At 73.2% G+C, this 56,405-nt stretch carries 48 protein-coding genes, 1 pseudogene and 1 riboswitch; of the genes and pseudogenes, 25 read left to right on the top strand and 24 right to left on the bottom strand.

Annotated features, from left to right (window positions below; translation table 11 throughout):
• Positions 1 to 37 precede the first annotated feature (37 nt).
• Complete coding sequence (locus AC4H2G_RS21000) at positions 38 to 1,318, bottom strand: amidohydrolase (protein WP_494367680.1); 1,281 nt, start codon at positions 1,316 to 1,318, stop codon at positions 38 to 40.
• A 157-nt stretch (positions 1,319 to 1,475) separates the two neighbouring features.
• Here AC4H2G_RS21000 and AC4H2G_RS20995 point away from each other — a divergent pair, with 157 nt between their 5' ends.
• A complete protein-coding gene (locus AC4H2G_RS20995; RefSeq protein WP_494367679.1) occupies positions 1,476 to 1,907 on the top strand; it encodes a hypothetical protein in 432 nt (143 codons plus the stop codon).
• 25 nt (positions 1,908 to 1,932) lie between these two features.
• On the opposite strand, the gene AC4H2G_RS20990 is transcribed toward AC4H2G_RS20995, so the two are convergent.
• Positions 1,933 to 3,753, bottom strand: a complete 1,821-nt coding sequence (locus tag AC4H2G_RS20990; protein WP_494367678.1) for a lipase family protein — start codon at positions 3,751 to 3,753, stop codon at positions 1,933 to 1,935.
• A gap of 300 nt (positions 3,754 to 4,053) precedes the next feature.
• Here AC4H2G_RS20990 and AC4H2G_RS20985 point away from each other — a divergent pair, with 300 nt between their 5' ends.
• Positions 4,054 to 6,204, top strand: coding sequence for a glycosyl hydrolase family 28-related protein (locus AC4H2G_RS20985; RefSeq protein WP_494367677.1), 2,151 nt, complete (start codon positions 4,054 to 4,056; stop codon positions 6,202 to 6,204).
• Positions 6,205 to 6,285: 81 nt separating this feature from the next.
• Here the strand turns inward: AC4H2G_RS20985 and AC4H2G_RS20980 are convergent, their stop codons facing one another.
• Positions 6,286 to 7,230: an alpha/beta hydrolase family protein gene (locus AC4H2G_RS20980; protein WP_494367676.1), complete on the bottom strand. Its 945-nt coding sequence runs from the start codon at positions 7,228 to 7,230 to the stop codon at positions 6,286 to 6,288.
• 119 nt (positions 7,231 to 7,349) lie between these two features.
• Between AC4H2G_RS20980 and AC4H2G_RS20975 the strand changes: the two genes are divergently transcribed.
• Positions 7,350 to 7,976: a TetR/AcrR family transcriptional regulator gene (locus tag AC4H2G_RS20975; RefSeq protein WP_494367675.1), complete on the top strand. Its 627-nt coding sequence runs from the start codon at positions 7,350 to 7,352 to the stop codon at positions 7,974 to 7,976.
• Between the two features lie 199 nt (positions 7,977 to 8,175).
• Positions 8,176 to 8,763: a P-loop NTPase family protein gene (locus AC4H2G_RS20970; RefSeq protein WP_494367674.1), complete on the top strand. Its 588-nt coding sequence runs from the start codon at positions 8,176 to 8,178 to the stop codon at positions 8,761 to 8,763.
• Here AC4H2G_RS20970 and AC4H2G_RS20965 read toward each other — a convergent pair.
• From AC4H2G_RS20965 to AC4H2G_RS20925, 9 genes are all read right to left on the bottom strand, one after another.
• On the bottom strand, positions 8,732 to 9,160 hold the full coding sequence (locus tag AC4H2G_RS20965) for a (deoxy)nucleoside triphosphate pyrophosphohydrolase (protein ID WP_494367673.1): 429 nt from the start codon (positions 9,158 to 9,160) through the stop codon (positions 8,732 to 8,734). The genes AC4H2G_RS20970 and AC4H2G_RS20965 overlap by 32 nt on opposite strands.
• Before the next feature lie 81 nt (positions 9,161 to 9,241).
• Complete coding sequence (locus AC4H2G_RS20960; RefSeq protein WP_251153023.1) at positions 9,242 to 9,496, bottom strand: helix-turn-helix domain-containing protein; 255 nt, start codon at positions 9,494 to 9,496, stop codon at positions 9,242 to 9,244.
• 373 nt (positions 9,497 to 9,869) lie between these two features.
• A complete protein-coding gene (locus AC4H2G_RS20955; RefSeq protein ID WP_494367672.1) occupies positions 9,870 to 13,970 on the bottom strand; it encodes a phosphodiester glycosidase family protein in 4,101 nt (1,366 codons plus the stop codon).
• A 224-nt stretch (positions 13,971 to 14,194) separates the two neighbouring features.
• Positions 14,195 to 14,572 carry a glycine cleavage system protein GcvH gene (gcvH, locus tag AC4H2G_RS20950; RefSeq protein ID WP_494367671.1) on the bottom strand — a complete coding sequence of 126 codons (378 nt, stop codon included), beginning with the start codon at positions 14,570 to 14,572 and terminating at the stop codon, positions 14,195 to 14,197.
• A gap of 77 nt (positions 14,573 to 14,649) precedes the next feature.
• Positions 14,650 to 15,867: a glycine cleavage system aminomethyltransferase GcvT gene (gene gcvT / locus AC4H2G_RS20945; protein WP_494367670.1), complete on the bottom strand. Its 1,218-nt coding sequence runs from the start codon at positions 15,865 to 15,867 to the stop codon at positions 14,650 to 14,652.
• Between the two features lie 32 nt (positions 15,868 to 15,899).
• On the bottom strand, positions 15,900 to 19,115 hold the full coding sequence (gene gcvPB, locus AC4H2G_RS20940) for an aminomethyl-transferring glycine dehydrogenase subunit GcvPB (RefSeq protein WP_494367683.1): 3,216 nt from the start codon (positions 19,113 to 19,115) through the stop codon (positions 15,900 to 15,902).
• Between the two features lie 134 nt (positions 19,116 to 19,249).
• A riboswitch (glycine riboswitch) is annotated at positions 19,250 to 19,351 on the bottom strand.
• A 109-nt stretch (positions 19,352 to 19,460) separates the two neighbouring features.
• Entirely contained in the window at positions 19,461 to 20,336 is an 876-nt protein-coding gene (locus tag AC4H2G_RS20935) for a formate/nitrite transporter family protein (RefSeq protein WP_494367669.1), read from the bottom strand.
• 118 nt (positions 20,337 to 20,454) lie between these two features.
• Positions 20,455 to 21,921, bottom strand: a complete 1,467-nt coding sequence (locus AC4H2G_RS20930) for a lactate/malate family dehydrogenase (protein WP_494367668.1) — start codon at positions 21,919 to 21,921, stop codon at positions 20,455 to 20,457.
• A gap of 103 nt (positions 21,922 to 22,024) precedes the next feature.
• Entirely contained in the window at positions 22,025 to 22,945 is a 921-nt protein-coding gene (locus AC4H2G_RS20925; RefSeq protein ID WP_494367667.1) for a LysR family transcriptional regulator, read from the bottom strand.
• A 215-nt stretch (positions 22,946 to 23,160) separates the two neighbouring features.
• On the opposite strand from AC4H2G_RS20925, the gene AC4H2G_RS20920 reads away from it, so the two are divergent.
• On the top strand, positions 23,161 to 23,496 hold the full coding sequence (locus tag AC4H2G_RS20920) for a CBU_0592 family membrane protein (protein WP_494367666.1): 336 nt from the start codon (positions 23,161 to 23,163) through the stop codon (positions 23,494 to 23,496).
• A gap of 28 nt (positions 23,497 to 23,524) precedes the next feature.
• Here AC4H2G_RS20920 and AC4H2G_RS20915 read toward each other — a convergent pair whose 3' ends face one another.
• The 3 genes from AC4H2G_RS20915 to AC4H2G_RS20905 form a co-directional block, all read right to left on the bottom strand.
• The gene (locus AC4H2G_RS20915; RefSeq protein WP_494367665.1) at positions 23,525 to 25,690 is read right to left on the bottom strand and encodes an MSCRAMM family protein; all 2,166 of its coding nucleotides are present in this window, start codon (positions 25,688 to 25,690) and stop codon (positions 23,525 to 23,527) included.
• Positions 25,691 to 25,767: 77 nt separating this feature from the next.
• Positions 25,768 to 26,721: an endonuclease/exonuclease/phosphatase family protein gene (locus tag AC4H2G_RS20910; RefSeq protein WP_494367664.1), complete on the bottom strand. Its 954-nt coding sequence runs from the start codon at positions 26,719 to 26,721 to the stop codon at positions 25,768 to 25,770.
• Between the two features lie 67 nt (positions 26,722 to 26,788).
• Complete coding sequence (locus tag AC4H2G_RS20905; RefSeq protein ID WP_494367682.1) at positions 26,789 to 28,018, bottom strand: pyridoxal phosphate-dependent aminotransferase; 1,230 nt, start codon at positions 28,016 to 28,018, stop codon at positions 26,789 to 26,791.
• A 92-nt stretch (positions 28,019 to 28,110) separates the two neighbouring features.
• On the opposite strand from AC4H2G_RS20905, the gene AC4H2G_RS20900 reads away from it, so the two are divergent.
• The 3 genes from AC4H2G_RS20900 (at position 28,111) to AC4H2G_RS20890 (ending at position 31,496) form a co-directional block, all read left to right on the top strand.
• Positions 28,111 to 28,650: a DnaJ family domain-containing protein gene (locus AC4H2G_RS20900; protein WP_494367663.1), complete on the top strand. Its 540-nt coding sequence runs from the start codon at positions 28,111 to 28,113 to the stop codon at positions 28,648 to 28,650.
• Positions 28,651 to 28,704: 54 nt separating this feature from the next.
• Positions 28,705 to 29,970, top strand: coding sequence for an alpha/beta hydrolase (locus tag AC4H2G_RS20895; RefSeq protein WP_494367662.1), 1,266 nt, complete (start codon positions 28,705 to 28,707; stop codon positions 29,968 to 29,970).
• 77 nt (positions 29,971 to 30,047) lie between these two features.
• Positions 30,048 to 31,496 (top strand): nucleobase:cation symporter-2 family protein, encoded by a 1,449-nt coding sequence (locus tag AC4H2G_RS20890; RefSeq protein ID WP_494367661.1) that lies wholly within the window; start codon positions 30,048 to 30,050, stop codon positions 31,494 to 31,496.
• 73 nt (positions 31,497 to 31,569) lie between these two features.
• Here the strand turns inward: AC4H2G_RS20890 and AC4H2G_RS20885 are convergent, their stop codons facing one another.
• On the bottom strand, positions 31,570 to 32,127 hold the full coding sequence (locus AC4H2G_RS20885; RefSeq protein WP_494367660.1) for a low molecular weight protein-tyrosine-phosphatase: 558 nt from the start codon (positions 32,125 to 32,127) through the stop codon (positions 31,570 to 31,572).
• An 89-nt stretch (positions 32,128 to 32,216) separates the two neighbouring features.
• On the opposite strand from AC4H2G_RS20885, the gene ppk2 reads away from it, so the two are divergent.
• Complete coding sequence (gene ppk2 / locus AC4H2G_RS20880; protein WP_494367659.1) at positions 32,217 to 33,125, top strand: polyphosphate kinase 2; 909 nt, start codon at positions 32,217 to 32,219, stop codon at positions 33,123 to 33,125.
• A gap of 43 nt (positions 33,126 to 33,168) precedes the next feature.
• Positions 33,169 to 34,074 carry an SDR family oxidoreductase gene (locus AC4H2G_RS20875; RefSeq protein ID WP_494367658.1) on the top strand — a complete coding sequence of 302 codons (906 nt, stop codon included), beginning with the start codon at positions 33,169 to 33,171 and terminating at the stop codon, positions 34,072 to 34,074.
• 399 nt (positions 34,075 to 34,473) lie between these two features.
• On the opposite strand, the gene AC4H2G_RS20870 is transcribed toward AC4H2G_RS20875, so the two are convergent.
• Both AC4H2G_RS20870 and AC4H2G_RS20865 read right to left on the bottom strand, forming a co-directional pair.
• Positions 34,474 to 34,782: a hypothetical protein gene (locus AC4H2G_RS20870; RefSeq protein WP_494367657.1), complete on the bottom strand. Its 309-nt coding sequence runs from the start codon at positions 34,780 to 34,782 to the stop codon at positions 34,474 to 34,476.
• The gene (locus AC4H2G_RS20865; protein ID WP_494367656.1) at positions 34,782 to 35,603 is read right to left on the bottom strand and encodes a class I SAM-dependent methyltransferase; all 822 of its coding nucleotides are present in this window, start codon (positions 35,601 to 35,603) and stop codon (positions 34,782 to 34,784) included. The genes AC4H2G_RS20870 and AC4H2G_RS20865 overlap by 1 nt, the downstream gene beginning before the upstream one ends.
• Before the next feature lie 180 nt (positions 35,604 to 35,783).
• On the opposite strand from AC4H2G_RS20865, the gene AC4H2G_RS20860 reads away from it, so the two are divergent.
• Genes AC4H2G_RS20860 through AC4H2G_RS20845 form a run of 4 tightly spaced genes read left to right on the top strand, consistent with a single transcriptional unit; the run spans position 35,784 to position 39,176 of the window.
• Positions 35,784 to 36,797, top strand: coding sequence for a WXG100 family type VII secretion target (locus AC4H2G_RS20860; protein ID WP_494367655.1), 1,014 nt, complete (start codon positions 35,784 to 35,786; stop codon positions 36,795 to 36,797).
• 14 nt (positions 36,798 to 36,811) lie between these two features.
• Positions 36,812 to 37,633 carry a hypothetical protein gene (locus tag AC4H2G_RS20855; protein ID WP_494367654.1) on the top strand — a complete coding sequence of 274 codons (822 nt, stop codon included), beginning with the start codon at positions 36,812 to 36,814 and terminating at the stop codon, positions 37,631 to 37,633.
• A complete protein-coding gene (locus AC4H2G_RS20850; RefSeq protein ID WP_494367653.1) occupies positions 37,630 to 38,427 on the top strand; it encodes a hypothetical protein in 798 nt (265 codons plus the stop codon). Before AC4H2G_RS20855 ends, AC4H2G_RS20850 begins: the two co-directional genes overlap by 4 nt.
• Positions 38,427 to 39,176, top strand: a complete 750-nt coding sequence (locus AC4H2G_RS20845) for a hypothetical protein (RefSeq protein ID WP_494367652.1) — start codon at positions 38,427 to 38,429, stop codon at positions 39,174 to 39,176. Before AC4H2G_RS20850 ends, AC4H2G_RS20845 begins: the two co-directional genes overlap by 1 nt.
• Before the next feature lie 26 nt (positions 39,177 to 39,202).
• Here AC4H2G_RS20845 and idi read toward each other — a convergent pair whose 3' ends face one another.
• Positions 39,203 to 39,790: an isopentenyl-diphosphate Delta-isomerase gene (gene idi / locus AC4H2G_RS20840; protein WP_494367651.1), complete on the bottom strand. Its 588-nt coding sequence runs from the start codon at positions 39,788 to 39,790 to the stop codon at positions 39,203 to 39,205.
• Between the two features lie 168 nt (positions 39,791 to 39,958).
• Between idi and AC4H2G_RS20835 the strand changes: the two genes are divergently transcribed.
• The 3 genes from AC4H2G_RS20835 to AC4H2G_RS20825 all read left to right on the top strand — a co-directional run bounded on the left by AC4H2G_RS20835 (position 39,959) and on the right by AC4H2G_RS20825 (position 43,169).
• Positions 39,959 to 41,107: an iron chelate uptake ABC transporter family permease subunit gene (locus tag AC4H2G_RS20835; RefSeq protein WP_494367650.1), complete on the top strand. Its 1,149-nt coding sequence runs from the start codon at positions 39,959 to 39,961 to the stop codon at positions 41,105 to 41,107.
• A complete protein-coding gene (gene fepG, locus AC4H2G_RS20830) occupies positions 41,104 to 42,207 on the top strand; it encodes an iron-enterobactin ABC transporter permease (RefSeq protein ID WP_494367649.1) in 1,104 nt (367 codons plus the stop codon). Before AC4H2G_RS20835 ends, fepG begins: the two co-directional genes overlap by 4 nt.
• A 140-nt stretch (positions 42,208 to 42,347) precedes the next feature.
• Positions 42,348 to 43,169, top strand: coding sequence for an ABC transporter ATP-binding protein (locus tag AC4H2G_RS20825; RefSeq protein WP_494367681.1), 822 nt, complete (start codon positions 42,348 to 42,350; stop codon positions 43,167 to 43,169).
• 121 nt (positions 43,170 to 43,290) lie between these two features.
• On the opposite strand, the gene AC4H2G_RS20820 is transcribed toward AC4H2G_RS20825, so the two are convergent.
• From AC4H2G_RS20820 to AC4H2G_RS20805, 4 genes are all read right to left on the bottom strand, one after another.
• Entirely contained in the window at positions 43,291 to 44,709 is a 1,419-nt protein-coding gene (locus AC4H2G_RS20820; RefSeq protein ID WP_494367648.1) for a permease prefix domain 1-containing protein, read from the bottom strand.
• The gene (locus AC4H2G_RS20815) at positions 44,709 to 45,083 is read right to left on the bottom strand and encodes a PadR family transcriptional regulator (RefSeq protein ID WP_494367647.1); all 375 of its coding nucleotides are present in this window, start codon (positions 45,081 to 45,083) and stop codon (positions 44,709 to 44,711) included. The genes AC4H2G_RS20820 and AC4H2G_RS20815 overlap by 1 nt, the downstream gene beginning before the upstream one ends.
• Positions 45,084 to 45,345: 262 nt before the next feature.
• On the bottom strand, positions 45,346 to 46,044 hold the full coding sequence (locus AC4H2G_RS20810; RefSeq protein ID WP_494367646.1) for a class F sortase: 699 nt from the start codon (positions 46,042 to 46,044) through the stop codon (positions 45,346 to 45,348).
• A complete protein-coding gene (locus AC4H2G_RS20805) occupies positions 46,041 to 46,697 on the bottom strand; it encodes a DUF4142 domain-containing protein (RefSeq protein WP_494367645.1) in 657 nt (218 codons plus the stop codon). Before AC4H2G_RS20805 ends, AC4H2G_RS20810 begins: the two co-directional genes overlap by 4 nt.
• 181 nt (positions 46,698 to 46,878) lie before the next feature.
• On the opposite strand from AC4H2G_RS20805, the gene AC4H2G_RS20800 reads away from it, so the two are divergent.
• The 4 genes from AC4H2G_RS20800 (at position 46,879) to AC4H2G_RS20785 (ending at position 49,461) form a co-directional block, all read left to right on the top strand.
• The gene (locus tag AC4H2G_RS20800; RefSeq protein WP_494367644.1) at positions 46,879 to 47,244 is read left to right on the top strand and encodes a hypothetical protein; all 366 of its coding nucleotides are present in this window, start codon (positions 46,879 to 46,881) and stop codon (positions 47,242 to 47,244) included.
• Between the two features lie 84 nt (positions 47,245 to 47,328).
• The gene (locus AC4H2G_RS20795; RefSeq protein WP_494367643.1) at positions 47,329 to 48,594 is read left to right on the top strand and encodes a glycosyltransferase; all 1,266 of its coding nucleotides are present in this window, start codon (positions 47,329 to 47,331) and stop codon (positions 48,592 to 48,594) included.
• A 24-nt stretch (positions 48,595 to 48,618) separates the two neighbouring features.
• Complete coding sequence (locus AC4H2G_RS20790) at positions 48,619 to 48,828, top strand: hypothetical protein (protein ID WP_494367642.1); 210 nt, start codon at positions 48,619 to 48,621, stop codon at positions 48,826 to 48,828.
• Between the two features lie 33 nt (positions 48,829 to 48,861).
• Positions 48,862 to 49,461 carry a hypothetical protein gene (locus AC4H2G_RS20785; protein WP_494367641.1) on the top strand — a complete coding sequence of 200 codons (600 nt, stop codon included), beginning with the start codon at positions 48,862 to 48,864 and terminating at the stop codon, positions 49,459 to 49,461.
• A gap of 149 nt (positions 49,462 to 49,610) precedes the next feature.
• On the opposite strand, the gene AC4H2G_RS20780 is transcribed toward AC4H2G_RS20785, so the two are convergent.
• Positions 49,611 to 52,331 (bottom strand): right-handed parallel beta-helix repeat-containing protein, encoded by a 2,721-nt coding sequence (locus tag AC4H2G_RS20780; RefSeq protein WP_494367640.1) that lies wholly within the window; start codon positions 52,329 to 52,331, stop codon positions 49,611 to 49,613.
• A gap of 1,057 nt (positions 52,332 to 53,388) precedes the next feature.
• On the opposite strand from AC4H2G_RS20780, the gene AC4H2G_RS20775 reads away from it, so the two are divergent.
• The 4 genes and pseudogenes from AC4H2G_RS20775 to AC4H2G_RS20760 form a co-directional block, all read left to right on the top strand.
• Positions 53,389 to 54,855, top strand: a complete 1,467-nt coding sequence (locus tag AC4H2G_RS20775) for a glutamate-cysteine ligase family protein (RefSeq protein WP_494367639.1) — start codon at positions 53,389 to 53,391, stop codon at positions 54,853 to 54,855.
• A gap of 298 nt (positions 54,856 to 55,153) precedes the next feature.
• Positions 55,154 to 55,330 (top strand): hypothetical protein, encoded by a 177-nt coding sequence (locus AC4H2G_RS20770; RefSeq protein ID WP_494367638.1) that lies wholly within the window; start codon positions 55,154 to 55,156, stop codon positions 55,328 to 55,330.
• Positions 55,327 to 55,962, top strand: coding sequence for a Fic family protein (locus AC4H2G_RS20765; protein WP_494367637.1), 636 nt, complete (start codon positions 55,327 to 55,329; stop codon positions 55,960 to 55,962). The genes AC4H2G_RS20770 and AC4H2G_RS20765 overlap by 4 nt, the downstream gene beginning before the upstream one ends.
• A gap of 121 nt (positions 55,963 to 56,083) precedes the next feature.
• Positions 56,084 to 56,405, top strand: a pseudogene (locus AC4H2G_RS20760) (hypothetical protein); the annotation flags it as partial.

Genomic DNA, 56,405 nt, shown 5'->3' with positions numbered 1-56,405 from the left:
CTGACCGTTACGGCCGTAACGCACGGCTGGTGCGACGTCAGGCCAGCCACTCCCTCGCCGCCGCGACGAGCAGCTCGACGCCGAGGTCGAGGGTCGGCTCCGGCACGGGGGCGAAGTACGGCGAGTGGTTCGGCGCGACGCCGTCGGGCAGGCTGCCCAACCCGGTGGCGCGGGACAGGTCGAAGTCCGCGTAGAGCGACGCCGCGAAACCGCCGAGGTTCCAGTAGACGAGCGGGACGCCTGCGGCGGTGGCGAGCTCGCCGACGTCCTCCGAGCCCGGCAGCGGCGGCAGCGAGACCACGACCGGTCGCCCGCCGGCCGCCTCGATCCGGGTCCGCTGCTCCTCGAGCGTCCGCGCGAGCACGGCACGCGTGCGCTCGGACGCCGCGGGGTCGTTGACCGTGAGGTCGAACCGCGCGATCTCCTCGATCTCCGGCGGCGTGGGCGCGCCCGACGCCGCGGCCTCCGCGTCGACGATGCGGCGGATCGCCCCGTGCACCCGACCGCGCACGTCCTCGGTGAACGACCGCACGTTGAGGAGCAGCTCCGCCGTCTCGGGGATGATGTTCGACCGCGTCCCGGCGCGCACCGACCCGACCGTGACGACGGCCGACTCCCCCGCCGCGACCTCGCGCGACACGATGCCCTGCAGCCGCATGACCGTCGCGGCGGCCATGACGACGGGATCGACCGTCGACTCCGGGCTCGACCCGTGACCGCCCTTGCCGTGGAGGGTGACGCGGTAGGAGTCGGACGCGGCCATCGCCGTGCCGTCCGTGAGGTTGACGACGCCCACGGGCAGCGGCACGACGTGCTGGCCGAGCACGACGTCGGGCCGGCCGCCCGTCCGGTCGTAGAGCCCGTCGGCGACCATGGCCCGGGCACCACCGCCCACCTCCTCGGCGGGCTGGAACACGACGACGAGCGTGCCCGACCAGGTGTCCCGGTGCGCCGCGAGCGCCGCCGCCGCGCCGAGCAGGCACGTCACGTGCACGTCGTGCCCGCACGCGTGCATGGTCCCGGACACCTCACCCTCGGACGTCGTCGCGGTGTCCGTCGACGCGTACGGCAGGCCCGTGAGCTCCGTGACCGGCAGTCCGTCCATGTCGGCGCGGAGCAGGACGCGCGGGCCCGCCCCGTTCTCCAGCACCCCCGCGACGCCGGTGACGCCGATGCCCTCGTGCACGGCGTAGCCCCAGCTGCGCAGCCGGTCGGCGACGACGCCCGCGGTGCGGTGCTCCGCGAACGCGAGCTCAGGGTGGCGGTGCAGGTCGGTGTACACGTCGGTGAGCTCGGCGGTCGTGAGCGGTGAGGTCATGCACGCATGATCACCCGCTGCGGTACGGCCGTCCAACCGGTGCCGCAGGAGCCCGTGCTCGGACCAGGGCGGCGCGCCCCGTCGGCCGCGAGCGGCAGGGCACCGCGCACGCGAGGATGGGACAGGACGGACGCGAGCGCGAGCGAGGAGGCAGGGCGTGACGGACGGGGAGGATCGACTCGCTCGACACGTCGCCGAGGCGGCGGACGCGTGGTTGCGCGACCCGCTCGACGCGGGCGTCTACCGGCGGCTCGTCGCGGCCACGCTCGCGTGGCGCTCCCGCACCGTGCCCGACGGCGGTCCGGTCGCCCGGTCGGTCGACGCACCACCGCGGACGGTCGGCGACGAGGCCCGCGAGGACCACGAGAGCCGCGACGGCCATGGGGTGGCTGCCCTGCGCGACGACGAGAGGTATCTGCGTCCGGACCGCGCGCCGCGCCCGGTCGGCAGCGCGCTCGCCGACGTGGCGAGCCTCCTCAGGGCACGGTCGAACGCCACCCCCGGGGACACGGGCCCTCTGGACACAGCCCGCGAGGGCACCGCTCAGGTCGACGCGGCCGGGGTGGACGCCGACTCGTCCGAGGACTGACCGCGCGCCGGGCCCGTGCCGACGGTCATCCCGCGCCGCACGTCGGGGTGGGCGCGACGCCGGCGAGGCGGTCCTCGGTCCAGCGCAGCAGGTCGGGGACCAGCGGCGAGCCCGCGTCCACGAGACCCACGTGGTCCGCGCCGTCGTACCGGCGGTAGTCGACGGGCTGGCCCTGCGCGCACCGCGTGCCGACGTACGCGTCCTGCATGCCTGGCAGGACGAGCGTGTCGTCCGCTCCCTGCGCGACGAGCAGCGGCGCCGCGACGGGTCCGGTCGGGACGTTCTCCGCGAGGCGCTCCCCGAACGCGCCGGTCGTCGGATCGCCCGTCCACAAGGGCTGGTCCATGGCCAGCGCCTCCGCGACGGAGACGAGCGCGCCCGGCTCCGCGAGGCACCGCGTCGCCATCTCGTGCACGACGATCCGCGCGCCCGGTCGCACGACGTCGTACGGGTCCGCGTCCGGGTAGGCGGCAGCGTAGGCCTGCACCACGTAGGACGCGAAGATGCTGCCGCCGGGCACCGCCTCGAGGTGCTCGACGAGCGCGGGCAGGTCGCTCGCGGGGGCGAGCGCGGCGACACCTGTCAGCGGCACGTCGTCCGCGTACTCCGCCGCGATCTGCCCGGTCCACAGGGCGGCGTGACCGCCCTGCGAGTGGCCCCAGACGACGGTCTGCTCGCCGAGCGACACGTCCTCTAGCTCGCGGGCCGCGCGGACGGCGTCGAGGACGGACCGACCTTCCCCCTCACCGATGAGGTAAGGGTGGGGAGAGTCCACCCCGAGCCCCGTGTAGTCGGGGGCGACGAGCGCCCAGCCGCGCGCCAGCACGTCGTCGAGCAGGTAGAACGCACCGGACTCGAACGGCTCGTCGAGGACCGACGGCGCGCAGCCTCTCGCGTAGCCGGTCGTGCCGTGGGCCCAGGCGACCACGGGGGGCGGGGCCGCGTCGTCGGGCAGGTCGGGGAGCACGACGACGCCGCTCGCGACCGCGGGCTCGTCGTCGTCGCGCGTGGTCGTGTAGAGCACGCGCCACGCGGTGGCGCCGTCGGGGACGGCCCGCGAGAACGGCTCGGCGCGCACGAGCCGACCGGGCTCCGACGGGACGTCCGCGGGTGGGTCGTAGAAGGCGTCCGGACGGGGGACGCCGCTCTGGACCGCGACGCTCACCCCGGCGAGACCCGCTGCGAGCACGACCGCGACGATCGCCCCGGCGAGGCCGGCGCGGTGGCGCCCTTCGGGTGTCGCACCGGCGCCGCCCAGGCGCTCGTCCTCGCCCTCCCGGGAGCGTCGGACGCCGCTGGAGACGAGTCGCACCCCGAGGAGGACGAGGCGGACGCCGAGGACGACCGCGACGACGAGCACGGTCACGTCCGGCCAGGCGAGCGCGAGCAGGCCGAGGACGGCGCTCGCGACACCCAGCAGGACGAGCGTCCATCGCTCGGCCCCCCGCGCGAGCATCCCCTCGAGGACGTCGAGCGCACCGGCGGCGACGAGCCCGGCCCCGACCAGGATCGTCACGACGACAAGAGTCGGACCCGGCCAGAGCGCGACGGCGACGGCGAGCGCGAAGAACGTCAGCGCACGCGCGACGCGCAGCACGGGCGACCACCGCGACGCCGACGCCGCGCCCGTCGGGGAGCGGTTCTCGCCGACGAGCTCCGCGACGCCCAGCAGGAGCGACCCTGCCACGACCGCGACGACGAGCAGGGCGAGCGACGCGAACGGGCGCAGCACGACGACCGCGCCGACGATCACGCACACGATCCCGAGGACGACGGATACCCACGGGGGCACCCGGTCCCCCGCGTCGCGCAGTCGTGCGCGCAGCATCGCACCGAAGCGGGTCACGCCGTGAACGTACTGTCCGGGACGCGGGCCCGCCCGGCGAGGTGCCGCCTCGGCTCGCTGCGGTCACGACGCGGCCCTGACGGCAGCGCTCAGCGCCGCTGTCGGAAGGCCGCGCTTCGACGCGCAAGAAGTCGACGCATCGCTGCAAAGTTGCCACATCACCTCTTGTGCACGGCACTCGACCGGCCTAGGGTCTGCTCGACGACGGTGCGCGGTGGTGCGACCACGCGCCGACCGGCGGGTCAGCACGCCCGCCGGGCAGCACGGAGGCCCGCGCCTCCCGACAGAGACGGATCGACGATGATTCGCAGCATCCTCCACCCCAGCAACGCACCCTCTCGCCGCGTAGGACCCGCACCTGGCGCGGCACGCACGGCTCGCGCACGGCGCGGCCACGTCGCGACGACGGCGACCGCAGCGGCCGTCGCGCTCACGCTCGTCGCCGGCACGGCATCGGCGGCGCTCGCCCACGGGCGGCCGACCACCCCGGACCCGACCCCGGTGACGCGCGCCGCCGTCGACCCGGCTCTCGTCGACGGACGCGGGGCCGACGTGCCCTTCGTCGAGCAGGAGGCCGAGAACGCCGTGACGACCGGGACGGTGATCGGTCCCGGCCGCGACGCCTACACGATCGAGGCCGAGGCGTCCGGGCGTTCGGCGGTCCGGCTCATGGCGGGCCAGCACGTCGACTTCACGCTCCCTGCCGCCGCGAACGGCATCACCGTGCGCTACGCGCTCCCCGACGCCCCCGAGGGCGGGGGTATCCGGGCACCCCTGGACGTCTCGGTGCTGCGCGACGGCCGGAAGGTCGGCGTCGACCGCCGCATGACGCTCACGTCCGAGTACTCGTACCTGTACAACCAGTACCCGTTCACGAACGACCCGACGGCCGGCATCCTCCAGCCCGACTGGTGGGTCACCGAGTGCGCGTGCGTGCCCTCGCAGACGACGCCGGTCCCGACGTTCGACACCCCGTTCCGGCCCATGAAGTTCTACGACGAGCAGCGCCTGCTGCTCGGACGGACGGTGAAGGCCGGCGAGACCGTCCGGCTCACGATGCCCGCGGGCAGCGACGCCGCCTGGACCGTCATCGACCTGCTCGACTCGGAGCGCGTCGCGCCCCCGAAGATCCGCCTCCGCGCGGCCAACGCGCTGCTCTTCGGCGCCGACCCGACAGGCCGTCGCGACTCCGCCGACGCCCTCGACCGCGCGATCGCCTGGGCGAAGAAGCGGGACCTCGAGGTCTACGTCCCGCCGGGCGTGTACCAGGTGAACCGGCACGTGATCGTGGACGACGTGACGATCCAGGGCGCCGGGAGCTGGTACACGATCTTCCGCGGCACGGAGGTCGCGCTGGACGAGCCCGCCGAGGACGGGTCCGTGCACACCGGCGTGGGCTTCTACGGGAGGTACGCCGACGAGGGCGGCAGCCGCGACGTCCACCTGCGCGACTTCGCGATCATCGGCGACGTCCGCGAGCGCATCGACACCGACCAGGTCAACGGCATCGGCGGCGCGCTGAGCGACTCGACGGTCTCGGGCCTGTACATCCAGCACACCAAGGTGGGCCTGTGGTTCGACGGGCCGATGGAGAACCTCGTCGTCGAGGACAACGTGGTCGTGGACCAGATCGCCGACGCGCTGAACTTCCACGGCGGCGTCACGGACTCGGTCGTGCGGGGCAACTTCGTCCGGAACACGGGCGACGACGGCCTGGCGATGTGGTCGGAGAAGCTGCCGAACACGGGCAACGTGTTCGAGAACAACACGATCCAGTCGAACACCCTCGCCAACGGCATCGCGATCTACGGCGGCACGGACAACGCCGTGCGGGCCAACCTCGTCGCCGACCCGGTGCGCGAGGGCAGCGGGCTGCACGTCGGGTCACGCTTCGGCGCCGAGCCCTTCGCCGGGACGCTCGAGATCACCGACAACACCGCGGTGCGCGCCGGGACGTACGAGCTCAACTGGAACATCGGGCTCGGCGCGATCTGGTTCTACGCGCTCGACCGCGACATCGACGCCGAGATCACCGTGACCGGTGACCACTACCTCGACAGCACCTACAACGCGATCATGCTCGTGTCCGACTGGGGCGTGAAGGACCAGGTCGCGATCGAGGGTGTGGCGTTCAAGGACGTGCGCGTGGACGGGACGGGGACGTCCGTGGTCAGTGCCCGCGTCCGGGGCGGCGCGTCGTTCGAGAACGTCGACGCGCGCAACGTCGGCTGGGCCGGCGTGAACAACTGCGGGTCGTTCAACTTCCCGGCCGGCGGCACCGAGTTCACGCTGACTGACCTCGGCGGCAACGACGGCACGTCGCTCAGCCCGTGGGAACCGGGAACGGTGAACTGGCTCGGCCGGTTCGTGCCGAACGCTCCCTCGTGCACCGACCGGCCGCCGGTCGTCGCTCCTCCGGCGCCGTCGCCCTGGATCCAGCCGGTCGGCTGATCCGCGGGCCGCTGAGTGCTGGGTATCTGGTGGGGCCCTCTCCGTCACGGTGGTGATCTCCGTGACGGAGAGGGCATGGTGTCACTTGCTGTCGATGTGGCCGATCGGGGCGTTGCTGTTGCGGAAAGCCTCACGGGCGGAAGCCCAGCTGCTCTCATCGACGTGTAGCGCGGTGCGGAGGTAGGCGGTGCTCAGCCGCTGGATGATGGCAACCCGTTCCGGGTTCTCGTCGGTGGTCTCCGCGACTTCGTATCCGACGATCCCACCCAGTGCGTGCTCGGCGTCGTAAAAGGTGAGCAGGTCGGTGGCGCCGGGGCTGTGCGTATAGGCGTCGGTGAACCAGTCGGGTCCACGGCTGGACATCGTGGACTGGTCATGGTCACCGGCGACGACGAGAGTCGGCGTGGTCAGCTCGTGGAACGAAGGGCGCATGAACGGGAAGTTCGCCCGCGCGAACGGGTGCAGCTCATCACCGCCGAGACCGGTGGCGGCGAAGAGGATGCCCGCGGTGACGCGGCTGTCGGACATGTCCTCACCGACCTTGCCTTCCTCGTCGAAGATCCGTGCACCGAGCAGCGACTGTGCCGTCTGCCCGCCCCAGGAGTGACCGGTGACGGCAATCCGGCTGCGGTCGATGCGGCCGGCGAGGCCAGGGACGGCAGCTTCGATGGTGTCGAGCTGGTCAAGGATTCGAGCCAGGTCCTTGATCCGCTCGGTCCAGATCGTGGGGAAGACCGGGTGGTCGAACCCGAACCCGTTCCGTCGGGAGTCCAGGTGCGTGGGCTGGATGACGACGAAGCCGCGGGATGCCCAGAACGCGGTGAGGGGAGCGTAGCCGTCGAGGTTCCAGCCGTTGCCGTGGGAGAAGACGATGACGGGCAGGTCCGTCCTGGTTGCGGGTACTGACACGCGGACGTCGAGCGGGACATGCCGGTCCGCGGCGGACAGCGCCACTGGAGCGACGGACACGACCGGGCTACCGGCGCCGATGATGCCGTCCAGCGTGGCGACGAGCGATGAGAACATGGGTTCCCTTCCCGAGGAGTTCCGCTCTGCCATACTGCTTATCGGAGCGCTGCTCCGCAACATTACGGAACACCGCTCCGTTAAGCAAGCTCTGCGATCGACCTCGCGAGGAGGTACGGATGACCGTCACACAGCACGACGACCAAGCCGCTGGGCGATCACGGCCGGTCGGTCGTCCCCGTCGAAGCCAGCAGGCGCTTCTGGATGCGGCCGCGGCGGTGTTCGTTGAGTCCGGTGTCGATGCTCCGGTACGCGAGATTGCGACGAAGGCCGGCGTCGGGATGGGCACTGTCTATCGACACTTCCCGACTCGGCCCGAGTTGGTCGTCGCGGTCTACCGGCACCAGGTCGAAGCCTGCGCGGAGGCTGGGCCTCGGCTTCTCTCCGAGAGTGCGACCCCAGAGGCAGCGCTGCGGCAGTGGGTGGCGCTGTTCGTGGACTTCCTGGTGACCAAGCACGGCCTCGCCGGCGCCCTTCACGGTGACGATGCCGGATCAGACGCGCTGCACGCGTACTTTGTGGATCGCCTCGTTCCGGTCTGCGGCTCCCTCCTTGATGCGGCCCGCGCGGACCAAGGGCTCCCAGAACCACAAGCGCTTCTGAGCGGGTACAGCCTGTTGAAGGGCGTCGGGAACCTCTGCATCGGAGCCGCGAGCGACTCCGACTATGACGCAGATCAGCTCGTGCAGGCCCTCGTGTCCGGCGCGCTCACCCCCTACCCGACAGCAGTACGGGACACCCCGTAGGAGATCGGGTCGCAGAACGCGACGACGACGCGAAGCACCGCGAGAACGACGACACCGGATGTTCGCGGCGCAGCCAGGCCGCGATGTGTTGCGGAGACCAGTCCAGCTCGAGCCGCGTGAGATCTCCTCCCGCTCACGCGGGCTCAGGTGCCGTGGGGACCGTCTCGGCAGCGAGGGCGGCGGTCGATAGGGTCTCCCGGTGCACCTTCTCGGACCGGACGACGACGTCGTCGCGCACCTCGGCCACGTGCCGCGCCGGATCACCGTGGCCGGGGTGTCGGGATCGGGAAAGACGACGCTCGCGGGCCGGATCGGCGAGCGGTTGGCGATCCCGCACACCGACATCGACGGTCTGTACCACGGGCCCGGCTGGGTCCCGCGGCCGGAGTTCCTCGACGACGCGCGAGCGCTCCTCGCGCAGGACGCGTTCGTCACGGAGTGGCAGTACTCCGCGGCGCGCCCGCTGATCCTCGCGCGGGTCGATCTCCTCGTGTGGCTGGACCTGCCGACGCGCGTGACCATGCGCCAGGTGGTCGGGCGGACGGTGCGGCGCTCGGTCCGGCGTGAGGTGCTGTGGAACGGCAACGTTGAGCCGCCCGTGTGGCGGTCGATCGTCCGGGCGCCCGAGGAGAACATCGTCCGCTGGGCGTGGGCCACGCGGCACAAGTACCGCGACCTCCCCGACCGGGTGGCCCGGGAAGCCCCGCACGTCGCCCTCGTCAGGCTGCGCTCGCGCCGAGAGGTCGAGCGGTGGGTCAGACGGCTTCCGACGCGACCTGCCGCGTGAGCTCCTCGACGATGGGCACGTCGCCGTCGAGCCACTCCACGGCGTGCCAGTCCCCCCGCTCGAGCCACGCGAGCTCGTCGTGCTCGACGAGCGGCTGAGGCTCGCCGTCGACGACGCGCGCGAACCACAGCCGCATGACGTGGCGGTCCGTGATGACCCAGGTTCCGTGCTCCGGCCCGACGACCTCGTCGCCGAGCTCCACACGCACCCCGAGCTCCTCGCGGAGCTCACGGTGCAACGCCTCCTCGGGGGTCTCCCCCGGGTCGACCTTGCCGCCGGGGAACTCCCACCGTCCCGCGAGATGCGGCGGGCGGGACCGGCGTGCAGCGAGCAGCAGGCGCGGCGCGGCGAGGTCGTCGACGATCGCCGCCGCCACGACGAGTCTGCGCAGTGTCATAGGCGGAGTGTCGCACGTCGGCGTGTCGTGCCGGTGGCACGTGCGTGACGGACGACCTCGCTGTGACGGACGACCTTCGCCTCAGCGCAGGCCGGCGGCGCGGGCCCAGGCCACGGCCTCCGCACGCGTCGAGACGCCGAGCTTGCGGTAGAGGCTGCGCACCTGCGACTTGACGGTGTTGCGGGTGACGAAGAGCTTGGTGGCGATCTGCTCGAGGGTCACGTCCTCGGACAGGTTCGACAGGACGACGCGCTCACGGCGGGTCAACGGGGCGATCGGCTGCGGCGACGCGGCCAGCGGGAACGCCGACGGGCGGACCAGCTCGATGGTGCTCATGTTCTCCTCCAGATCATTCCCGGTCACGTCACACCCCTGACGGATCCGGTGTGGTGCTACTGGAAGAGATGGACCAAGGTCCCGTTCATGACGCGACTTTTCGCTCCGGAGTTGTCGCGCGCTCCCCGCGGCGCCGGACACGCTCGGCGGCGACATGTCGTCGCAGGTCACAGCGTCGAGGCGCTGTGCCCGACCGAGCTCGACGACAGGCCAGGGCCGCCGATCGCCGCTGGCAGACCCGCCAAATGACTGTGATCTACGTCACATCTACAGTGGCTGACGGTGCATCCGTACCGCACGACGCCGCCGCGAGCCACCGTGTCGGGGGCCCGCGACGGCGTCGCGGAGGGTCGCGGCTCGGACCGCGTCGGGCTCAGTCCCGCACGGTGACGGTGACCTCCGCGCTGCGGGCCGCTCCTGCCGCGTTGGTCAGCACGGCCACGTAGGTGTACCGACCCGGTGCCCTGCCCGAGACCGCGGTCGACGCCGCCTGAGCGGCCCCGCCCTCGCCCGGCACGAGCTCCTGACGATCGATCTCGACGCCGTTCTCGTAGAGGACGTACCCCGTCCCCTGCGTGCCCCACCACTTGTTCGCCGTGACCGTGAAGCTGCCGTCCCGGTCGTGGTTGTCGTGGGACAGCACGACCGCTCCGGGATTCGCGTCGGTGACGCGAACGGTGTGCTCGCCCCCGCACGGCGTCACACCGGCGGCGTTCGCGAGCTCGCACGTGTACGTGTACTCGCCGTCGACGCGGCCCGTGATCGGCACCGCGACGCGCTGCGCCTCGTTCCCGCGATGGTCGAGCGGCTGGGTGTGGACGAGCTCGCCGTCCTCGTACAGCCGCAGCGTGGTGGCGTTCTCGCCCCACCACAGGTCCACCATGACGGCGTAGTCGCCGTCCCGCAGGCCCGTGTCCCAGCCGTTGTCGTCGCTGATCCGCGCCTCCCCCGGCCTCCCTGCCGGCACGAGCACGTCGTGCTCGCCGACGACGTCGTTCACCTCGACGGTCACCGTCGCCCTGCCGGGTGCGACCGCCGTGACCTCGTGCGTCACCGGGTCGAGCGCGAGCACCGTGCCGCGCGGCGCATCCTGCGCGGCCCCGACGAAGACGGCGCGCCCACCGCCCCAGGCCGCCGAGACGGGCCACGCGACCGGGACCACGCGGTCGTCGTCCTGGAGGACGGTCGCGCTCACCGCGCCCGAGGCACCGACGGCGAGCTCCGCCGGGCCGGACACCTCGACCGAGTCGGCGCGGGCGTTGACCTCGACGGCCAGCCACTCGCCGTCGGCGGCGTCGCCGGTGCCGTCGTCCGTGCCCTCGTCCGCCCACCGACCCTCGGCGGGGTCGACGCCGAGCATCGTCCATCCGGTGAACCCGCCGTCGTCCGGCGTGCTCGCCGGGCCCTTGCCCGAGTTGCCGTTGACGACGTACGGGACGCCGTCCTCGGTCTTCGCGTGGAACACGCCCGCGTGGGAGCCGATGCTCGCGACCGACTTGCCGCTCGTCTCGCGGAAGTCCTCGAGCCAGCCGCGCACGACGTCGGCCTCGAGCCGGTCGACGAGCTGGCTCGCCTTCGTCGGCAGCGGGTCGTCCACCGGGTGGTGCGCGAGGACCACGACGCCGCTCACGGCGTCGTCCGACGCCGCGGCGTCGAGCTGCTCGCGGAGCATGCGGACCTGGGCGTGGTCGGCGTTGAGCGTGCCCGCGGCCGTGTTCAGCATGACGAGGCGTGTGCCCTCGACGTCCAGGTGGCGGGTCGTGTCGCCGAACTCGTCGACGAAGTTCTCGATCGATCCGCCCATGACCTCGTGGTTGCCCGGCACGTAGTACCAGGGCAGGTCGGTGCCGCCGAGCTCCTCGTCGAGGATCCGCCGCGCGAGGTCGAAGTCGGCCGGGCTCGCCTCGTCGACGAGGTCGCCGTTGATGACGAGCAGGTCCGGGTCCGCCGCGACGATCTCCCGGAGCGTGCGGCGCGCGCCCTCGACGGCGCCCGACTCCGGCGAGCGCGCGACGAACTGCGCGTCCGACATGATCGCGACCCGCAGCGGGGAGTCGTCCGTCGCGTTCTCCGCGACCACGACGTCGTCCTCGACGCGCGGGGCGTCGGGCGCCTCGATCGCGGGCGGGACGTGCGCACGCAGATCGCTGATCGTCATCTCCCCGGAGTACTGGGCTGCGGCGCGCGTCTCCAGGACGCGCACGCGCTGCAGGCGCAGCGGGAACTCGACGCCGGCCGGCACGGTGAACGTGACCTCCTGCCAGCCCTCCCACGAGACGTTCGGGCCGTCGAGCTGCGTGGTCACGCCGTTGCCCTGCTGGACCTGCAGCCGCAACCACGCGCCGCTCTCGTCGCCGTCGACCCACATCGTCAGCCGCTGGGGCTGCCCCGGGATCTCCCGGACGCCCTCGGGCACCACCGCGTACTGCCCGCGCGTCGCGGTCGACTGCGTGAAGTCGTACGACAGGCGCAGGCCCGCGGCGCCGTCGTGGCCCGCGGCGGGCGCGACGCCCCCGCCGGGCGCGCGGTCGTTCACGGCCTTCCAGGTCGCCGCGTCCGCGAAGTCGGCGACCGTCACCTGCTCGAGCGAGACGGCGACGGCGACCTGGGCGCGCAGGTCTCCGACCGCGAGGTCGAAGGTCGCCGAGCCCGACGGCGCGAGCGCCCGGACCGTGAACGTGCCGTCCGTGCCCGGGGCGGCGGGCTCGAGCGCGACGACGCCCTCTCCCCCGGTCACGACGACGTCGCGCGCCTCGACGGGGGCGGCGTAGCCGTCGGCGTCGTACCCGGTGATCGTGAGCGTCGCGGTGTCGTCCGCGTCGCCGAGCGTCACGACGGGCGTGTCGACCGCGACACGGTCGAGCGGACCGAGCACACGCAGGTCGTGCGTGCCCGTCGCCGCGCCGTCGGGGCCGCCGGTGGCCGTCACGACGACGCTGCCGGGGGCGGCGCCGGTGACGGTGCCGTCGGGCGCGACCGTCGCGACGGCGTCGTCGGTGCTCGTCCACGCCGCGGGTGCTGCGTCCACGGCCGCGCCGACCTCGTCGAACGCCTTCGCGGTGAGCGTGCGGTGCAGGCCGGGGAAGACGCGGCCGGCGTCGTCCGCGGCGAGCGCGGTCGCGACGGCGTACGCGTGCACCGTGCCCGAGCCCTCGCCGACGAAGAGGCCGAGACCGTTGGCGTCGCGCCGCTCGGAGCCGTCGGCCGGCGAGTTGAGGATCGTCGTCGACGCGTCGCCGGGCAGGCGCGCGTTCATCTGGCTCGAGCCGCCGCCGTCGAGGTTGATCGCGTCGTCGGCACCGAGCTGGCCCATGAGCTCGCCGAGCTCGGGCAGCGTCATGCCGAGGCTGTGCGACTGACGGCCGTCCACGACGACGAGGTACGCCGTCGCACCGTCCTCGCTGAAGCCGATCGCCGTGCGCGGGTGGCGCACGAGCGAGTGCCCGCCCTCCCAGGACGTGGGGTCGCCGTCCTCGAGCAACCAGTTGCCCTGGTCGCCGCCGATGGCGACGGCGACGTCGCCCGCGTCCTCGCGCAGCCCGTACTCCAGCGCGACCGTGTCGCCGGGCACGACCGTCGCCAGCACGCCCGCGGCGGAGCCCGGGCGCGCGACGACCGCACGCACCCCCTCGTCGAGCTGCCCCGCGCCGGGCTCGCCGACCGCGAGGACGGCACCGTCGGGGGCGATCTGGACCTCGACCCCGCGCTCGCCTGCTGCGAGGACACGGGTCCGCGCGTGGGCGCCCCACGCGGCGTCGAACACGGCGACACCGCCCGAGGGCACGCCCGTGACGTTGAGCCCGGCGACGGGGATGTCGGTGGCGTCGGCGCCCGTGCCGACCGTGATGCTGCCCTCGAGGAACAGCTCGGCGAGGCGACCGAGACCGTCGTCGCCGACGACGACGGACCGCTCGCGCCCCGGCGCGGCGGACTTGAGGAGCGTGCCGTCGTCGACCGCGGTGCCGAGCGCTGCGCCCGAGTTGTTGATGTCGAAGAAGTCGCCGTTCACGGCAGCGACGGCGCCGCGCGACTCGGCCATCTCGGTGACGGTCGCGTTCGCCGCGACCTTGTCCGGGCCCACGTACCCGACGCGCACCGCGTCGGACCCGAGCTCCGCGACGAGGACCTCGCCGCTCAGCCAGCCGTCCTCGCCGAGCCGCGTGAAGCTCGTCTGCTCGAGACCCGGCGCGATCGTGCGCTTCCCGACGTCGGTGACGATCGCGTCCCCCGCGTCGTCTAGAGCGAGCTCCCGGGGCTGCGGCCACGCTGCCGTGCCGAGGCCCGCAGCAACGGCGTGGTCGGTCGCTGCGGCGGGCCCGGTCATCGCCGCGGGGCTCACGCCGGCGGCCGCTGCCGGGGCGACGACGCCGGTGGTGGCCAGGCCGGCCGTGAGCAGCACCCCGGTGAGGCGGCTGCCTCGACGGCGTAGGGACAGATGGTCGGGTGGCGCCTGCGGCACCGTGTCGAGCGTCATCGCTGTGGTCCTCCGGTCGGGTCGTCCGTCGTCGTGTGGCAGAGACTTTCACAGCATGACAATGCTGTGAAGGTTTGCTTCATCGCGCCGCGCAGCGGGTGCAGGAACGAGCCGGCGGGCGCGTCCACAGCCTGCGACGCCGACCTTTCTGCCGGGAGACGCCCGGATGAACGACGAGGGCACCGCAGGCGAACGCGCCCGCGGTGCCCTCTGGCGACGACGACTCAGCCTGCGACGAGCGCGGCGTACCCTTCCGCGTCGAGCAGGTCGCCCGTCGCGACGACGTCGACCTTGAACAGCCAGCCCTCGGTGTACGGGTCGGAGTTGACGACGGCAGGGTCGTCGATCGCCGCCTGGTTCACCTCGACGACGGTCCCCGTCACGGGGGAGAAGAGCTCCGACACGGACTTGGTCGACTCGACCTCCCCCACGACGTTGCCGGCCGTGACCTCGGTGCCGACCTCGGGGAGCTCGAGGTAGACGATGTCCCCGAGCGCCTCGGCGGCCGTCGCCGTGATGCCCACGACCGCAGGGGCCGACCCGTCGATCCACTCGTGCTCGGCGGTGTACTGCAGGTGGGACGGGAACTGGGCGTCGGTCATGGTGGGCTCCTTCGGGCGGATGTGCGCACACGTGTGCACGGGTCGAGGTCTGTCGGTGCGGCGCGGGCCGCGAACTGTCAGGACTGCTGAGGACGACGGTAGAACGGCAGGGGCACGACCACCACGGGCTCGCCGCGCCCGCGGACGTCGACCGCGAGCTCCGTGCCCTCGGCCGTGAACTCGGGGCTCACGTACGCCATGGCGATCGGGTGGCCGAGCGTGGGCGACGGCGCCCCCGACGTGACGGTACCGATCCGGCGCTGCTCTCCCCCGGCCGCGGGCAGCACGACGGCGTAGCCCGCGCGTGCAGGACGGCGACCGAGCCCCTTGAGGCCGACGAGCACGCGCGCGGGGGGTGAGGCCTTGCGCGCGGCCAGTGCGTCCCGACCGACGAACGGCAGAGGCGCGCCGTCCGGGGTCGTCTTGTCCAGCTTCACGACCCGGCCGAGTCCCGCCTCGTAGGGCGTGGTCGTCGTGTCGAGCTCGTGCCCGTACAGCGGCATCCCCGCCTCGAGCCGCAGCGAGTCCCGCGCGGAAAGCCCCGCGGGCACGAGCCCGTGCGGCTCGCCGGCGGCGAGGAGGGTGCGCCACAGCGCCCCGGCCCGGTCGGCCGGCACGAACAGCTCGAAGCCGTCCTCGCCGGTGTAGCCCGTCCGGGCGACGAGCGCCTCCACGGGACCGTCCTCGGCCATCAGCACCACGCGCGCCGCGGCGTAGTACTTCATCGTGCGGACCGTCTGTACAGGATCGCCCTGAGCTGGGTCGACATCCCCGGCCACGAGTCCGGCGACGATCTCCCCGGCCCGCGGACCCTGCACCGCGACGAGCGCCGTCTCGCTCCCCCGGTCCGTCACGACGGCGTCGAATCCCCCGACCCGCGCGTCGAGCTCGCGCGCGACGAGCGGCGCGTTGCTCGCGTTCGCGACCACGAGGAACCGCTCCGCGTCCAGCCGGTACACGACCAGGTCGTCGAGCACCGAGCCGTCCTCGGCGCAGATCATCGTGTACCTCGCACGACCGGGCGTGACGGCGGTGAGGTCACCGACGAGCGCGTGGTCGAGCGCCGCTGCCGCCTGCGGGCCGGTGACCTCGATCTCGCCCATGTGCGAGAGGTCGAACAGGCCGGCCGCCTCGCGCACCGCACGGTGCTCGGCGAGGTCCGACGTGTAGCGCAGCGGCATCTGCCACCCGCCGAAGCTCGTGAGGCTCGCCCCGAGGGCGACGTGCTCGTCGTGCAGCGGGCTGAACCGGTCCGGCTCCCCCGCGGTTACCTGCTCGGTCGACTGCTCCGTCATCGTGTGGTCCTTCCTGGTCGCGTCAGTGCCGGTCAGTGCGCGTAGGCGTCGAGGGGCGGGCACGAGCACACGAGGTTGCGGTCGCCGCGCGCGCCGTCGATCCGGCGGACCGGCGGCCAGTACTTCCCGGCGCGCAGGCTCGCGACCGGGTACGCGGCGAGCTCGCGCGAGTACGGCTTGTCCCACGCGTCCGCGGTGAGCGCCGCGGCCGTGTGGGGCGCACCACGCAGCGGCGACTCCTCGACCGACCAGCGACCCGAGGCCACGGCGTCGATCTCGCCACGGATCGCGACGAGCGCGTCGACGAACCGGTCCAGCTCGGCGAGGTCCTCGCTCTCCGTGGGCTCGACCATGAGCGTCCCCGCCACGGGGAACGAGAGCGTCGGCGCGTGGAAGCCGTAGTCCATGAGGCGCTTCGCCACGTCCTCGGCGGTCACGCCCGTCTCGGCCGTGATCCCCCGCACGTCGAGGATGCACTCGTGCGCGACGAGCCCGTTCGGCCCCGTGTAGAGGACCGGGAAGTGGTCGGTGAGCCGGCTCGCCACGTAGTTCGCGCTGAGGACCGCGGTCTTCGTCGCCTCGGTGAGCCCGTCCGGACCCATGAGGGCGACGTACGCGTAGGAGATCGGCAGGATGCCCGCCGAGCCGTAGCGCGTCGCGGACACCGGGGTGCCCGACGGCGCAGCCTCCTCCCCCGGGCCCGTCGCCGCGGCCAGCGGGTCGCCGGGGAGGAACGGCACGAGGTGCTCCGCGACCGCGACGGGCCCGACTCCAGGGCCTCCGCCGCCGTGCGGGATGCAGAACGTCTTGTGCAGGTTCAGGTGCGACACGTCGCCCCCGAACTCGCCCGGACGCGCGAGCCCGACGAGCGCGTTGAGGTTCGCGCCGTCGATGTACACCTGGCCACCAGCCTGATGTACGAGGTCGCACACCTCGCGCACGTGCTCCTCGAACACGCCGTGCGTCGACGGGTAGGTGATCATGATCGCCGCGACGCGCGGGCCGTGGTCCTCGAGCTTGGCGCGCAGGTCGTCGAGCAGGATCTCGCCGTCGGCGGCCGTCGCGACGACCTCCACCTTCATCCCGGCGAGCGCCGCCGACGCCGCGTTCGTCCCGTGCGCCGAGGCGGGGATGAGGCACACGTCGCGCTCCGTGTCGCCCCGTGACACGTGGTACTCACGGATCGCCAGGAGGCCGGCGAACTCGCCCTGCGACCCCGCGTTCGGCTGGACCGACACCCCCGCGTAGCCCGTGATCTCCGCTAGCGCCGCCTCGAGCCCGCCGATGAGCTCCTCGTAGCCCTTCGCCTGGTCGGCGGGCACGAACGGGTGCAGGTTCGCGAACCCGGGCCACGAGATCGCCTCCATCTCCGCGGTCGCGTTGAGCTTCATCGTGCACGAGCCCAGCGGGATCATCGTGCGGTCCAGCGCGAGGTCCTTGTCCGAGAGACGGCGCAGGTAGCGCAGCATCGAGGTCTCGGAGCGGTGCAGGTGGAAGATGGGGTGCTGGAGGTACGGGGTCGCGCGTCGGGCCCAGGCGGGCAGCGTGTCGTCGCCCTCGGCGGCGGACGCGGCCCCGGTGCTCGGGCTGGGTCCGGCGACGGAGGCGGCGTCGGTGCTCGGGCTGTCCGCGCCGTCACCCTCCGCGATCGGCTGTCCGTCCTGGAGCGCGGCCTTGACGCCCGTCGCATCCGACGCGGCCCCCGTCACCTCCGAGGTCGGCTCACCCGTGGCCGAGGTAGTACCCCAGTTCGCCGAAGTAGTACCAGAGTCCGCCGAAGGAGTACCCCGGTCCGGCGAGGTCGCGACGCCGAACGATCGCAGCACGGTGGCGACGATGGCAGGGGTGGTGGTCTCGTCGCAGGCGATCTGTACGTGATCGGCGTCGGGGTTGTACAGGTTGATGCCCGCGTCGCTCGCGGCCTGCACGACCTGGGCTGCTCGGCCCGGGACGACCGTGCGGACGGTGTCGAAGAAGACGTCGTGCTCGACGGTGACGCCGCCCGCACGAAGGGCGTCGGCGAGGGAGACGGCGAGGGCGTGGGTGCGCTCGGCGATCGCGCGCAGACCGTCGGGGCCGTGGTAGACGGCGTACATCGACGCGACGATCGCCAGGAGGGCCTGCGCGGTGCAGATGTTGCTCGTCGCCTTCTCGCGACGGATGTGCTGCTCGCGCGTCTGGAGGGCGAGGCGGTAGGCGGTGTCGCCGTCGGCGTCGATCGAGACGCCGACGAGACGGCCGGGCAGCGAGCGCTCGAGGCCCTTGCGGACCGCCATGAACGCCGCGTGCGGGCCGCCGTAGAACAGCGGGACGCCGAAGCGCTGGGCCGATCCGACGGAGACGTCGGCACCCAGCTCGCCGGGCGAGGCGAGCAGCGTGAGGGCGAGCAGGTCGGCGGCGACCGTGACCAGCGCGCCGCGTTCCTTCGCCTCCGCGACGACGGGCTTCCAGTCCACGACACGGCCGGACGCCCCGGACTGCTGCACCACGACGCCGACCAGCGCCGCGTCGTCGGGCAGGTCCGTGGGGACCGCGCCGGCGGCGCGCGCCGCGTCGAGACCCGCCGCGAGACCGCCGGAGAGGTCCGCGACGACGACCGGCAGGCCGATGGCCCGCGCCCGACCCAGGGTGACGGCGAGCGTCTGGGGGAACAGGTCGGCGTCGACCACCACGTAGCCGGTCTTCGCGCGCGACGCGCGCCACATGAGGGCTACGGCCTCGGCGACGGCCGTGGCCTCGTCGAGCAGCGACGCGTTGGCGACGTCGAGCCCCGTGAGGTCCTCGACGACCTGCTGGAAGTTGAGGAGCGCCTCGAGACGGCCCTGTGAGATCTCCGGCTGGTACGGCGTGTAGGCGGTGTACCAAGCCGGGGACTCGAGTACGTTGCGGCGGATCACCGGGGGAGTGGTCGTGCCGTAGTAGCCGAGCCCGATCATCTGCGTCTTGACGACGTTCTTGTCCGCGAGCTCGCGCAGGTGGTCGAGCACCTCGGTCTCGGTCCGCGCCGCCGGGAGGTCGAGAGGTCGGTCGGCCCGGATCGAGGCGGGCACGGCGGCGTCGACGAGCGCGTCGAGCGACGCGTACCCGAGCTGGTCGAGCATCGTCTGCACCTCACGGCCGCGAGGGCCGACGTGGCGTGGGGCGAACGCGCCCGACGAAGCACCGTGCGGCGCGATCGGGTCGAAGGGCTGGGTCACGGGGACCTCCGGTGGCGGGGGACGACGAGTGGTCCCTCCCCGCTCTGTCATCGGACGCACGCGTCGACCTGAGAGTTTTGCCGGTCCGCCATGCCCTCACCAGGGCCGGGGCGCGCCGACTTGCACCGTCGGTGGGCTGCGCGTCGCCGGGGGTCCGACGGCGCACGGCCGCTTTCCAGAGTTGCCTCGCCTCGACGGTACGTGGGCCTGAGAGATTCCCGGGGAGGAACTTGCTCCTTCGGCGCCGGCGGTCACGAGGACCTGCCGGGCTCTCCCGTCGTGGTTCGGGCGGCACGGCGGCCCCGCCCAGTCGACGACGGGTGCGGGGCCACCGGTGAAGCATGAAGTTGTGGAGCCCATCGTACCGGCCCGCGCCGAGCCCGTACCCGGTCCGGGTCAGGCGGGCTCGGAGACCAGCTCGCGCTGCGCCGTCGGCTCCGCGACCTGGGCGACGGGCGCGGCATCGGCGTCGCGACGCGCCTTCTGTCGGCCGTGCGTGTAGTACAGGGGGAGCCCCGTCAGGAGGAGGCCGCCTACGAGGTTCCCGACGACCGTGGGGATCTCGTTCCAGACGAGGTAGTCCATGATCGTGAACTCGCCGCCGAGCAGCAGGCCCGACGGGAAGAGGAACATGTTGACGATCGAGTGCTCGAAGCCCATGAAGAAGAACAGCATCACGGGCATCCACATGGCGAGCGCCTTGCCCGGGACGTCCTTCGCGATCATCGCGCCGATGACGCCCATGGACACCATCCAGTTGCACAGCATCCCGCGCACGAAGAGCGTGAGCATGCCCGACGCCCCGTGCTCCGCGTAGCCCACGGTGCGGCCCTCGCCGATGTGCCCGATCGCCTCGCCGACCTCGTTGGGCGGGGTGGCGAACCCGTACGTCACGACGATCGCGACGAACACCGCGACCATGAAGGCCCCGACGAAGTTCCCGAGGAACACGAGACCCCAGTTGCGCAGGATGGCTCGCCAGGTGATGCCGGGACGCTTGTCGAGCCACGCGAGCGGACCGAGCACGAACATGCCGGTGAGCAGGTCGTACCCGAGCAGGTACAGCATGATGAAGCCGACCGGGAAGAGGACCGCGCCGAGCAGCGCCGAGCCCGTCGTCACCGTGATGGTCACCGCGAACGCGGCGCCCATCGTGAGGATCGCGCCGCCCATGATCGACCGGATGAGCGTGTCCCGCGTGGACAGCAGGACCTTGTTCGCGCCGGCGTCCACGATCGTGGGGACCAGCTCGGCGGGCTTGAGGTAGGACATGGCACGGCTCCGGGGGAGAGGTCGTCGGTGGCCTGCCGCGGTGCGGCGTGCCTCGACGCTACGAGCCGGGCGTTTCCCCGGCGTGTCCCTGCCCGCCCGGTCTCGTTACGGTCTTCGCTCACCCACGGCGGGCGGGCTGTGAGATCGGCGCGGGCTGCACGACGACGGACCGCACCGTGGCCAGCCGGCCCACCGCCCGCTCGAGCGCGCGTGTGCGGCGCTCGGTCGCGCTGAAGGTGACGTCGATGCGGCCGACGCGGCCGCCGTCGTCGGCCGGTCGGGTGGCGAGGGAGTCGAAGCTCACGCCGCGCGTGGAGAAGACGCCGGTCAGCGCGGTGAGCGTCCCGGGCCGGTCGTCGCCGTGCACGGTCGCGACCCAGTCGACCTCGGCCGCCGCGCGCTCGTCGGTCCGCGGTGCCGCCTTCGCGGGTGCCGCCTTCGCGGTCGGCTCAGAGGGCCGGGCTGGCGCGGCCGGCCGAGCGAGACCGGCCGGGCCGCCAGGCTCGCCCGGGCGGTCCGTGACGGCGGCGAGCATGTGCCCGACGCCGTCCGCCGCCTCGGAGAGTCGGCGCGCCTCGTCGTCGGGCAGGGGATCGAGGAGGACGCGCGTCCACCCCTCCGGTCCGAGGACGAGGGGGACGCCGAGCACGCCCCGGAACGGCTCGCCCGCTGCACCGATCGAGACCTCGCCGTCGAGGGCCACCTGGCCGGCCACGACGATCTCGCGCCCGTCGAGGAGCGTCTCCACGAGGTCGACCGTCGCGCTCGCCGTCCCCGCAGGGGTCTTGGCCCCGGACTGGTGCGTCATCCACGGCCGGGTGACCGTCCGCAGGTCGGCCGGCCACGTGTCGATGAGGTCGAACGCCGCGCCGATGTCCCGTGTCGCGACGGCGGCGAGCTCCTGCTTCGCCGCGGCGATCTCTGCGGGCAGGACGTCGAGCGGGCGGCCCCGGCGCAGGGACGCGACGGCGCGACGCCGCTCGTCGAGGTCCAACCCGCTCACGCGGACCGTCGACCACAGCGGCACGGCGTCCTCGCCGTGCTGACCGCCGACGAAGCCGCCCACGCGATGGCGACGCACCCCGAGCTCGACCGCGATCTCGCGGCGGAACCGCAGCGTGTCGAGCCACGCGCCCATCCCGAGGACCCGGTGCCGGCCGAGCCGCTCGGCCATGACGGCGACACCGAGCTCGACGGGGTTCGTCACGACGATGACGACCTCGTGCCCCGACCCGTACCGCGCGATCGCCTCGGCGTGCTCCGCGAGGACCGCGCGGTTCGTCGCCGCGAGCAGTCGGCGGTCCGGGTCCGCACCCGCACGTGCCGGAGCCGTGAGACCTGCGGCGACGACGATGACGTCGGCCACGACGTCGGCGGGGGAGTGGGCGACGTCGAGGAGGGGTGCGTGCTCGTCGTAGGCGTCGACGAGGTCGGCCCGCAGCCCGTGCACCGCGCGGGCTGACGCGCCGTCACGCCGTCCGACGAGCTGGAGGCGCGACGTCGGCGGCAGGACCCGCCGCTCGACGAGCTGCGTGCACACCTGGCGCCCGACGTCCCCCGTCGCACCGATCACCGCTACGTCCACCCGGGCAGCGTACGTCGCAGCCTCGCCCACCCGGGCGCGACGAGATGCGACTCGTTGCCGCCCGGACGTCGGCCGAGACGACCACTTCTCGCATCTCGCGACGTCAGGCAAAGGAGATCTCCGCCGCGGCGTCGACCATCTCGTCGAGGACCGCGCTGACCACCGGCCGGGGCTCGTGCCGCGTGGCGCGGTGCCGTGCGACGAGCCGGCGCGAACCGAGACCCGGCAGGCCGACGACCGTGACGCCGTCGGGCACCTCGTCGGACGCGCCGCCCTCGACCGCGAGCGCCGGGAGCATCGCGACCCCGAGCCCGACCGCGACGAGCGACAGCGCGACGTCGAAGTCGTAGTACAGGTGCTGCGTCCGCAGGGTTCCGCCGAGGCCCTTCGAGAGCCGGCGCAGCGCGCGCGCCGCGGCGGTGTCCGGCTGCGGCCCGAGCCAGACGGCGTCGCGCACGTCGTCGAGGCGGGCGGGGGTGGGCATCGAGGCGGGGACGACGAGCCGCCAGGGTTCCTCGAGCAGGACGACCTCGTGCGTGCCGCGTGGCGCGGGGGCCTCCGCGGCCTCGAAGTCTCGCTCGAGGAGGACGACGTCGAGCTCGCCGGCGCGCAGGAGGCGCAGGGCCTCGGCGGGCTCGCGCTCCTGCACGTCGAGTTCGATCCCGGGCGAGGTCTCGGCGAGGCGCGCCGCGACGGGAGCCACGACCGCGCGGATCGCGGACTGGAACGCCCCCACGGCGACACGACCCGCGACCTCGTCGCCCAGCGCGGCGAGCTCCTTGCGCGCCTCGACGAGCTCGGTCTCGATGCGCTCGGCGACGTCGGCGAGCACGCGCCCGGCCGGTGTGAGGGTCACGCCGCGCGGGCCGCGGTCGAGCACGAGGACGCCCTCCTCGGCCTCGAGCCGCTGGATCTGCTGCGAGACGGCGGACGGGGTGATTCCTAGCAGATCCGCTGCCGCGAGCACACCTCCGCCCCGGTGCACGGCAAGGAGGAAGGCAAGTCTGCGTGGGTCCGTCGCCATGTAGCGATACTAAACGGCTGGTCCAGCAGCGTTCGATTGTGCTGAACGAGAATCCCGCCCACACTGGTGCACGGCGCCGGTCGGTTTCCTCCTCCTTACGGGTCGGCGCCCGAGCTTCGCACCACCCGCGCCACCAGCCACGAGCCCGGAGCGCACAGCCACCGCAGCGTCGCGGAACCCCCCCTCCACCCACCTCCTCGTCGCCGGAGTCTGCTGTGCCCATCACCCTCGACACGTTCGTCATGCTCCTCGGCTGGATCGGCGCCGCCGCCGGCGTCGTCGCCTACGCGCAGGTCACCCGCGGCCGCTGGGCCGCGTCGTCCGCGCCCTTCCAGCTCACCAACCTCACGGCGGCCGGTCTCATGGGTCTCGTCGCGGCGACGAACGGCGTGTGGCCGTCCGTCTTCGCGAACCTCGTGTGGGTCGTCATCGGCGTCCAGGCCGTCGTGCTCATCCTCCGGGCACGCCGGGCCCGACGCCGCCCGGCCGCCGCGCCCGTGTCGGTGACCGACGGCGACCCGACGCCCGAAGAGGTCGTGCTCGCCGCCTGACGGCACGTCGCCGCGCGTGCCGCGGCGGTCAGCCGACCCGACCGGCCGCGCGTCCAGCCGGACCGGTCGCGGCGGTCGTCCCGGCGCGTCCCCTGGTCGTGGCGACGAGCAGCCCGCCCACGAGGAGCAGCACGAGCGCGGACGCGAGCACGGGCGACGTCGTCGCCCCGGTCGCGGCGAGCCCACCACCGGTCCCGGTGCTGCTGCCCGCCGGTCCTTCCGGGCCGGTCGGGTTACCGGACCCGGGAGGACCGGCCGGGGCATCGACGGGCGGCTCGACCGGCGGGTCGACGGGCGGGTCGACGGGCGGCTCGACCGGCGGGTCGACCGGCGGGTCGACCGGCGGGTCGACGATCAGCGTGAAGTCCTGGTCGAGGCGATTCTCGCCCGCGGCGCTCAGCGTCACCTGCCGTTCCGTCGACGTCGCGGTGTAGCCGGCGGGCACCGTGAGGCTGATCGCGTAGTCGCCCGGTGCGAGGTCGTCGACGTAGTACGTGCCGGCGGCGTCGGTCACGAGCTCGACCGGACCGTCCGGCCCGTCCACCGTCACGGTCGCTCCGGGCACCGGTGCGCCGTCGTCGTCCGAGATCACACCACCGACCGCCCCCGGCCGCGCGAGCGCGAAGTCGACGTCCGTGACGTCGTCGGCCGTGACGGTCACCGTCCGCGTCGTCGGTCCGTCAGCCGTGTAGCCGAACGGGACCTCGACGCTCACGGTGTACGCGCCCGGCGGGAGGAGCTCGGCCGCGTAGGTGCCGTCGGCGGCCGTCGGGATCGTGACCGTGCCGCTGGGGCCGGTGACCGTCACGACGGCGCCCGCGACAGGAGCGCCGCCCGCCGTGACCGCACCGGAGAGCGCCGGGGGAGCCTGGACGACGAAGTCGTTGCCCGTGCTGGGCGCCTCCCCCCCGACGTCGACGACGAGGGTCGGCGGCGTCGTCGTCACCGTGAAGCCCGCGGGCAGGTCCGCGAGGGCGAACGTGTACTCGAGCGGCTGGCCCGCCGCGACGTCCCACACCACGTCGTCGATGACGTACGCGCCCTGGGAGTTCGTGACCGCCGTCCGCGGCGGGCCCCCGTCGGCGGGCACCAGCGTGACGGTGGCGCCGGGGACGGGGACGCCGACGTCGGACAGGACCGTCCCGCTCACCGCGATGGGCTCGATCTCGCGAGCCGCGAGGTCGACCCCCGTCGCATCGGTCTCCGAGAGGTCGACGTCCGTGACCGTCCGCGACCCGTACGGGACGAGGCCGAACGGGAAGTCGCCGCCGGCCGTGGGCAGGGTCGTGAGCTCGACCGCATACCCGGCCGCGGCGGTGTAGCCCGGGAAGGAGTAGGTCCCGTCGGGCGCCGACGTCGTCGTCGCGAGGGCGGTGCCGTCCGGCCCGAAGAGCGTGAGGGTCGCCCCCGCGACCACCGAGCCCGTGGGGGCGCCGTCGGCGTCGACGAGGTCGACCACACCCGTGATGTCGCGCGCGAGGGAGGCGAACCAGGTCTGGTAGACGGGGAAACCCGACCTCTGGAAGAAGAAGATCGTCAGGCTGGTGACGGGGACGGTGGGCCGGAACCAGCCCGCCGCACCCGACGTGTCCGTGCCGGCCAGGTTGCCGGCCACCTCGCCGGTGACCGGGTCCCAGGTCGCGACGTCCGTCGCGCTGCCCGTGCACGACGGCCGCGGCGACACCGCGCAGTAGTTGAACCCTTCCTGCCAGCCGAGCTCCGCACCGGTGAGCAGCTGGCCGTCCTCGCCGCGCGCGACCACGACGGCGCGGTCCGCGTCGATGTCGCCCAGGACGAACGCCCACCCGCCTGCCGGCGTGGGGCGCTCGAACGTGTACGTGGTGGTCGACGGCGACGTCGCGTTGTCCGCGCGCGGCCGCAGGTTGAGGTACGCCTGCCCCTGGCTCGAGCCGAACACCGCACCGGGCGGCGTCGCGGTGCTCAGCCAGCTGCTCGCACCCGACTGCACGCCCACCTGCCCGCCGCGCGAGTCCGACGTCATGGTCGCCGCGGGGAAGCCGCCGGCGGGGAGCTGCATCGTCGTGGTCCACCCGCCCGCCGACCCGGTGAGGGGCTGCCAGTCGGCCCAGCCCGCCGTCGTCACGGCGCTCGCAGAGGTCGTGGGCACCAGCGCCGCGAGCAGCACGAGGAGGAGCGTGGCACAGCTGGCGAGTGCTCGTGTGACGTGGCCCACACGGGTCACAGTAGGAGACGCTTGCTCCGACCGCGCGGGAGACGGGCGCCGGGCCCGACGAGCCGGCAGCGCGGACCTCAGCCCGGCACGCCCGCGTCGTCGACGACGACGTCCACGACGAGCGCCCGGTGGTCCGACAGCCCCGTGTCCACGGCGACCGCGGGGCCGACCGCCTGCACCACCGGACCGCCGGGGGCGGCGTCGGCGAGCACGTGGTCGATCTGCCGCACCGGGCGGTCGGCCGGGTGTGTGAGGTGTTCCGCGAGCGCGTTCCACCCGCTGATCTCGGCGGGCTCGGGTGCCCGGAGGTTGAGGTCGCCGAGCACGACCAGCGGCCGGGGGAGCGGCGCGCAGGCGCGCACGAAGGACCGGAACTGGTCCGCCGTGAACTCGGGCCGGGACGTCGTGTGGGTCGTGACGACGGTCAGCGTGCCCCACGGCGTCCGCACCGCTGCCGCGAGCGCCGCTCGCGGCTCGTCGGGGACGACGCGGAGCGGGACCCAGCGCGCGGCGCCCGACCCGGCCGAGCGCCGTCGGACCCGCGACCGCCACGGCATGCGGTCGAGCTCGAGCCGGAGCCACCGGTCGACGGGGTACCGGCTCACGAGCCCGATGCCGAACGACGCGACGCCGGGGACCCGCCGGACGCCGCGGCCGGGGCGGCCCGCCGGCGCCCAGGCGCCGGACACGCCGCGCAACGTGGGGGACAGGTGGTGGTGCTCGGCGCCCAGCGCCTCGGCGGCGACGGCGACCAGGTCGGCCCGGCGGGAGCGCGGCGAGTCGCGCTCGACCTCCTGGAGCGCGAGGACGTCGGCGTCCAGCGCGGCCACGGCGCGCGCGAACCGCTCGACGTCGACGGTCCCGTCGAGCGCGGCGCCGTGCAGGGTGTTGAACGTCGCGAGGCGCAGCACGCCGTCGGGTCTGGGCGGCAGCGGCGACGGGGTCGGGGCGGTCGGCACCGCTCGATCCTCGCGCGCCCCGGCGACGGTCGCGACCAGACCCGCGAGATAGCGACCTCCGGCCACGAGCACCCCCGATCCTGGGTCGTGGGTCGCTATCTCGACCGGGGATCGCTATCTCGGGAGCTCGGGCAGGAGGTCAGAGCGTGCCTCGCCACGCGACGACTCGCTCGACGGCCTCGGCGACCGTCGTGGGCGCCGCCGCGAAGGAGAGCCGAACCCAGGCGCGCCCGTTCACGCCGTCGAAGTCGGTGCCCGGGGTCAGCGCGACCCCGGCCTCGGCGAGCAGCCGCTCGCACCACGTCACGGAGTCCATCCCGTCGCCCGACACGTCGGCGTAGACGTAGAACGCGCCGTCCGCGGGTGCGACGCGTGACCAGCCGAGGTCGTCGAGCCGGGAGAGGACGAGCTCGCGCGACGCCGCGTAGCGCGCGACGTTCTCCGCTGCGGCGGCGTACCCCTCGGGCGAGAACGCCGCGACGCCCGCGTGCTGGGCGAGCGCGGGGGGTGACAGCGCGACGTTGCCCGCGAGCGCGTCGACCGGTCCGACGAGCTCGTCGGGCAGCACGAGCCACCCGAGCCGCCAGCCCGTCATCGCCCAGTACTTGGAGAACGAGCTGACGACGACGGCGCCATCGCGCGTGTAACGGGCCGCCGTCGGCGAGCCGCCTCCGACGACCGCCTGCGGCCCACCGCCGAGGACCTCCGGCACCGATGTACGAGAGGAGGAGCCGTCGTCGTACACGATGCCGTGGTAGATCTCGTCGCTGACCAGCCGCACGTCGTGGTCGGTGCACCACGCGGCCACCGCCGCGAGCTCGTCCGGGAGGATCATCGTCCCGGTCGGGTTGGCGGGGCTCGCGAGCACGAGGCCGTCGAGACCGCCGCCGTAATAGGCCTCCATGAGCTGCGACACCGTCGGCTGGTAGCGCGTCTCCGGCCCGCAGTCGAGCTCCACGACCTCGCACCCGAGGGCGGCGAGGATGTTCTTGTACGCCGGGTACCCCGGGCGGGCGAGCGCGACGCGGTCGCCGACGTCGAACGCCGCGAGGAAGGCGAGGAGGAAGCCGCCCGACGACCCGGTCGTCACCGCGACGCGCGCGGGGTCCACCTCGACGTCGTACCAGCGGCCGTAGTGCTCGGCGATCGCGCGGCGCAGCGCGGGGACGCCGAGCGCCTCCGTGTACCCGAGGTCGCCGCTCTCGAGGAGCTCGATCGCGCGGCGCCGCACGACGTCCGACGCCCCCGTCGCCGGCTCACCCGCGCACAGGTTCAGCACCGACGCCCCGGCGTCGCGCAGCCGGTTCGCCTCGGCGAGCACCTGCATGACGGCGAACGGCGGCACGTGCGAGCGGCGCGAGACCTTCATCGACCCGGACATGCCCCCATCATGCCGCCGGCGACGCTCTGCCTAGGCTGGTCCCGAGACGAAACACCGAGCGATGCGACAGGAGACGCACCGTGTTCCGCAGACGACAGCGAGTGCCCGACGACGACCCGGTCCGCCGCGCGGCGCAGTACCGCGTCGACCGTGAGATCCAGCGGGAGGACGCCAGGGTCACAGACTCCGAGACCGACGAGGCCGAGACCGTGCGCACGCCGCGCCGGGTCCGGCCCGAGGACCGCGCGCGCTACGTCGACGTGGTGATCGACCAGGCGATCCGGCGCGGTGAGTTCGACGACCTGCCGCTCGCGGGCAAGCCGATCCCGGGCCTGACGGGCCGCCACGACCCGGACTGGTGGCTCAAGAGCGTCATCGAGCGCGAGCAGCTCACCGGGCTCGGCCCGCCCGCGATGCTGCTCAAGGCCGAGGACCGGGGCCTCGACGACCGCCTCGACCAGGAGCTCGACGAGAAGGTCGTCGGCGAGATCCTCGACGACTTCAACGCGCGCGTCGTCGACGCCCGCCGCCAGCTCCTCGGCGGGCCACCCGTCGTGACGCCGACGCGCGACGTCGAGACGGAGGTCGCGCGCTGGCGCGCCCGCCGCGCGAGCCGCTGAACCGCCGCCAGGGACGCCGAGCGGCCCGCGCCAGTCGCGCCTAGGGTCGGCCCCATGGCCGAGTGGCAGCCCGACGTCCTCGGGGACGACTACGAGCAGCTCACGCTGCCCCTCGCGCCCGACGACGAGGGCGACGTGGTCGCCACGCTCGTGCGGCGCCGTCGGGCCGGGGCGGACGCGACTGCGCCGGGCGGCACGGGCGGCCCCGAGCCCTACCTCGACGTCCTCTACGTGCACGGCTGGTCCGACTACTTCTTCCAGACCGGGCTCGCGGAGTTCTGGGAGGCCCACGGTGCGCGGTTCCACGCGCTCGACCTGCGCAAGTACGGCCGCTCCCTGCGCCCGGGCCAGACGCCGGGCTACGTCACGACCCTCGCGACGTACGACGAGGACGTCGAGGCGGCCCTGGACGCGATCGGTCACGGCACTCCGCGCACGAGCCGGCGCCGGCTCGTCCTCATGGGCCACTCCACGGGCGGGCTGACGCTCAGCCTGTGGGCGGCGCACCACCCGGGGCGGGCGTCCGCCGTCGTGCTCAACAGCCCCTGGCTCGAGTTCCAGACGCGCGAGGTGGGGCGGCTGCTGCTCGAGCCCGTGATCGGCGCCCGCGCCCGGCTGACCCCCACCCGCCCGCTGCCGAACGTGGACCTTGGCTTCTACACGCGGACCGTGAGCAAGGACTTCGGCGGCGAGTGGACGTACGACCTCGCGTGGCGTCCGCAGCACGGCTTCAGCACGACGCCCGCGTGGCTGACCGCGGTCTTCCACGGGCACCAGGAGGTCGCGCGCGGCCTCGGCATCGGGGTGCCCGTGCTCGTCCTGCTGTCCACGCGCAGCACGCTCGCGCCCCGCTGGGTCCCGGAGATGGCGCACACCGACACGGCGATCGACGTGGACGGCGTCGCCCGGCGGTCCGTCCAGCTCGGCGACCTGGTGACGGTCGCGCGCATCGACGGCGCGCTGCACGACGTCGTGCTCTCCGCCCGCCCGGTGCGCGCGCTCGCGTACGGGCGCCTCGCGCAGTGGCTCACGGCATACCTCCCCGCGCCGGTCCGCCCGGCCGACGACGAGGCCTCCTCGCCGAGGTCCGAGCAGCCGGGCGCGGGGCCCGTGGACGACGGCGCGCCCACCGCGCACGGGGCGCGTCGCCTCGTGCGGGTGCTGCACGGCTGGGGGCGCCGGGTCGCACGGACGGCGGGGACCGTCGTCGGGCAGGTCCGGGGACGCGTCCGCGGACGGGCACGCGGACAGGCAGGCGGACAGGCAGGCGGACAGGCACAGCGTCGCGGGACGCGTCACACCGCGGAAACGCAGCGGTGACCCCGCGGTGACGGTGCGGCCCTAGCGTGCGGTCGACGGTGGCCTCCGGCCGCCGACCGGACGAGGGAGGGCTGCCCATGACCCAGGCGACCGAGCGCGAGACGGAGCGCGCCACGGATCCCGTCGACGAGGTGCCGCGGTTCGCGCGGCTCTTCCCGCTCGGGCTGCAGCACGTCCTCGCGATGTACGCCGGCGCCGTCGCGGTGCCGCTCATCGTGGGCGGCGCGCTCGGGTACTCCGCGCAGGACCTCGCGTTCCTCATCAGCGCAGACCTGTTCGTCGCGGGCCTCGCGTCGATCCTCCAGTCCGTCGGGTTCTGGCGGTTCGGCGTGCGGCTGCCGCTCATGCAGGGCGTGACGTTCGCGGCCGTGGGCCCGATGATCACGATCGGCACGACGTACGACATCACGGCGGTGTTCGGCGCGACGATCGCGTGCGGGCTCTTCATGATCCTCGTCGCGCCGTTCTTCTCGGCGCTGCTGCGGTTCTTCCCGCCGATCGTCACCGGGACCGTCATCCTCATCATCGGTGTGACGCTGATGGACGTCGCGGCGGGCTGGATCACGGCGCAGGGCGAGAGCGCGGCGCCGTCGGACCTCGCGCTCGCCGCGGGGACGCTGCTGTTCGTCGTGCTCGTCGAGCGGTTCGCGCCGCCAGCACTCGCACGGGTCTCGGTGCTGCTGGGGCTCGCGCTCGGCACGCTCGTCGCCCTCCCGATGGGCAAGGTCGACTGGTCGGGCGTGGGCGAGGCGGGCTGGTTCGCGCTCGTCACGCCGTTCCACTTCGGCCTTCCGACCTTCCCCGTCGCGGCCGTGCTCTCGATGCTGGTCGTCGGGCTCGTCATCATGACCGAGACGACGGGCGACATGATCGCCGTCGGCGAGATCGTCGAGAAGCCGGTGACGAGGAGGCGCCTCGCGGACGGCCTGCGCGCCGACGGCCTGTCGACCGTGATCGGCGGCGCGTTCAACACGTTCCCGTACACGGCGTTCGCGCAGAACGTGGGCCTGGTGAGCCTGACGAACGTGAAGTCCCGGTACGTCGCGACGATGGCCGGCGCGATCCTCGTCGTGCTGGGCCTCGTGCCGAAGGTCGGGGCGGTCGTCGAGGGCGTGCCGAGCGCGGTGCTCGGCGGCGCGGGCGTCGCGCTGTTCGGCATGGTCGCCGCGTCCGGCATCCGGTCGCTGACCAAGGTGACGTTCACGAACAAGAACATCCTCGTCGTCGCGATCTCGCTCGGCGTCGCGCTCCTGCCGACCGTGAAGCCGGAGATCTACGCCGAGTTCCCGCAGTGGTTCCGGCTGATCTTCGACTCGGGCATCAGCTCGGGCGCGATCTGCGCGATCCTGCTCAACCTGCTGCTCAACGGCGACCAGCTCCGTGCCTCGCGGGACGCGTCGCGGCAGGACGAGCAGGAGCTCGCGCCGCACGACGCGCTGCGCGGCCCGGCCCCCGCGGTCACGACGTACGACGAGGCGACCGCCGCGCCGTCGGGCGAGCCGGAGCCGGGCACACCGGACCGCTGACCGCTGGGGCGGGGAATGGGCTCGGTTCCGACCGGTGGACCAGGCCCATTGCCCGCCCACAGCGTGTCCCCGGTCAGCGGAGCGCAGCGCGCACGTGCTCCACGACGCCGTCCGCGGCCGCCTCGACCTCGGCCAGGCAGTCCTGGAAGTCCTGCGCGCCGCCGTACCAGGGGTCGGCGACGTCGAGGACGGTCTCGGGCTCGCCCGGCGCGACGTGCGGCGCGGCGGGGTCGAACGAGCGGTACATCCGGAGCCGCTCCGCGAGAACGGTCGCACCGGGCCCGGCCGCACCGGGCCGGGCCGCCCCGCGACGGCCCTCCGCGAGGCCTCGGAGCGCCCGCGCGTGCTGCGTCGTCATCGCGAGCACGAGGTCGCGCGACGCGAGCTCGTCGGCCCGGACCTGACGGGCGCGGTGCGTCCCGTCGACGGCGTACCCGTGCTCGAGGAGGACGGTCCGCGCCCGGCGGTCGATCGGGTTGCCACGCTCTTCGTCGCTCACCCCCGTCGAGTCGACGACCACGCGGTCGCCCAGACCCGCCGCCTCGAACCGGTCGCGGAGCACGACCTCGGCCATCGCGGATCGACAGATGTTGCCGGTACAGACGATCATCACGCGGTACGGCTCGCTCATGTCCGTCATTCTGCCCGGTGGCGCCCGCGCCGCGGAGGACGGAGGTTGGACCTGCGGAGCGAGGCCGTCGAGCACCCGAGGAGACCTGCATGACCGTCGTGAACCCCCCGAACGACCTGCGCGAGTACATCGAGTACCTGCGCGACCGTGGCTACACGGTCCGGGACGGGCACTCGCCCGACCCGGACCTCATCGACCCCGAGGGGAACCCGGTCTACACGTGGCAGGAGGGGTATCCGTACGAGTCGCTCATGGACCGGGACGAGTACGAGCTCGAGAAGTACCGGCTGCAGGTCGAGCTGCTCAAGTTCCAGTACTGGCTGGAGGACAACGACCGGCGCGCGATCATCCTCTTCGAGGGCCGGGACGCGGCGGGCAAGGGCGGGACGATCAAGCGGTTCACGGAGCACCTCAACCCGCGCACCGCGCGCGTGGTCGCGCTGTCCAAGCCGAGCGACCGCGAGCGCGGGCAGTGGTATTTCCAGCGCTACGTCCAGCACCTGCCGACGGCGGGCGAGATCGTCATGTTCGACCGGTCCTGGTACAACCGCGCGGGCGTCGAGCGCGTGATGGGCTTCTGCTCCGACGAGGAGTACCGGACCTTCATGACGCAGGCGCCGGCGTTCGAGCGGATGCTCGTCGACTCGGGCATCCACGTGACCAAGCTGTGGTTCTCCGTGTCCCGCACCGAGCAGCGCACGCGGTTCGCGATCCGCCAGCTGGACCCGGTGCGGCGGTGGAAGCTCTCCCCGATGGACCTGGCCTCGCTGGACCGCTGGGAGGACTACACGGCGGCCAAGGAGGAGATGTTCCGGAGCACCGACAAGCGGTACGCGCCGTGGACGATCATCCGGTCCAACGACAAGAAGCGGGCGCGGATCAACGCGATGCGCCACTTCCTCACCCGGTTCGACTACGACGGCAAGGACCACGCGGTCGTCGGGACACCCGACCCGCTCCTCGTCATCCGGAGGAAGAACGAGCCGGCCGACGAGTAGCACCCGACGCGCAGCGGCGCAGGGTCGCCCCTACCGTGGACGCATGACGATCAGGGCGGGGTCGGGGCGCATCGCGGTGACCGGCGCGAGCGGCCTGCTGGGCTCGAAGCTCGCGTTCCGGCTCGCCGCCGAGGGCGCGCCGCAGCGCCTCGTCGTGCGCGACGCCGCCCGCGCACCGAGCCTCCGGGACGACCCGTTGCCCGAGTCCGACGTCGCGGTCGTCGGCGACTACACGGACACACCCGCCATGGTCCGGGCGTTCACGGGCTGCGACACGGTGTTCCTCGTGTCCGCGCGCGAGGACGCGGACCGCGTCGCCACGCACCGGGCCGCAATCGACGCGGCGGTCGTCGCGGGCGTCGAGCGGCTCGTCTACGTCTCGTTCGTCGGCGCCTCGCCCGACGCCGTGTTCACCTTCGCGCGCGACCACTGGCACACCGAGCAGTACGTCCGCGGGACCGGCCTGCGGCACACGTTCCTGCGCGACAACCTGTACCACCGCGGGCTCGCGCTCATGGTCGGCGACGACGGCGTGATCCGCGGCCCGGCGGGCGACGGCCGCGTGGCGTCGGTCTCGCACGACGACATCGCCGACGTCGCGACCGCCGTCCTCCTCGACGAGCGCCGGCACCGGCACGACGACGCCGTCTACGACCTCACCGGCCCCGAGGCCCTGACGCTCGCCGAGGTCGCGGCGCTGCTCTCGGCGGGGGCCGGCCGGGAGATCACGTACCACCCGGAGACCGTCGAGGAGGCGTACGCGTCGCGTGCGAGGTACGGGGCGCCGCCGTTCGAGGTCGACGGGTGGGTGTCGTCGTACACGGCCGTCGCCGCGGGCGAGCTCGCGCACGTCAGCGACACCGTGCGGCGCTTCACCGAGCGCCCGGCACGCTCGTTCGCGGGCTGGCTCGACGACTACCCCGACGAGTGGGCCCACCTGCGCCGCTGATCGCGAGATCGACCCGTGCGTCGCGAGGTCGACCTTCAGAAGGTCGATCTGGTGACGCCAGGGTCGATCTCGCGGTGGTTCTCCTCCGTGCGCGAAAACCCCTGGCGCGGTCCGCGCGGTCGGACGTACCGTCGTCGTACACGCGAAAGGAGGTGATCCGAGAAGTGAAGACTCTTCGGACTCGTGAGGTGGTTGCGCGCTAGTCGTCGCGCAACCGATTCGACAGACGGACCGGATGCGGTGAGCCCGTGAACCGGGCGGGACCTCCCGACGGGAGGTTCCCGACGGCGAGCGAGTACCACGCGACCACCGGGGCCCGCGGGCGTCGTGCCCTCGTCCAGCACGACAGGGGAGGTCACCTCTCCAGCCCGCGGGCCTTTCCGTGCCCGCACGGACCCGTCACGCGGCCGACCCGCGCTCCTGTCTCGCGCGGTCGTCCGCGCGCAGCGCGCCGTAGCGGCGCCACTGGCGCACCGCGGCCCGCGCCACGACGGCGCTCGCCACGACGCCGATCACGACCCACCACCACGGGAACGGGTCGTCCGCGTGCGGGACCCGCGGGTTTTCGCTCCACCCCTCGGCCTGGGCGCGCTGCCAGGTGAGCGCGACGAACCCGGACACGAGCAGCGGCAGCAGGGCAGCCACCGAGAGGACCCCGGCGAACGCCCGCGCCTGCGCGGTGTCACCGACGAAGCGCGGGCCGCGCATCAGTACGGGCTCCGCGCGACGACGAGGAACCGCGGCGCCTCGTCGACGAACTCGTGACCTGCCGCGAAGTGCAGGTGCAGCGCACGCAGGGGCGCCTCGAACCGGGCGACCGCCGCGGGTGACAGGCTCGCGAGCTCGGGGACCTGCCACGCGACGACGCGCAGGTACCAGAGCAGGGACCCGAGGTCCCGGAACCGCCGCAGACCCTCGTGCTCGCGCGCGACGTCGACCACGAGACCCGCGTCGCGCAGCACCTCGACCGCGCCGTCGAGCGTCACCGAGTCGGGGTCCCAGGGGAGGTCGACGCCGAGCGCCGCGCACAGGCGGATCCCGTCGCGCGTGTCGACCTGCTGCGTGAGGAACACGCCGCCGGGTTCCAGGACCCGACGCACCTCGTCCGGGTCGAACTCCTCGTGGCGGTCCAGGACGACGGCGAACTGGCCGTCGAAGAACGGCAGGACCTGGTCCTCGCCGGCCTCGACGGCGCGGACCTCCACGCCCAGCGGCGCGAGCCGACGGCGCGCCACCGGCAGGTTCGGCGCCCAGCCCTCGGTCGCGGCCGACCCGGCGGGGAACGGCCCGAGCGCCGAGAGCACCTCGCCGCCCCCGGTACCGAGGTCGAGGACGGGCCCGCGGCCGCCCGCCACGAGCTCGCGCGCGAGCGCGGGGTAGTCCCACGGGAGAGGCTCCTCGACGACCCGTCCGGCCACCGGGGACAGGTCGAACCCGGCCACGGGCACGGAACGGGCCCACTCGACGTGGGCCTCGAAGGACGCGTCGCGGGCGGGTGGGGCAGGGCGCTCGGGGACCGCGTCGGACATGCTGCGATTGTGCCCCGCGCACCTGGGAGGTGCCCGGAGGCGGCGCGAGACGTACCCCACGCGACCCCCGCGCGACGGGGATGGGATGGGGACCTCTCCCCGTCGCCGTGGGCCGACGTCGCGGGGTAGCCTCCCGGGGCGCGTGCCGTCCGGCACGGCGGGCCAGGAAGGACGGACGACGTGAGCGGATTCTGGGGAGCCGACGTCAACCAGCTGCGCAACCTCGCGCAGTCGTTGCAGTCCGCGTCGGAGCAGCTGACGTCGACGACGGCCCAGGTGTCCTCGCTCGTCGAGTCCTCCACGAGCTGGCAGGGGGACGACGCGGCGCAGTTCCGCAGCGAGTGGTCGGGGACGTCGATGGCGCTCCTGCGCGGCGTGAGCCAGACGCTCGCGGACGCGTCGCAGGCCGTGCTCCGCAACGCGCAGCAGCAGCACGACGCGAGCACCGAGGGCGGCTCCATCGCGTCGCCGGGCGTCCCGTCCCCGGGCGGTCCCGGCTCGCCGGGCGGCCCCGCCGGCCCGCTCGGCGGCCCGGGCACGAACGGGACGATCTGGGACGTGCTCGGCGTCGGCACCGCGGGCGTGGGGCTGCTCATGGACGGCTGGAAGGGCTGGAAGGTGGGGACCGCGCTGAACGGGTTCCTCCAGGCCAGCCGCCTCGCGGACGTGTCCGACGCCGCGGCGAGCGCCTCGGTCTTCGCACGCAACATGGTCTTCGCGGACGCCGAGGGCCTGCTCGCGCGGCTCGGCACGGCGGGTCGGCTGGCGGGAGGCGTGGGCGGCGCGTTCAGCATCTACGGCGGGATGCAGCAGATGTTCAACACGCAGTACGACGGCGTGCGCGGCGGCGTCGACCGGGTCATGGGCGGGCTGTCCGTGGTCAGCGGTGCGGGCACCATCGGGCTCATGCTCGGCGCGGCGCCGCTGCTGGGCCCGGTCGGCGTGGGCATCGTCGTCGGGGCCGGTGTCGTCGCCGGCGCGTGGGCGCTCGGCAACCTCGTGGTCGACAACTGGGACGCGATCTCGGGCTTCGTGTCCGACCCGGGCCCGTATCTCGCCGACGGCTGGAACGCCGTGTCCGACTTCGCGGGCGACGCCGCGGATACCATCGGGGACGTCGCGTCCGACGTCGGGGACGCGGTCGGCGACGGGCTCTCCGCCGCCGGTGACTTCGTCGGAGGGCTCTTCTCGTGACCGAGCAGACGACCATGCGCTGGTCCACCAGCGACATCGCGGCCGCCGAGGGGACCCTCGCGCGGGTCGTGCCCGGCGAGGCGACGGTGATCGGCGTCCTCACGGACGAGGAGGTCGTGGTCCTGGACGGGCTCCAGAACGCGCAGATCGTGCCGACGCCGTGGCTCGAGGCGCAGGAGGATGCGGACCGCTCGCTCGTCGGCCGGGTCGCGCTGCGCTCGCTCCTCGCCCGCGGGCTCGTCACCCCGGGCGCCGGCACCGGCACGGACCCGGGCACAGGGACGGGCTCGGGCTCGACCGACGGCGGCGCGGACGTCTCGATCGAGGCGGTGCCCGAGGTGACGGGACCGCTCGTCCTGCGCCGGACCGCGCAGTCGATCCTCTCGGCCGAGCGCGTGACCTCCGGCGGCCGACACTGGGTGTTCTGCTACGTCCACGAGGACGGCCGCGTGCTCGAGGAGGAGGTGTCGCGCAGCGGTCACCACTCGTTCGTCGTGTACGCGCTCGACCATCTCGGTGAACGCCTCGCACCGTTCCTCGACCCCGAGCGCTCGGCCGTGCTCGACGGCCGCGAGCGCGCGCTCGACGCCGCCACCCTGCGTGCGGGCGCTGCCGACGTCCCGGGGCTCGCGACAGCCCGCGCCGCGACGACGCTCAGCGCCGTCCACGCCGGCTCGGAGCAGCTCGTCACCGTCACGGTCTACGCCGGCCCCGACGGCGTGTTCGTGCTGCGCGGCACCGAGCACGACGCGTCCGGCGCCCCGTCGTCGTACACGCTCGCCGAGGCCGGAGCGGGCACGCTCGTCGCGCTCCCCGGGACGCTGGTCACCGCATGAGCGCCCCGTACGGACCCGGTCCCGGCGCACCCGGCCCCGACTCGTACGGGCCCGGCAGCGCCGGACCTCCGCGACCGACGGGCGACCGCGCGACCCGCAAGGTGCGCGCGACCGTCGCCCGGTACCCCGAGCTGGGCGCGCTGCGGCATGTCGAGGCGAACACGCCCCCGCTGCGCGCGTATGTCGTCACGGCGGTCGTCATCCTCGCGTTCACGGTGGGCGTCGTGCTCGGCAACGGTGACGTGGTCGATGCGCTCGCGGTCGCGCCCGCGTGGGTCGCGATCGCCGCGGTCATCCTGTGGTTCATCGGGTCGGAGAAGCTGCTCGTGCTCGAGCGGGGGATCGTCATCGGGTCGTTCGCACCGTTCCTGCGCCCGTACGTCGTCCCGTTCGCGGAGATCGACGCATGGTCCGTCGGGGCCGTGGACAAGTTCGTGCGCCTCGGGCGCATGACGGCGAGCCAGGGCCTCGCGTCGACGGGCCGCGGCGCGCTGTGGTCCCGGTACGCGGTCGTCTTCGTGGGCCCCCCGGCGATCGTCGCGCGCCGTCACCGTGCACGCGTAGCGGGGGCGCTCGACGTCTCCGAGCGCACCGTCCGCGGCGGGACGCTCTGGTGGTTCGCGACGCGCGGCCGCCCCGACCGCCTCGTCCACGCCCTCGCCGGCGCCCTGCACGCGGCCGGCGCGCCGGGCGCCGACGGCATCGTGGCACGCGCGCTGCCGCCGACCGTCCTGTCGGGCAAGCCCGAGGACGCGTCCACCCAGCTGCCCGGCCTCCAGCAGCGCGGGCGGTAGTGGCAGGTCCGCAGGTCGCGGCGTCCGGGGACCGGGCGACGCGCAAGGTGCGCCACTGGGCCCACGCGTCGCGGCTCGGCCGTCTGCGCCACGTGGAGGCTGCGACGCCGAACGTGCCGGGGTGGGTCGTCGTCGTCGGCTTCGGGCTGTTCGTGGCCGGCGGCGGCCTCGCCGACGGCGACCTGGTCGGGGCCGCCGTCCTCGCCGGTGTGTGGGCCGTCGTGACAGGGGTCGGCCTGTGGTTCATGGGCTCCGAGAAGCTGCTCGTGCTGGACCGGGGGATCGTCATCGGCTCGTTCGCGCCGTTCTTGCGCCCCTGCGTCGTCCCGTTCACCGGCCTCGACGCCCGGACCGTGTCGGCCGTGGTGGCGAACCAGCGCACGCTGGGCCTCCTGCTCGCGGACCGCGGGGTCTCCGGCGCGTCACGCACCGTCCTGTGGTCGCGTCGACCCGTCACGTTCATGGCCGTCTCACCGCAGGTCGCGCGCCACGCCTGGGCGCAGGGTCACGCCGTCGACCTGGCGAGCGCCCCTGGGTACGACCTCTGGGTCTTCTCGACGCGCCGCACGTCCTGCCAGGCGCGCCTCGTCCACGCGCTCGCCGCGGCGATGCTCGACGCACGCGTCCCGGGCGCCGACGGCGTGACCACCCACGCGCTCCCGCCGCGGCCCCTGCGGTCCACCGTCGCGGACGCGGACCACCTCGGCATCCCCGAGCGCTTCCGCCGCGCCCCGCTCCGTCGCTCCTGACCTCCGTCGCTCCTGACCCGCGGCGGTCAGCCGACGAGCGCGGTGGCGAGCTGCGCCGTCGGGCCCGCGCCCGCACCGGGCGCCGCCCGCAGCGCCGCGACCTGCAGCACCATCCACGGGCTGAACGCCCACGGCGTGGCGTCCACGGCACGCACGACGTCGCGCGGGTCGGCCCAGGCGATCTCCATGACCTCGTCCGGGTTCGGCTCGACGCCGCCCGCCGCACGCGCGGTGTAGACGGGGCAGATCTCGTTCTCGACGACCCCTGACGCGTCGACCGCGCGGTACCGGAACCCGGGCACGGAGACCTCGAGGTCGGTGACCCGCAGCCCGAGCTCGTGCTGCGCGTGACGGGTGATCGACTCCTCGGTGGTCTCCGTCCAGCGGGGGTGACCGCAGAACGAGTTGGTCCACACACCCGGCCACGTGCGCTTCGCGAGCGCGCGGCGCGTGAGCAGGAGGCGGCCGGAGTCGTCGAGCACGTAGCAGGAGAACGCCAGGTGGAGGGGGGTCTCGGTGGTGTGGACGGCGGAGCGCTCGAAGGTTCCGGTGCGGCGGCCCTCGTCGTCCACGGTGACGACGTGGTCGGCGGCGACGGGGACGTGACGGGTCATGCCGTCACTCTCGCACACCGGGGCCGGACGTCCGGAGACGGCGAGCCTGCCGTCAGGCGGTTTGCCGAGAGCCCCGGTCGGTGAAATAAGGTGAGCCTGACCTTCGTCCTGAGGGTGCGACCGGGTGGCCAGCCGGCCCGGTTCCGCCGAGCAGATCCTGAGAGCCGCATGTCTCCGTCCGCCGACACCCGTCCGCCGCGCGTCCCCGCGCCGCGCGCCGCGTCCGGCACGGTCGACGCCGCACCCGACGCCGCACCCGACGCCGCACCTCACGTGACGTCGTACGCCCCCGACGACCGCCCTGCGCCAGGACTCGCCCGGAGCGACGCCGCCCGCGGGGCCGGTCTGCTCGTCGCGCTCGTCGTCCTCGTCGGCGCCGTCGTGCTCAGCCTCGTCGTCGGGTCCAAGGCCGTCCCGACCGCGACGGTGTGGGACGCGCTCACCGCGTACGACGGGTCGGCGGACCACGTGATCGTGCGCGACCTGCGTCTGCCGCGCACGGTCGTCGGGCTCCTCGTGGGCGCCGCGCTCGGCGTCTCGGGAGCACTGATCCAGGCGATGACGCGCAACCCGCTCGCCGACCCGGGGATCCTCGGCGTGAACGCCGGCGCCGCGTTCGTCGTCGTGCTCGCGGTCGCGCTCCTGGGGATCACGGACATCTCGTCGTTCATCTGGTTCGCGTTCCTCGGCGCGATCCTCGCGACGGTCGCGGTGTACGCGATCGGCTCGCAGGGGCGCGGGGGAGCGACGCCGGTGCGGCTCACGCTCGCCGGTGTCGCGCTCGCGGCCGTGCTCGGCGGGATCTCGCAGGGGATCATGCTCCTCGACCCCGCCGTGTTCGACCGCATGCGGTTCTGGACCGCGGGCTCGCTCGCGGGCCGCACGATGGAGATGGCGGGGACGATCGCGCCGTTCGTGTTCGTCGGCCTGGTGCTCGCGCTCCTCGTCGCGCGGCCGCTCAACGCCGTCGCGCTCGGCGACGACCTCGCCAGCTCGCTCGGCGCGCACGTCGGCCGCACGCGCGTGCTCGTCGGCATCTCCGTGACGCTCCTGTGCGGCGCCGCGACGGCCGTGGCGGGGCCCATCGCGTTCGTCGGGCTCATGGTCCCGCACGTCGCGCGCTGGACGGTCGGCCCCGACCAGCGGTGGATCATCCCGTACTCCGCGGTGCTCGCCCCGGTCCTCCTCCTCGTGTCCGACGTCATCGGGCGTGTCATCGCGATCCCCGGTGAGATCCAGGTCGGCGTCATCACCGCGTTCGTCGGCGCCCCCGTGCTCATCGTGCTCGTGCGCCGCACGAAGGCGAGCGGGCTGTGAGCGCCCCGGCGCCGGTCCGGGGCCGGGGATCGGCGGTCCCGCCCGACGACGGCGCGCGCGTCGACTTCGGACGCCCGACCCGCGTCGTGCGCGGGTTCGGCGGCCGCCTGAGCCAGCGGCTCGACCTGCGCACGATCGCCGTGTGCCTGGGTCTCCTGGTCGTCGCGCTCGCCATCGGGGTCGTCGCGCTCATGACGGGCGACTACCCGCTGACCGTCCCGCAGGTGCTCGGTGCGCTCGTGGGCGGCGCGGACGGCCCCGTGCAGATGGTCGTCGTCGAGTGGCGCCTCCCGCGCGCGCTCCTGGCGCTCGTCCTCGGGGCGTGCCTCGGGGCGAGCGGCGCGATCTTCCAGTCGCTCACGCGCAACCCCCTGGGTAGCCCCGACATCATCGGCTTCAACACGGGCGCGTACACGGGCGCGCTCGTCGTCATGACCGTGCTCGGCAGCGGGTACACCTCCGTGGCGGGCGGCGCGCTGCTCGGCGGGATCGCCACCGCCGCCGTGGTCTACGTGCTCGCGTACCGGCGCGGGGTCCAGGGCTTCCGGCTCATCATCGTCGGGATCGCGGTGTCGGCGATGCTCGCGTCGCTCAACACGTGGCTCATCCTCAAGGCAGACCTCGAGACCGCGATGGCCGCCGCCGTCTGGGGCGCGGGGTCGCTCAACGGGACCACCTGGGCGCAGGCCGCACCCGCGTGCGTGCTCGCCGTCATCATCGCCCTCCCGCTCGTGTGGCTCGCCCCGCGCATGGCGATGCTCGAGCTCGGCGACGACGCCGCGACGGCGCTCGGTCTGCGCGGCGAGCGGGTGCGCCTCGCCCTGGTCCTCCTGGGCGTCGCCCTCACCGCGCTCGCCACCGCCGCCGCCGGCCCGATCGCGTTCGTCGCGCTCGCCGCGCCGCAGCTCGCGCGCCGCCTCACGGGCAGCGCGGGCGTCCGCATCCTGCCCGCCGCGGCGATGGGCGCCGTCCTGCTCGCCGCGAGCGACCTCGTCGCGCAGCGCGCGTTCGCGCCCACGCAGCTCCCCGTCGGCGTGGTCACCGTGAGCGTCGGCGGCGCGTACCTCGTGTGGCTCCTCGTGCGGGAGGCCCGCCGATGAGCCGCCGTCCGCTCTCCCCACAGATCCCCCGACGTGGAAGGACGCCCGTGAGCGCCACGACCTCCGCCGACCTGACCGGCACCCTGGGCGACGCCGTCCCCGGGACCGAGGACGCGCCGTCGGGCACGGAACGGGACGCGGTGGGCCCGGGCGGCACGGAGGTCTTGCCGGCCGACCGCCTGCACGCCGACGGCGTCACGCTCGGCTACGACGACCGCGTCATCTCCACGGACCTCGACGTGACGATCCCCGACGGGTCGTTCACGGTGATCGTCGGCCCGAACGCGTGCGGCAAGTCGACGCTCCTGCGCGCGCTGTCCCGCCTGCTCAAGCCGTCCCGGGGGCAGGTCGTGCTCGACGGCCGCGCCATCTCGTCGATCCCGGCGAAGGAGGTCGCGCGCCGCCTCGGCCTGCTGCCGCAGACGTCGATCGCGCCCGAGGGCATCACCGTCGCGGATCTCGTCGCGCGCGGGCGGTACCCGCACCAGAAGCTCCTGCGGCAGTGGTCGCGCGAGGACGAGGCCGCGGTCGTCGAGGCGATGGCCGCCACGGGCGTCACCGACCTCTCGGGCCGGCTCGTCGACGAGCTGTCGGGCGGGCAGCGGCAACGCGTCTGGGTCGCGATGGTCCTCGCGCAGGAGACCCCGATCCTGCTGCTCGACGAGCCGACGACGTTCCTCGACATCGCGCACCAGGTAGAGCTGCTCGAGCTGTGCGCCGACCTCAACCGCGACCGCGGCAACACGCTCGTCGCGGTGCTGCACGACCTCAATCACGCGTGCCGGTACGCGACGCACCTCATCGCGATGAAGGACGGCGCCGTCGTCGCCGAGGGTGCGCCGGGCGACGTCGTGACGGCCGCGCTCGTCGAGGAGGTCTTCGGGCTGCCGTGCCGCATCATCGACGACCCGGTCACCGGCACGCCGCTCGTCGTCCCGGAGGCGCGGCCGCGCCGGGCCTGACGACGCCCGCCGCCAGGTCCAGCACAAGGGCGGCTTGGGTGGCGTGCCGAACCCCGGGTTGTGCCTCCATCACGGGCTCGATCGACACACAAACCGGGGTTCGGCGGGCGAGGTTCCCCGCTCAGACGAAGCCGAACACCGGCGGGACCAGGATCACGACGGCGGCCGCCCACACCGCGTAGACCGGCAGGAACCGGGTCTGCCAGTGCACGAGCGCGTCGAACGGCCGGTGCCGCAGGAACCGGACCATGAGCACGGCCGACCCGACGAGGTGGACGAGCAGCAGGAGGTTGAGCCCGAGCGCGACGGCCTTGTTGGGGCTGACGCCGAACTCGGCGATCCGCGTGAGCATCGCCGTGAGCGCGATCGCGTCGACCGCGAGCGCCCCCACGACGAGCGCGAGCTGCAGCCCGTCGAAGACGGTCGGCGGCGCGAGCGGGTCCCGGGCCGAGACCGAGTACAGCAGCAGGCACACGACGAGCACGAGGATCGCGTTCATGAGGATGAGCAGCTCGCGGTCGACGTCGGCGAGGTTCCCCGACGTGGCGAGCACGGCGAACAGCGCGACGAGCATGACGACCGTCAGCGGCGTGAACACGCGGGTCAGGACCGGCGCGATGTTCTCGACGACGTTCTGCTTGGCCTCGACGAGCCACGCCGCGACGACGAGCGCGCCGGGCACGCAGAAGGGAAAGATCCAGTCCTCGAGGTACGGCTCGAGGTCGACGTCGGCGAGCGAGAACACCCCGGCCGTCAGGCCGACCAGCACGCCGCCGCCGAGCGCGAGGAGCGTGAAGTAGACCGCGAGCTCGCCCGTAAACCGGGCGAAGTCCATGCGGCGCGCGTCGGACCGCCATCGTCCGCCGATGTACGCGACGCCCACGAGCGCCCACAGGACCACGGGGGTGTGGATCGCCGCGATGATCTCCGTGGACCCGCCCGGGACGAACGGGTACGCGTTGAGCACGAGGGCCAGCACGACGAACGGCACGAGCAGCGTGAGGCCGACCTGCCACGTGAGCCGGCGCTTCCACGCGAAGTAGCCCGCGAGGAACGGGAACACGAGCAGGCCGACGTTGCGCAGCAGCACCCACTCGTCATCGACGAGCCACGTCGCCGTCTTGACGGCGATCCCGGCCCCCACGGCGAGCGCGAGGACGACGGCGAGCTCGCGCCACGACCGTGACCCGTCTGCCCCGCCCGCGGGGTCCTCGCGCACGAGGACGAGCTGCTTCCACAGCCGGTCGGAGTGCTCGCGCGCGAACTCGCGCGAGACGGCGTCGAGGTCGCCCATGCGCTTCACGGCGACGAGGAAGGCCTCCTCGTCGTCGAGGCCGGTGGCGCGCAGGTCCTCGACGCGCTCGCGCAGGTGGTCCTCCATCTCGTCGACGTCCGCCGACGAGATGGCCTCGCGCCGCTGCACGTAGCCGCGCCACTGGTCGATCTGGGCCTCCAGCTCGGCGTGCGCCCCGGCGGCGGCCGACCCGGCCGACCCGGCCGACCCGGCAGTCCCGGCTGTCCCGGCTGTCCCGTGCGCCATCAGGCCCATCCCTCCGCGAGGCGCGGCGGGTGCGCGGGGTCGGGCTGCGCCGACTGCCACACACGCTGGAGCGCCTCGGCGACGACGACCCACTGGTCCTGGCGCTCCGCGAGCGCCGCGCGGCCCGAGGCGGTGATCGCGTAGTGCTTGCGGCGGCGACCGACGTCGGACACGCCCCACGACGCCTCCACGTGACCCAGGCGCTCGAGCCGGTGCAGCAGCGGGTAGAGCATGCCGTCGGTCCACTGCATGCGGCCGTCGGAGAGCTCGCCGACGCGCTTGAGGATCGCGTACCCGTACGACTCGCCCTCCGCGAGGATGCCGAGCACGAGCGGGGTGGCCGACGCCGCGACCAGGTCCTTGTCGATGCGCACGGGGCGCCTCCTGTGTCCTGAGAACGTACCTAGAACTGCTAGGGCTTTGGAGCCTAACAGACCTAGGGGTAGCGGTCCGAGGGTGCTGCGGCTCGTCCGGGACCGTCAGCGGCCGTCAGCCGCGGTCGGCAGCGCCGGGTCGGCGTCGAGCAGCCAGCCGGTGAGAGCGTCGTCGACCATGGGACCGAGCGAACGACCGCGCGGCGCTGCCGCACCCGGTCGCCCGCGGGTCGCTCCCGCGACCGGTTCCCAACGCCGGGCGCTACGCCCCGCCCACCTCCGTCGCGACCAGGACGACGTTGTCGCCGTAGTGCCCGCTCCGGGTGTCGAACACCCCGCCGCACGTGATCAGCACGAGGCGGTGCGGGCCGTCGGCGCGGTACAGCTCGCGCGGCAGGCCCTGCGTCTTCGGGTACGAGCGACGCTCCACGATCTCGTACGTGGTGACGTGCCCGTCCGCGACGGCGACCTGGACCTTCGTCCCCGTCGGCGCCTCGACGAGGCGCAGCATGGGCCCCGTCCGCGCGCCCGAGGCGTCGACGTGCGCCGCCAGGACGACGCTGCCCGACGGCGCCCCTGGCACCGCGCCGCTCGACCACCAGCCGACGACGCGCGGGTCGGGCGGGAGGTCGAGCGCGCCGTCGGGCAGCACACCGACCGGCACCACCTCGGCCGAGACGTCCGCAGCGAGGACGTCCAGGTGGATTGGGGGCGAGACGGCGACCCCGCTCGGGAACGGCGGCACCGGACCCGGCGAGGGCGTCGGATCGGACGCCGGTGCCGACGGCGCAACCGTCAGCGGCGCCGCGCGGACGGCCGGCACCCCGGTGCCGGCGTCCGGGACGCGCAGCTCGGGAGGCTGCAGGACGAGCGCGACGCCGACCGCGATCGCGCACGCCCCGCCGCCTCCGAGGACGAGGGGGGCCCGCCAGCGACCGGGTCGTCGGCGGGCCGCCGTCACGTGGTCTGCCGACGGCGGGCGACGACGAGGCCGGCCGTCACGACGGCGACGGCGCCGACGGCGAGGAGCGCCAGCCCGAGCGGCTGCGGCCCGGTGGCCGCGTCACCGCCCGTGCCGGCAGGCACGGACGATGGGATGCCGAGCTCCTGCGCGCTCGCGAGCAGACCGTCGAGGTGCTTCTGCACGACAGGTGCGGCCGCGGCCGCCGCGTCCTTGACCGACTGCTCCGATCCCTCCGCGATCTCCTGCTCACCGGCGGCGATCGTCTGGCGGTGGCCGGTGATCTGTGACTCGACCCACGCGGTGTCGAACGCCTCGCCCGTCTGGCTCTTCACGGACTCGAGGGTGGCCTGCTGCTCCGCGGTCGGCGCGTCGGGCAGCGTGACGCCCAGCTCGGACGCGAGCGCCGTGAGGTCGGCGTCGAGCGCGGTGTGGTCGTCGATCAGCATCCGCCCGTGGTGGCGGACGTCCTCCGTGGTCGCCTGGGCGACCGCTGCCTCTCCGGCGGCGATCTCGGCAAGGTTGCCCTGGTGGGCGGAGGCCATCCACTGCTGGTCCTGGTCGGACGGTGCAGCGGCGGCAGGTCCGGCGGCGAGCGCGACGGCTCCGACGGCGGCGGCGATGACGACGGTGGTGCGACGAAGATGGGTCATGGTGTGCTCCTCGTGCGGCGGGGGTGCGGGGCCCGCCTGCTCGAGCCGTCGTCCCATCGTGGGAAACGACGCCGCGGCACGCACGTCGGGGAGAACCGTCGCCGGGTTGCGTGCGCTGCGAGGCCCGACAGGGTGGTGGGACGCGGGCCCCCGGTGCCCGACGGTGAGCAGAGGAGACACGATGAGCGTGCCGACGAGCAACCCTGGACCGATCGCGGAGATCCACCCGGGGATGCGGGTCGTGGACAGCGCCGGCGACGACGTCGGCACGGTCGAGGACGTCCGCATGGGCGACCCGGGGGCCGTCACGCCCGGTACCGAGGACCGTGGGGCCCACGACGGGCTGATCGGCGCCGTCGTCGACGCCGTGACGACGGGGGACGGCCTGGCGGACGCCGACCGGGAGCGGCTGCGCCGGCTCGGCTATCTGCGGATCGACGCCAAGGGGTTCCTCGCCGGCAACCGCTACGCCGCGTCGGACGAGGTCGCCGGCGTGGACGACGACGTGGTGCGGCTCTCCGTGCCGGGCTCGCACCTCGTCGGTTGAGCGGTTCGCAGGGCCGGCACGTATCGTGAGGACGACGGCGCCCTCTTCCGTCGATGGCCGCACGGAGCACCCGACGGGACGGCGATGCCGCACACCTACCTCTTCGCCCTGACCGACGGCGGCGGGACGGTCCCGCCCGAGCTGGGGGCCGTGCGTCGTCTCGTGGAGCGCGGGCACCGGGTGCGCGTGCTCCACGAGGACTCGATGGCGCCCGAGGTGCGGGCGACAGGCGCGATCTCCGTCCCGTGGCGCCGGGCGCCGAACCGCCCCGACCGCGACCCCGCGAACGACCCGCTCAAGGACTGGGAGGCGCGGGGCCTCCTCGCGCAGGCCCGGGACATGGGCGAGGTGGTGATCACCGGGCCGGCTCCTGCGGTCGCGCGCGACGTCCTCGACGAGATCGACCGCGAGCGCCCCGACCTCGTCGTCACGTCGGTCTTCACGTTCGGCGCGATGGTCGCGGCCGAGTCCCGCGGCATCCCGTTCGACGTGCTGATCCCCAACGTCTACGCCCTGCCCGCGCCGGGCCGCACGCCCTTCGGCGCAGGGCTGAAGCCCGCGCACGGACCCCTCGGACGCTCCCGCGACCGCGCCATGACGAGCCTGTCGTCGCGCGTGTTCGACCGGTACACGCTCGCCGGGATGAACGGGCTCCGCGCCGGCCTGGGCCTCGGCCCACTGACGCACTCGTGGGAGCAGATGAGCGCCGCGCGCCGCCACCTCGTCATGACGAGCCCGGCGTTCGATCTGCCCGGCCCGCTCCCGGCGAACGCGCGGTACGTCGGGCCCGTGCTCGACGACCCAGCATGGGCCGACGACGCCCCGTGGGCCCCTCCGCCCGGCGACGACCCGCTCGTCCTCGTCGCGCTGTCCTCGACGTTCCAGGACCAGGCCGCGCTGCTCGGTCGCATCGTCGACGCGCTCGCGACGCTGCCCGTGCGGGGGATCGTCACGACCGGGCAGAGCCTGGCGCCCGACGCGGTCCCGGGTGCGGCGAACGTGGTCGTCGTCGCGTCTGCGGCGCACCACGCGATCCTGCCCGACGCCGCGCTCGTCGTCACGCACGGCGGGCACGGCACGCTGCTCAAGGCTCTCGCGGCGGAGTGCCCCGTCGTCGTGCTCCCGCACGGCCGCGACCAGGCCGACAACGCGGTGCGTGTCACGCTGCGCGGCGCGGGCGTCGCGATCTCGCGACGCTCGTCCGCCGACCGCATCGCACGGTCCGTGCGTCGCGTGCTCGACGACCCCGGCTACGCGCGCGCCGCGGCAGCGCTCGGGACCGCGATCCGCCACGACGCCGAGCACAGCACGCTCGTAGCGGAGCTCGAGGACCTCACCGCCCGGCAATAGCGGCGCGGCGCCGCGGAGGGTGCCGTGCTGAGCGTCGACGAGCCCTCGACGGGTGAACGCCTCACGGTCGACCGCGAGGGCGGCGCCGAGGGCATCCACGAGTACCTCCAGACGAAGTACACGCTCACGGCCCGACCCGTTCGCGGCGTCGTGAGGACGTACCGCGCAGGCGTCCGGAAGGCGCTTATACCTCCTGTCCGTCGCCCACGCACGTCCAGGCGGATCATGTGGTAGATGTATGTCCGGATTCGACGTAGTGTCTGCGGCGTGAACATCTACCTCGTGCTGTCGCGGAGCCGCACCGTCCTGTCCCGGACGATCGCCCTGGCGACGCGCGACGAGTTCACGCACGCCTCCCTCGCTCTGGACCCCGGGCTCGACCTCATGTTCAGCTTCGCGCGACGGCGCGCGAACAACCCGTTCGTGGGGTGCTTCAAGCGCGAACGGCTCGACGACGGCCTCTACCGCGGCATGGACGTCGTGCCCGGGCTGGTGCTCGAGATCCCGGTCACGCCGGACCAGCACGCGGTGATCTGCGCCCGCATCAGCGAGTTCCTCCTGGATTCGCACGCCTACTCGTACAAGAAGACCGGGCTCGTCAGCGTGCTGACCGGGCGCGGGTCGGAGGACGACACGCGCTTCGTGTGCTCCGAGTTCGTCTACCACGTGCTCCACGGTGCGGGCGTGTGCGACCTCGGGGTCGCTCGCTGGCAGGTGCGCCCGCAGATGCTGCTGGACCTTCCGGGCGAGGTCGTCTTCCGCGGCGACCTCAAGGAGTACGCGGCGCGGCACCGTCCCGGCATCCACGGGGTCTCGTCGGTGCCGGCGCTCACGTTCGCCCCGACCGGGGCGCGCGCGCTCGCCTGAGCCGCACGGGCGCCGTCGGGCACCCGGAGGCCCACGCTGATCGCCCGTCGCCGCACGGACCCTCGCGCGGGGACCGGACGTGCGGAAGGGCGAGGCCGGTGGACCGGAACGGCCCACGACCCCGCCCCTCCGCAGGACGACCTGACCGGCTACCCGGTGTAGGTCTCGAGCTCGGCGATGCGCGGCGTGCCCGACGCGCTCGTGATCACGAGGTTGATCTTCTTCGTCGACGTCGCCGGGAACGCGGCCGTCCCCGCGCCCGAGCCGGTCTTGAGGACCGCACCCGTGTCGTTGTCCACGAGCCGCCAGGCGCCGAGCGTGCCGCCGCCCGAGGCCGTGCGGATGACGACCGACGACACGGTCTTCGCCGTGCCCCACTTGACCGAGACCGTGCCCGTGGATCCGCTCGGCGACCAGTAGGTGCTGGCGTCACCGTCGATCGCGTTCCCGTAGCTCGTGCCGCTGGCCTTGCTCGACCCGTCCGCGCCCGCGCCGATGCTCAGGTTCGTGCCCGACGGCGGGTCGGTCGGGTCAGGGTCCGGCGGGTCCGTGGGGTCCGGGTCCGGCGGGTCGGTCGGGTCGGGGCTCTCGCCACCGAAGGTGACCCGGAGCGAGCCGTCGGACGCGAACGACCAGCCGAGCGCGCCGTCGTACGCCCCGCACGCGGAGCCGTTCGACCCGTTGTAGAACGAGTTGCCACCGGCGTCCGTGCCGACCGTCTTGTCGTTCGACCCGGAGTCGCACGACACGTTGCCGCTGTAGCGGTGCGTGCCGGCGTCGAAGCTGAAGTTGCGCTCCTCGTTGCCGACGGCCACGTTCCCGCTCATGGTGATCGAGCCGGGGTTGGAGTTGTAGGTGAAGCCGTGCTTGCCGTTGTCCACGGCGAACGAGTTCCGCACGACGTGGTTCACCTTGATGTCCTCGCCGCCGAGCTTGAAGCCGTTGCGGTCGCCGTTGCCGGCCTGGCCGCCGTTGGACAGCGTGCCGTTCCCGAAGGCGAGCGAGCTCTCGATCGTCACTGCGCCGATCGGGCCGGTGTCGGTCTTGGTGTACAGGTCCCAGCCGTCGTCGATGTTGTGGTGCGCGACGGTGTTGCGGAACACGTTGCCCGGACCGGACGTGAGCTTGGCCGCGAAGCCGTCCGCGTCCTCACCGTCGGAGTCGACGTTGTCGTGCGACTCGCTGGACACGACGAGATTGTTCGACGGCCACTCGCTCGCCGGCGCGCCGGCCACGAGGCGCGAGAGCTGCAGGCCCGTGTCGTTGTTGTGGCGCGTCACGACCCGCTCGATGACGTTGTTGTTGCCGCCGAGGAGGATGCCGTTGTCACCGGCGTGCTCGACGACGATCCCGTAGACGTGCCACCAGTCGCCGCCGATCGCGAGGCCCCGGTTGGCGGGATCCTCGGCCTGCGCCGAGAAGTTCAGCACCGGCTTCTCGCCCGGGTAGGCGGACAGCAGCGTGCGGTTGCCCGACGTGCCGTCGTTGCCCGGCTCGATCGTGACGGTCTGCGACAGGTTGTACGTGCCGCCCCGCAGGAAGATCTCGCCACCCGAGGCGACGCGGTCGATCGCGACCGGGAGCGTCGTCGGCGCGGAGAGCGTGCCCGCGGCGGACGCGCTGCCGTTCGGCGCGACGTAGATCGTCTCGGCGGTCGGCTCCGGCGGATCCGTGGGGTCAGGGTCCGGCGGGTCGGTCGGGTCCGGGTCCGGCGGGTCCGTGGGGTCAGGGTCCGGCGGGTCCGTGGGGTCCGGCGTCTGCGGCGTGCACGAGCCGTCGGAGACCTTCAGGCCCTTGTTCGCACCGGCCGTCTGGTTCACGAGGGCGGGGACGCAGCTCGCGCCGTCCATCGTGTACGAGTAGGGGATGGAGACGCTCGTCGTGGACGTCGGGTTCGGCCCGGCGGGCTGGATGTCACCCTCCGGCTCGGACCACGTGATGTTGTCGAAGACGTTGCCCGCGACCTGCCACGTGCCCTTCTGGTCCGTGTAGAACGTCCCGAGGACGTCCTTCGAGTCCTCGAAGTAGTTGTTCTCCACCTTCGCCTTCGCGCCGGCGCGCGAGTTGATGCCCGACTCGTTGAGCTGGACGTAGTGGTTGTTGTAGATGTGCGCGATCCCCCCGCGCAGCAGCGGGGTGCGCGAGTCGAGGTTCTCGTACTTGTTGTGGTGGAACGTCACGAACCCGTTCGAGGTGTCGCTCTCGCTCGAGCCGATGAGGCCACCACGGCCGGAGTTGCGCAGGATGCTGTAGGACAGCGTCACGTACTGGACGCCGCCCTTCATGTCGAAGAGGCCGTCGAAGCCCTCGGACTCGCCGCCCGACGCCTCGAGCGTGACGTGGTCGACCCACACGTTGCGGACGCCGCTCTCCATGCCGATCGCGTCGCCGCCGTTGGAGGTCGGGGAGCCCGACTTCTTGACGTTCTTGACCGTGACGTTCTGGATGATGATGTTCTCGGCCTCGCGGATGTGGATGCCGAGCTGGTCGAACGTGGCACCGCTGCCCACGCCGACGATCGTGACGTTGCTGATCTGCTTGAGCTCGATGACGCCGGCTGCGGTGTTGCAGCTGTCGCCCGAGACCTTCGCCGTGTTGCCGTGGTTGATCGTGCCCTCGACCTGGATCGTGATCGGGGTGTCGTCGCTGGCCCGGTTGCACAGGGCCGCGTGGATCTGCGTCCCCGTCGTGGCCCGGACGGTCTGCCCGCCGGCACCGCCGGTGGTCCCCCCGTTCTGGGTCGCGTAGCCCGTCGGGCTGCCGGTCACGGCCGCCGTGGCCGTCGTCGCCAGGGCTGTCACGCCCATGGCTGCGGCCAGGGACATCGCGGCACCTGCCGCGACGAGTCGTCGTGCGACTGGTCGTCTCATCGTTGCCTCACCTTTCGTCATCGAAATTCGGGGCAGTGCTGTTCGAGCTGTTCGTGCTCTTGGTGCTGTGGTGCTCCGCTGCCGGGTCTGGCTGACCCGAGCGCTCCGATACCGACGTCGTCCGCTCCGGTGCGGACGTCCGTCGAGCTCCCTCTCACGCCTCCTCGACGAGCACGTGGTCCCGGGCCGTGCCCGCTCCGCCGTCGGAGCGGGCACACCCATGGAGACCCGGAGGAGGACGGGTAACCGGTTTCTCGATCGTAGGAGACCGGTTTCTCATGCGCAAGGCCGAGTTTCCCGTCCGGCACGCGCGACGGTGCTGAGATGCGGGCTGAGGGCGGTTCCGCTTCAGTGATCTTGTGGCCGAAGCGGTGCTGTTCGGCGTGATCGCCTCGAGCGCGCTCGTGCTGGGTCGTACGAGCGTGGCGGTCTCGGCCGCGCGGTCCTCGGTCTCGCCGCCGGAGCACTCGTCTTCACGCTCCTCAGCGCACGTCTGGACGCCGCGGCCCGGGCCGGATCGCGCACCGGACCGGACGACGAGGGGAGCGACAAGCTCGACCTCGACGCCGCGTCGCAGGAGCTCCCGCCGACGTCGGCGTCGACGCGCGGCGCCGCCGGGCTCGCGCTTCTCGCTGCGGTGACCCTGGACGAGGTCCGGCGCGGGACCGCTCTCCACCGCGTCGGGCGAGACGATCTCGCTGCCCCTGGCGTTCGCCGCCGGGGCCGTGCTCGCCTCGCTCGCCGACACGCTCATGCCCGAGGCCTACGAGCAGGGCGGCCCGGTCGTCGCGCTGAGCACCGCCGCCGGCTTCACGCTGTCGTTCGCGTTGTCTCTCGCGTGAGCGACGGCCGCGCGCCGGTCCCACCGCGTGCCGCTCACCCGCAGAGCGTCCCGGTTGTCCACGTCCGGGCTGGCCGGGGCCGCGTGCGACCGGGACCACGTCGTGTCATCGTTCGGGGACGCGCTACGTCGACACCCGAGGAGGCAGGCATGACCCGCACTCTCGTCGCGACCACGGCCTCCGGTGACCCCAGGGAACTGGGCTGAGGACACGTCATGGGCGAAGAGGTGAAGGCCCAGGAGTTCTCCCGCGCCGACCGCACGCGCCACCGGGAGAAGGTGCGCCGCAACCTCGACGTGTTCGCCCGGATGCTGCGTGAGGCCCGGTTCGACACCGACGATCCGATGACAGGCCTCGAGGTCGAGCTCAACCTCGTGGACGACGCCGACGACCCCGCGCTGCAGAACGCCGAGGCGCTCGAGGCCATTGCCGACCCTGACTTCCAGACCGAGCTGGGCCAGTTCAACATCGAGATCAACATACCGCCGGCGAAGATCCGTGAGGGTGGGCTGACCGCGTTCGAGGACAAGCTGCGCCGCAGCCTCAACAACGCCGAGGCGAAGTCGGCGCGGGTCGGCGCGCACATGGTGATGATCGGCATCCTGCCGACCCTTGACGAGGGGCACATGAGCCCGGGCTCGTTGAGCGACAACCCGCGCTACACGTTGCTCAGCGAGCAGATCCTCAACGCCCGCGGCGAGGACATCACCATTGCGATCGACGGTACCGAGCGGCTGCGGACGACCACCGACTCGATCGTGCCCGAGGCAGCGTGCACGAGCACCCAGCTGCATGTGCAGACCGCACCCGACCAGTTCGCGGAGTACTGGAACGCCTCCCAGGCGATCGCGTCGGTGCAGGTGGCGCTGGGCGCGAACTCGCCGTACCTGCTCGGCAAGGAGCTGTGGCGCGAGACCCGGATCCCGTTGTTCGAGCAGGCGACCGACACCCGCAGCGACGAGCTCAAGGCGCAGGGCGTCCGACCGCGGGTGTGGTTCGGCGAGCGCTGGATCAACTCCGTGTTCGACCTCTTCGAAGAGAACGTGCGGTTCTTTCCGGCGCTGCTCCCGGTGACCGACCCGGAGGACCCGCTCGAGGTCCTCGAGCGCGGCGACACCCCGACCCTGCCCGAGCTCCGGCTGCACAACGGCACGATCTACCGCTGGAACCGTCCGGTGTACGACATCGCCCACGGGATCCCGCACCTACGAGTCGAGAACCGGCTGCTCCCGGCCGGACCGACCGTCGCGGACACGATGGCGAACGCCGCCTTCTACTTCGGCCTGGTGCGGGCGCTCGCCGACAGTGCGCGCCCGCTGTGGTCGCAGATGTCGTTCAGCGCGGCTGAGGAGAACTTCCACGTCGCCGCCCGGCGGGGGATCGACGCCCATGTCTACTGGCCGGGGCTCGGGCAGGTCCCCGCCACCGAGCTGGTGCTGCGCCGGCTCCTCCCGATGGCGCGCGACGGGCTGGCCGCGTGGGGAGCCTCGACCACGGAGACCGACCGCCTGCTCGGCATCATCGAGCAGCGTTGCCTCACCGGTGTGAACGGCGCCGAGTGGTTCGTGCGACGGATGCACGCGGCACGCCGGGGAAAGCCTCGCTACGACGCCCTCCGGGAGACCCTGCGGGACTACCGCGAGCGGATGCACACCAACGAGCCGGTACACACCTGGGATTGAGAGGTCGGAACCCGGTGAGTCGGGGTGCTCGCGGTGCGAGTCCGGGACCGCCATCCGAACGCAGAAAGTCCCGGCCAGGATCACCTGACCGGGACTTTCCGAAGGTCTTTCCGACTCGGAAGTCGAAACCCTCGTCACGTGGGTGGTTCCGGAAACACCCTGACCAGCACGTCCGGGGGTACGGCACCGGTGCCAGGCACACCCAGATCGGCCATCTAGGCACACCTTCAAGCCGCCGTCATGAGTCCTTACCTACTGCGTCGGCCGGTTGGTCGAGGGCGCGGCGCTATCCTGGGAGATGACCGTGATGGAGGTGGGTCAGGTGGCCAAGAAGATCAGTGCGAGCGACGCCGCACGGGCAGCCGTTCGCTCGACGAGAGCGTCGGCGAAGCTCGAAGGTCGCGTCGTCAAGTCCACGACGCGCTCCGCGGTCACGGGCCGCTACGTCGCCGCGCGCCCCGCGCGGACGAAGTGACCGGGCTCGACCCGGACTACGGCAGCACCCCGCTCGACTTCGAGGAGCTGGATGCCCTCCTGCCGGACGTCGCCGAGGCAATCGGCGACCCGCTGACAAAGGCCTCGGTCTACGAGTTGGAGCAGGCGTACGAGGACGCGGTGCGCGAAGCATTAGTGGTGCGCGCCGCGGCGGGCGAGCTCCCTCTGACCGACCTGCTGACCGACTGGACGCTCCGGGACCTGCACGCTCGCCTCTACGAGAACGTCTGGACCTGGGCGGGCCTGTACCGTCAGCGCGAACTCAGCATCGGCATCGACCCCGTGATGATCGCCGTCGAGCTTCGTTCCACGCTCGAGGACCTGCTGTACCGCTGGGAGCACACCTCAGACTGGACCGCCAAACAGCTGGCGATGGCAACGCACGCTGAGGCCGTGCGGATCCACCCTTTCGTCGACGGCAACGGCAGGTCCACCCGCCTACTGGCCGACCTCGTCCTACTCGCGGCGACGCCCGACGACGAGCCAGCGGTCGTGCTCGACTGGGACCTGGACAAGACGCTCTACATCCCGGCATTGCGCCGATTCGACCAGGCTCACGACCCCAGTGAGCTCGCGGACCTGGTTGACCTGGTCGCGGTCGAGAAGGACTGAACTCCACCGAATGCCGGATATGCGCGACGTCGCGCATGAGTCGAAGCGAATCTGGAAGCCGGCGCACATCAGAGCCTCCATCGGCCGCGAAGCGGGACATCTTGTACGAAGAATCCTGGCCATGCCCGCTCCAGTCTCGGCCGGCCAGGCCCGAGCGCGCGCGATCTTCGACGCGCGCGAGCCCTACCGGTTCTTCCCACACGCCCGCCATGCTGTCCGAACAACCACCCCGCAACGCTGCGTCTGGGCACACACCGGCCCACCACGACGTGCCGAGCCACCACCCCCTGCCGACTGCGGAATCACCGTCACCGTCGCGGACACCACCCACGAGCGCGACCGCCAGACCTTGCCCTGGCAATCGACAGCCTGGGCGATCTCCTACAACAGGCGCACCTACGCCGAGACCTTCAACGCACACATCCGCTTCACCGATGCCAACC

This window comes from Cellulosimicrobium sp. BMG9.23 (assembly GCF_059159985.1).
This window is presented reverse-complemented; position numbering and strand designations above follow the sequence as displayed.

Coding starts and splice junctions, on each gene's coding strand:
- AC4H2G_RS20795 (WP_494367643.1), top strand. CDS start 47,329: ATGCCGCACACCTACCTCTTCGCCCTGACCGACGGCGGCGGGACGGTC.
- AC4H2G_RS20835 (WP_494367650.1), top strand. CDS start 39,959: ATGTCTCCGTCCGCCGACACCCGTCCGCCGCGCGTCCCCGCGCCGCGC.
- AC4H2G_RS20960 (WP_251153023.1), bottom strand. CDS start 9,496: ATGAGCACCATCGAGCTGGTCCGCCCGTCGGCGTTCCCGCTGGCCGCG.
- AC4H2G_RS21000 (WP_494367680.1), bottom strand. CDS start 1,318: ATGACCTCACCGCTCACGACCGCCGAGCTCACCGACGTGTACACCGAC.
- AC4H2G_RS20775 (WP_494367639.1), top strand. CDS start 53,389: ATGGGCGAAGAGGTGAAGGCCCAGGAGTTCTCCCGCGCCGACCGCACG.
- AC4H2G_RS20850 (WP_494367653.1), top strand. CDS start 37,630: ATGAGCGCCCCGTACGGACCCGGTCCCGGCGCACCCGGCCCCGACTCG.
- AC4H2G_RS20820 (WP_494367648.1), bottom strand. CDS start 44,709: ATGGCGCACGGGACAGCCGGGACAGCCGGGACTGCCGGGTCGGCCGGG.
- AC4H2G_RS20985 (WP_494367677.1), top strand. CDS start 4,054: ATGATTCGCAGCATCCTCCACCCCAGCAACGCACCCTCTCGCCGCGTA.
- AC4H2G_RS20890 (WP_494367661.1), top strand. CDS start 30,048: ATGACCCAGGCGACCGAGCGCGAGACGGAGCGCGCCACGGATCCCGTC.
- AC4H2G_RS20895 (WP_494367662.1), top strand. CDS start 28,705: ATGGCCGAGTGGCAGCCCGACGTCCTCGGGGACGACTACGAGCAGCTC.
- AC4H2G_RS20935 (WP_494367669.1), bottom strand. CDS start 20,336: ATGTCCTACCTCAAGCCCGCCGAGCTGGTCCCCACGATCGTGGACGCC.
- AC4H2G_RS20925 (WP_494367667.1), bottom strand. CDS start 22,945: ATGGCGACGGACCCACGCAGACTTGCCTTCCTCCTTGCCGTGCACCGG.
- AC4H2G_RS20870 (WP_494367657.1), bottom strand. CDS start 34,782: ATGCGCGGCCCGCGCTTCGTCGGTGACACCGCGCAGGCGCGGGCGTTC.
- gcvT (WP_494367670.1), bottom strand. CDS start 15,867: ATGACGGAGCAGTCGACCGAGCAGGTAACCGCGGGGGAGCCGGACCGG.
- gcvPB (WP_494367683.1), bottom strand. CDS start 19,115: ATGACAGAGCGGGGAGGGACCACTCGTCGTCCCCCGCCACCGGAGGTC.
- AC4H2G_RS20885 (WP_494367660.1), bottom strand. CDS start 32,127: ATGAGCGAGCCGTACCGCGTGATGATCGTCTGTACCGGCAACATCTGT.
- AC4H2G_RS20770 (WP_494367638.1), top strand. CDS start 55,154: ATGACCGTGATGGAGGTGGGTCAGGTGGCCAAGAAGATCAGTGCGAGC.
- AC4H2G_RS20875 (WP_494367658.1), top strand. CDS start 33,169: ATGACGATCAGGGCGGGGTCGGGGCGCATCGCGGTGACCGGCGCGAGC.
- AC4H2G_RS20975 (WP_494367675.1), top strand. CDS start 7,350: ATGACCGTCACACAGCACGACGACCAAGCCGCTGGGCGATCACGGCCG.
- AC4H2G_RS20780 (WP_494367640.1), bottom strand. CDS start 52,331: ATGAGACGACCAGTCGCACGACGACTCGTCGCGGCAGGTGCCGCGATG.
- AC4H2G_RS20865 (WP_494367656.1), bottom strand. CDS start 35,603: ATGTCCGACGCGGTCCCCGAGCGCCCTGCCCCACCCGCCCGCGACGCG.
- AC4H2G_RS20800 (WP_494367644.1), top strand. CDS start 46,879: ATGAGCGTGCCGACGAGCAACCCTGGACCGATCGCGGAGATCCACCCG.
- ppk2 (WP_494367659.1), top strand. CDS start 32,217: ATGACCGTCGTGAACCCCCCGAACGACCTGCGCGAGTACATCGAGTAC.
- AC4H2G_RS20855 (WP_494367654.1), top strand. CDS start 36,812: ATGCGCTGGTCCACCAGCGACATCGCGGCCGCCGAGGGGACCCTCGCG.
- gcvH (WP_494367671.1), bottom strand. CDS start 14,572: ATGACCGACGCCCAGTTCCCGTCCCACCTGCAGTACACCGCCGAGCAC.
- AC4H2G_RS20805 (WP_494367645.1), bottom strand. CDS start 46,697: ATGACCCATCTTCGTCGCACCACCGTCGTCATCGCCGCCGCCGTCGGA.
- AC4H2G_RS20980 (WP_494367676.1), bottom strand. CDS start 7,230: ATGTTCTCATCGCTCGTCGCCACGCTGGACGGCATCATCGGCGCCGGT.
- AC4H2G_RS20905 (WP_494367682.1), bottom strand. CDS start 28,018: ATGAAGGTCTCGCGCCGCTCGCACGTGCCGCCGTTCGCCGTCATGCAG.
- AC4H2G_RS20955 (WP_494367672.1), bottom strand. CDS start 13,970: ATGACGCTCGACACGGTGCCGCAGGCGCCACCCGACCATCTGTCCCTA.
- idi (WP_494367651.1), bottom strand. CDS start 39,790: ATGACCCGTCACGTCCCCGTCGCCGCCGACCACGTCGTCACCGTGGAC.
- AC4H2G_RS20965 (WP_494367673.1), bottom strand. CDS start 9,160: ATGACACTGCGCAGACTCGTCGTGGCGGCGGCGATCGTCGACGACCTC.